This is a genomic window from Micromonospora sp. RTBAU3-60 (genome assembly GCF_054963695.1).
This window is the reverse complement of record NZ_JBUEGB010000006.1, coordinates 1-56,944: the sequence shown is the minus strand read 5'-3', so window position 1 is coordinate 56,944 and position 56,944 is coordinate 1. Positions and strand designations below refer to the sequence as shown.

The window sequence follows — 56,944 nt, the reverse complement described above, 5'->3', positions numbered from 1 at the left end:
CGTGTCGGTCGGCTCGGCCGGAGCCGTCGCGGTGGCCTGACTGGTGCGAGTCTTGCGTCCGCGCCTGGAGCGGCTGCCCGGGCGGGTGCTGGTCGAGCCCGGCTCGCCCGCACCGGCCGCCGCCTCCGCCGCAGGGTTCGTCGGCGCGCTCGCCGATGCGGCTGCGTCGGTCCGGTCGCGCCGAACCTGGGCCGGCGCGGTCGCGTCCACCGCCGGTCGCCTGGTGCTCGTCCCGGCTCCGTCCAGCCGGGCGTTGTCCGCCTCGGCCGGGATCGGCTCTGGCGCGGGCGGCGGTTGCCGGCGAGACCGGCGGCCGGCGGCCGGCCGCGCGACGGGGCCCGGCGTCGCCGAGTCGGATCGGCCCGCCCGCGCCGGGGTCTCGCCGTTCGGCTGGGCCGGCGGAGCGGTGGCCGGCGTCGTGGGCTGCTTCCCGAGCGCCGTGCCGTCGTGGGGCTCTGCCGTGACCGGCGCCTCGGCACGCGGTGCCGCGTCCGCGACCGCCGACGCCGCGACGTCCGGTGCTGGCGACGGCACCAGCTCCGGAAGCATCTCCGAAGCCGAAGCCGAAGCCGAAGCCGGAGCCGAAGCAGGAGCAGGGGCTGAAGCCGGAGCCGGAACTGAAGCCGGAGCGGCGGTGGTCGCTACCTGCGGCTCGGCGGGTGGTTGCGGGGCCGGGTGGCCGGCGGCGAGCACGTCGATGGCGGAGGTGCGCCGCGTCGGGGGCAGCAGCCCCGGGGCCCGGAGGTTCCGCATCACGTCCTCGGCGTCGCGCGCGACGACGGGCTCCTCGCCGCCGGCGTCGCCGACCGGGCGGCCATCCTGCTCCGATCCGCCGGGGTCGGCCTCGGCCGCGGAGGCCGGCTGGTCGGCGGAACCGCCGCCGGGGGGCTCGGCCGCCGAGGCCGGCTCGTCGGCGGAGCTGCGCTCGTCGGCGGAACTGCGCTCGCCGACGGAGCTGCGTTCGTCGACGGAGCCACGCTTGGTGGCGGCGGTGTGCTCGATGGAGTCGGTGTGATCGGCGGAGGCGGTGTCCGTGCCGGAACCGCTGCGGTCGGCGGAGGTGGTGGGCAGGGCGGACGGTGTGCGGTCAGCGAGAGCGGCGTGCTCACGGGTTGCGTGGTCGCCGCCGCCGGTGAGCTCGATGGCGGGACGGTCCGCGGAGCGGCTGCGGTCGGAGACCGTCCGGGGCGGAAGGGCCGCCCGGGGGGCCGGCGTGAGGCCGGCGGGCACCGGCCAGTCCCAGTGGGCGGGCCTGGCGGCACCGGCACCCCGAGGGCTCGCCTCGGGCCCAACGTCGGGACGGTCCGGTTCGCTAGAGCTGCCCTCTTCAGCCGCCAGGGGACCGGCGGCCGTCAGGGAACCAGTGGCCGTCAGGGAACCAGTGGCCGTCAGGGAACCGGCGGCCGGGTCGGCGGCGGGGTCCGGGTCGCCGGGGGTGGCGGGCGACGACGGCAGGGGCTGGAGGATGTCGGTGGGCTCGATCGCGGCGGTCTCGGTCTCGGCGACCGTCCGGCGCAGCACCGTGGTGGCGGTCGAGCCGAGCGCGCCGGCGGCGACCGCGACCAGCGCCCCGTAGTAGGGGGCGAGCTGGTAGCGGTCGGTCGCGTCGCCGGGGCCGGCGGTCAGGTACGCGAAGGCCAGCAGGACCGGTCCGGCCGCCCCGGCCGCCCCGCCGATGAGCGGCGAGTGCCCGCGCTGGCGGGCCACCGCCCCGACCGCCGCGCCGGCCAGCAGGGCCACCGTGGGCATGATCAGCGCGGCCAGGCGTTGCGCCGGCGCGGGGTCCAGCCAGGACGGTTCGAGGACCCCGAGGCGTACGCTCAGCAGCGGCCCGGCCGAGGCGACCGACGGTGCGGCGGAGACCAGCGCGAGCAGCCAGACGATCACCGCGCTCAGCGCGATGTTCCAGCCCAGCGGCGGCTTGAGCAGGACGGCGATCGCGGCGCCGGCCCCGACCACCGCGCCGAGGATCGCGCAGACGCCGACCGCCCACACCGGCTCGACGGTGCCGCCGAGTTCGGCCGCGCGGGCCGGCTGCATGCACAGCGGTGCGACGACGGTCGCGCCCAGCGCGGCGGCGCCAGCGACGGCGAGCTGTTCGCTGGTGCCGCCGGGCAGCCCGTCCCGTCGGGCGAACCGTTGGGTGAGGACGGCACCGGTCACCGCGGCGATCGCCGCGAACCAGGCGACCCAGGCAAGCTGGGCGGGCCACCGGTTGACCGAGCCGTCGATGAACGCGCCGTTGAGGCGCACGACGCCGAACCCGTACGCGACGCCAAGCTGGCCGGCCCCGGCCAGCAGGCTCACCACGAGCGCCGTGAGCAGCAGCCTGCCCCACGTCCGAAAGGCCATGTCCGGCACGTTACGGCCAGGTGGGGTCGATCGCCACTTACCACTCTGTGGCGGCGAGCCGGTGTCGGCGTGGTTACTTCAGCTCGACCAGCCGGGCCAGGTAGGTGGTGTCGCCGACGTTGGTCAGCATGTGCACGGCGCCGGGGTCGCGGTAGACCACCCCGCCGGTCGGTTCGTCGGCGTCGATCGTGGTGCCGTCGATCGTCTGCACCACGTTCTTCGCGCCCTGGATCGCGACCACCAGGTACGGGTGGTCGTGCCGGTGCAGCGGCTGCCGCTCACCCGGCTCCAGGCGGATGTGCCAGACGCGCACCTTGTCGTTCTCGAAGACGATCTCCTGGCCCACCGGGCCGAGTTCGAGGTCGGCGGAGAGGTCGGTCAAAGGGTTCCGTCCAGTTGGGGGAGCACCTCGGCGGCGATGAGCTCCAGGTGGTCGAGGTCGTCGAAGTCGATCAGGCGCAGGTGCACCCGGGTGGCGCCGACGGCGGCGAACTCGCCGAGCCGGTCGACGAGCTGGGCGGGGGAGCCGATCACCGGGTCCTCCGGGGGGAGGGCGCTCTTCACGTGCAGCGGCGCGGCCCGGCGCTGCGCCTCGGCGTCGGTACGGCCGATGGCCACCACCACCCCGGCGGAGAGCACCAGCGGCGGCCGCCCCGACTCGGCGCGCCCGGTCCGGTCGCACGCCTCGCGTACCCGGTCGTACGCGGCGGCCGTCTCGGCGACGGTCTTGAACGGCAGGTTGAACTCGTCGGCGTACCGGGCGGCCAGCTCGGGGGTGCGCTTGGGGCCCCGCCCACCGACGATCACCGGCGGGCCGGGCCGCTGCACCGGCTTGGGCAGCGCGGGCGCGTCGATGAGCTGGTAGTGGTCGCCGGCGAAGCTGAAGGTCTCGCCCGCCGGGGTGCGCCACAGCCCGGTGATGATCTCCAGCTGCTCGGCCAGCCGGTCGAACCGCTCGGTGACGGCGGGGAACGGAATGCCGTAGGCGGTGTGCTCCCGCTCGTACCAGCCGGCGCCGATGCCCAGCTCGACCCGGCCACCGCTCATCTGGTCGACCTGGGCGACCATCACGGCCAGCGGCCCGGGCAGCCGGAAGGTCGCCGAGGTGACCAGCGTGCCGAGCCGGATCCGGGAGGTCTCCCGGGCCAGCGCGGCCAGCGTCAGCCAGGCGTCCGTGGGGCCGGGCAGCCCCGGGTCGTCGCCCATGGACCGGTAGTGGTCGGCCCGGAGGAAGCCCTCGAAGCCGGTCTCCTCCACCCGCCGGGCGAACCGGAGCTGGTCGTCGTAGTTGGCCCCGCGGTGTGGCTCGGTGAACACCGACACGCGCATGGTCACTGCCGTGCCGTCCCGACCGGCTCCGGCTGCGCGGGCACGTCGGGCGCGTCCCGCTCCATCAGCAGCTCGTGCAGGTCGGCGCTGATCCGGGCCACGTCGGCCAGGTGCGCGTGCCGGCCGAGGGTACGCGGCCGGGGCACGTCCACCTCGACCACCTTGCGGATCCGGCCGGGGCGCGGGCTGAGCACGACCACCCGGTCGGCGAGCAGCACCGCCTCGTCGATCGAGTGGGTGACGAAGACGATGGTGGCCTTCGTCTCCATGTGCACCCGCTGGAGTTCGCCGGAGAGCTCCTCCCGGGTGAGCGCGTCGAGCGCCGAGAAGGGCTCGTCCATGAGCATCACGCGCGGTTCGCCGATCAGCGACCGGCACAGCGAGACCCGCTGCTGCATGCCGCCGGAGAGCTCGTGGGGCAGGCGCTTCTCGAAGCCGCCGAGCCCGGCCATCTCCAGCAGCTCGCGGGCCCGGTCACGGTGCTTGGCCCGGCTCCAGCCGAACATCTCCACCGGCAGCAGGACGTTGTCCAACACCGAGCGCCAGGGCAGCAGCGCGGGCCGCTGGAAGAGCATGGCGATATCCCGGCGGGGTTTCGTGATCGGCGTACCGGCCACGGTGAGCTCGCCCGCGGTGACCGGGAGCAGGCCGGCGATCATGCGGAGCAGCGTCGACTTGCCGCAACCGGAGCGGCCGAGGATGGCGACGAACTCGCCCTCGGCGACGTCGAGGTCGATGCCGCGCAGCGCCTCGACCCGCCCCGAGCGGCCGTCGAAGGTGCGGGACACCCCGGACAGTCGGATCATCTCCCGCCGGCTCCCTTCCACGTCGCGAACACGAGCCGGGCTAGCGTAGCGGGATCGGCGTGACATAGCACCGTCCGGGGTGGACGTCAGTCCGCTTTCCGTCAGGCAACTTCTTTTCCGTTCCGCAACCCGGACGCCCGCCGCTGCTCAACCACCTTCTCGTACGCTGTTGCCCGCGAATAGTCCCCTCCCGACGGACCGGTCGGTTGTCCCCTCCTGCCGGCACCGTCGAACCACGACCCGCCCAGGCGGATATGACCTGGTCGGAAAGGACATGGTGCATAGATGAGAAGGCTGACCCGTACGGTCGCCGCCGCCGCGCTGGCCACCGCCCTCGCCCTCGTCGCCGGTTGCAGCGGCGACTCGGACAAGTCCGAGGGCAGCAAGAACGCGGCTGGCGGCGCCCTGGAGAAGGTGACCTACCTCACCTCGTTCGGCAACTTCGGCCGTGACTCGTACGCCTGGGTGGCGAAGGAGAAGGGCTTCTTCAAGGAGGCCGGCTTCGACGTCGAGATCAAGCCGGGCCAGGGCAGTGGCGATGTCATCAAGGTCATCACCGGCGGCCAGGCCGACTTCGGCCCGATCGACCTGACCGGCGGCATCCTCCAGATGGGCAACGGCCAGGCCAAGGACTTCGTCGCGGTGGCGGCGATCCAGCAGCGCACCATGGCCGCCATCGTCTCGGTCGACGGCAAGAACATCGCCACGCCGAAGGACCTCGAGGGCAAGCGGGTCGCCGACACCGACGGCTCCGTCGTGCGCCTGCTCTTCCCGACGTACGCCCAGCTGGCCGGCATCGACGCCAGCAAGGTCGAGTTTGTTTCCGGTCAAGCGGCCGCGCTGATCGGCGATCTCGCCTCCGGCAAGGTGGACGCCATCGGCCAGTTCGTGGTCGGCCAGCCGACCGTCGCGGCGGTGACCAAGAAGACGCCGGTCGTGCTGCCCTACAGCAACGTTATGCAGGACCTCTACGGCAACGCGCTGATCACCTCCAGCAAGATCGCCAAGGAGAAGCCGGAGATGGTCAAGCGCTTCGTCGCGGCGCTGCTCAAGGGCCTCGAGTACAGCCTGGCGAACCCGAAGGAGGCGGCGGACATCCTGAAGAAGAACGTGCCGGCGACCAACCCGGCCGCGGCCGCCGCCGAGCTGGAGCTGATGGCCGCGTACGTCCGGTCCAGCAACTCCGGCACCGCGATCGGCACGCTGGACAGCGGCCGGGTGGCCAAGTCCATCGCGCTGCTCCAGGGCGCGGGCGCGCTCAAGCAGAACCTGACCCCCGACCAGATCATCGACTTCAACCTCGCGCCGAAGGCCTGACCGGCCGGCTCGGACTACGGGGGTGCGGCCCGCCGGGGTTTCGGCGGGGCGCACCCCCTTCGCGTGCCGGTCGTCTGGCCGGCCGAGAGAGGAGCACACCTTGACGCAGTTGACCGAGAGCAACCCCGGGACACCGGCGCCGCAGCCGCCGGCGCAGGCCCCGCCCGTCCCGCGCCGGGCGGGCGTACGTCCGGCTGCGGTGCTGCTGCCGGTACTCGGGCTGGTGATCACGGTGGCGGCCTGGTGGTTGGTCACCTCGGGCCTGCACCTGGTCCACCCGGTGCTGCTGCCCCCGCCACAATCGGTGTGGCGTGGACTGACCGGGTCGGCCCACGTGCTGCTGCCGGCGCTGGGGCTCACCACCTGGACAACCCTGCTCGGCTTCCTGCTCTCGTCGGCCGCCGGCGTGCTGATCGGGATGGCCCTGGCCGCCTCCCGCCGGGTGGAGCGGATGTTCGCACCGCTGCTGGTGGCGGTCAACGCGGTGCCGAAGATCGCCTTCGGGCCGCTGCTCGTGGTCGCCGTGGGCTGGGGGCAGAAACCCATCCTGACCATGGTGTTCCTGCTCTGCTTCTTCCCGATCGTGCTGTCCACCGCGACCGGCCTGACCACCACCCCGACCGATATGGCCGACCTGGCCCGCTCGCTGAACGCATCGTGGTGGCAGGCGTTCCGCAAGGTGCGCTTCCCGGCCGCGCTGCCGCAGATCTTCGTCGGGTTGAAGGTCGCAATGCCGCTCGCCGCGATCGGCGCCGTGATCGGGGAGTTCTACTCGGACCAGGCCGGGCTGGGCCAGCAGATCCTGCAGTACAACGGCGTCGGCGAGACCGCGACGGCGTGGGCGGCGATCGTGCTGGTGGCGCTGATGAGCATCCTGCTCTACTCCGCCCTGACCCTCCTCGAACGCCTGGCCCTCCCCTGGGTCAAGGCCACCACCTCAGCGAGGTAACCCGAAACGGCGAGGTAATCCCGTCGACAATGGACCCGGCGTCGACCGTGGACCCCGAGATCGACCAAGCGGGGTGGACGGCGCGGAACCATCGACGGTGTGGCCCGACCGCAACCGGCGCAGGGATCAAGCCTGACCGCCCGGAGCCGGTTGTGGTCGGGCCACACCCGGAGCGCAACCAGAGGCTAGCCGGCAAGCCGCCAGCGACCCCCACGCGCCACCAGCGTCGTCAACGCCTGCGGCATCAGCCCGGAGTGGTTGTCGGGGGTCATCCGGATCGGGCCGGAGAGGCCGTCGAGCTGCGAGGTCTCCAGGACGTCGCGCAGGGCGTCCCGGTTCACCTTCCCGGGATCGCCGCCGGAGCGCAGCTCGGCGTCCGCGATGAGCTGCACGGCGTCGGCGGCGAACGAGGAGAAGCCGTGGTAGCCGCCGAAGTGGGCGGTGTAGTCCTGGAACCACTGCCGCCGGGCCGCCTTGGCCGGAGTGGTGGCGATGACGTCGTCGATCACCATGGTCTGGGTGAAGATCAGCGTCGCCTGCTCCGTCGCGGCCGAGGTGCCGAGGAACAGGTCGCCCGCCGCCGCCGCGTCGAGGAAGAGCGGCCCGCCGAAGCGGTTCTCTCGGGCGGCGCTGGCCGCGAGCGAGGCCTGCTCGGGCGGGGTCCAGATGATCAGCGCCTGCGGCCTCTTCGCCACCAGCTGCGACACCTGGCCGCTGACGTCGGTGTCGGTGGGGCGTACCGCCTCGGCGCGGAGCAGCCGGATGCCGGCCTTGCCGAACTCGCCCTTCAGCGCGGCCAGCCCCTCCTGGCCGTACTCGTCGGCGCCGTGCAGCACGCCCACCTTGCGGATGCCCTTCCGGGCCAGCTCGGTGGTGAGCGCGGCGGCGCTGTCGGCGGCGTTCGGGGCCAGCTTGAAGACGTACTTGCGTTCGGCAACCGGCTGGGTGACGGCACCGGCGGACGCCAGCGCGATGGTCGGAATGCGCTTGTCACCGATGGTCCGGGCGGCGCCGACCGCACATTCGTTGCAACCGCCCATGATGACGGCGGTGACCCGTGAGTCATTGGCGAAATCGTTGATGTTGCGCAACGATTCGGCGGCGTCCGAGCGGTTGTCCTTCACTTTGAGCTCGATCTTTCGACCGCCGAGCGCGCCGGAGGAGTTCAACTGCTCCACCTTCAGTTCCAGCGCCCGTTGGTAGACCTTGCCGAGCGGCGCGGAGGCGCCGGAAAGCTCGAGGTCCGCCGCGACCACGATGGGGCTGGTGTCCTGCTGCTCCCCGCCGAACTGGCAGCCGGTGAGCGTGGTGGCCAGCACGGCCGATGCGAGCGCCGCGATGCTCGCGGAGCGGATGGGGCTCAACTCAGTCCTCCAGGTGCGGCGGTGGGCGCACGCCCGATCACCGCCGCTTGTCCGTCCTCAGTGGAAAAACGGGATTGGTCTGCCGTACGGTGTGCGCGAAGCCTGCAAAACCTTGCCAATGCCGAGCCCCGTGGTCAAGCGCGGCTGCCGGGAGTTGTTTGGGACGGCCGTCTCACATGCTGGGGACACGGGCCGATAACCGGCAATTACTGCGCAGATACGAATGACCACCTTGGAGTTACATGCCCTGTTCAGGGGCCTGAGGAAATGAAGGTAATAGTTGACCGGATCAGGGGTTGGGTCACCTCCGGCCGTTTCCTGCCTCACTGCCGCTTCCCAACGCGGATCTCTTCTGATGAAATTCCGGCCGTGCCGCGCGTGGCGCTGGCCGCTGCACCAGGCACGGGTCAGCGGGTCAGGCGTGGAAGAAACGACGGAGGCGATGTCGTGAGCACCGGACCTACGACCCTGCCCGAGAGCACCGACGCCGGTGAGCGGAAGCGGCGACGGTGGCTGCCTCGGCTGCGTGACGCACGGATCCGTTCCAAGCTCGCGCTCATCCTGGTTGTTCCGGTGGCCGCCGTCATCGCACTGGCAACTATCCGACTCGTCTCGATCGGCGAGGGAGCGTACGACGCCACCCGGATCCGGGCGCTGACCGCACTGTCGATCGACGTCTCCGCGCTGAGCCAGGACCTGCACAAGGAGCGGATGGCGGCGGCCGCGTACCTGGCCGCGGCGAACGACAAGGTAACGGTGGATGAGAAGCCGGACGCCTACAACCTCGCGGTGCGGCGTACCGACGAGCGGATCGCGGCGTACCGGGAGGAGCGGGACGCGCTCGGCGAGGTGCCGGCCTCGGTCCGCAGCCGACTCAAGGTCATCGACGACCACCTGGCCACCCTGAACGGCACCCGCCAGGAGGTACTCGACCGGCAGCAGATGCCGGTGGCCGAGGCGAGCCTGCGCTACGGCATCATCCTGGGCGATCTCGTCGCGTACGGCGACACCCTCGCCCAGCAGCCCGGTGCGGAGAGCACCGCCGACGCCCGCCGGGCCGTGGCCGCGTTCGCGCACGCCAAGGCGGAGGTCGCCGAGGAGCAGGCGGTGGTCTTCACCGCGCTCTCCAGCGGCCAGATCGACGAGGAGCAGTTCTCCTCCTTCGTCGGTACCCTGACCGCCCAGCAGGAGGCGCTGCTCGCCTTCTCCCAGGCCGCCGAGCCGGCCCAGCGCGCCCTGGTGGACAGCACGGTCTCCGGTGACGCCGTGCAGCTCGCCGACCGGGTCGCGACCGATGTGTCCCGCTCGGTCAACAACAAGAACCCGCTGGTCGGCCGGGCGGGCGCCTCCGCCGCCATCGGCGCGGTCAACGACCTGATGCGGTGGGCCGAGATCCGGCTCCAGAACCAGCTGCTCGCGGACGCCGACGGGGTCCTGTCGGCGGTCATCCGGCAGGCCGTCGTGGAGAGCCTGATCGTCCTGCTCACCCTGGTCATCGCCGTGACCCTGGCCGTGGTCCTCGCCCGCTCGCTCAACGAGTCGTTGCGCCGGCTGCGGGAGGGCGCCCTGGCGGTGGCGAACCACGACCTGCCGGACGCGGTCAACCGCCTGCAGAACGTCAACGCCATCGGCGACGGTGGGGTGGACGAGATCGTCCAGCAGGTCCGGGACCCGATCCAGCTGTCCAACCGCGACGAGGTCGGCCAGGTGGCGGCGGCCTTCAACGTGGTCCACCGGGAAGCGGTCCGGGTGGCGGCCGAGCAGGCCGCGCTGCGGACCAGCGTCTCGGCGATGTTCCTCAACCTGGCCCGGCGTTCGCAGAACCTGGTCGACCGGATGATCGGCGAGCTGGACGCGATCGAGCGGAGCGAGGAGGACCCGAAGCGGCTCGCCCAGCTCTTCGAGCTGGACCACCTGGCCACCCGGATGCGCCGCAACGACGAGAACCTGCTGGTGCTCGCGGGCGCCGACTCGGCCGTGCCGCGCCGGGACGACGCGCTTCTGGTCGACGTGCTGCGGGCCGCCCAGTCCGAGGTGGAGCTCTACAACCGGATCGAGTTCGGCACTGTCGACACCGACATCTCCGTCGCCGCGCACGCGGTCAACGACGTGGTCCGCCTGGTCGCCGAGCTGCTCGACAACGCCACCCGGTTCTCGCCGCCGAACACCACGGTGGTCGCGGACGGCCGGCGGATCCGGGACTACGTGCTGATCCAGGTCGAGGACCGCGGCCTCGGCCTCAGCGACGATCAGCTGGACTCGCTGAACCGCCGGCTGGCGGCCCCGCCCACGGTCGACGTGGCCGCGTTCCGGCTGATGGGTCTGGCGGTGGTCAGCCGGCTCGCCGCCCGCTACGGCATCCGGGTCGAGCTGCGTCGCAACGTCGAGGGCGGCACCGTCGCCCAGGTGACCCTGCCGAACTCCGCCGTAGTGCTGCCGGCGAACCGGGGCCAGGCCCCGCTGAGCCGGCCGCGCCAGCCGCTCGCCGTCGAGCAGGCCCCGCTGAACCCGGTCGGGCACGCCGCCGACCCGTTGGCCGGCGCGGGGCGGACCACCACCGCGACGCTGACCGACCAGTGGCGGACCCCCGCCCCGCCGGCCCGCTGGCAGTCGATGGCCGAGGCGCGGGACACCGGCCCTGCCGTGCAGGTCGGCGGTGCGACGGGTGCGCTGCCGCCCGTGCCGCCGCCCGCCCCGGCGGCCCCGGTCTCCGGTGCCGGCTATGCGGTGAGCGGACCGACCGCCGGGTACCGCGCGCTGGACCCGCTGCCGAAGCGGATCCCGGGCGGGGAGGTGGCCGCGACCAGCGCTCCGGCCACGCCGATCGACCCCGCCCCGGCGCCGCCGCCGGCGTACCCGGCCCTGTCGGCTTACCAGCCGCTCGCGTCGGCCCCGCCGGTCGAGGCCGCCCCGCCAGCGCCCGCCGCCCCGGTGGTGGCCCACCCGGCCGAGGCGCCGATCTTCCGGGAGATGGAGGCGGTCTGGTTCCGCTCGCACGGCGAGGACGAGACCACGATCTTCGCCCGGCCCCGGTTCGACGACGGTCCGGCACCCGCCCCGGCGCAGCCCGTCACCCCGGCGCAGCCCGCCGCCGCGCCGCCGCTGCCCACCCGTACCCCGGGCGCCCAGGCGTCGGCGATGACCTCGCCGCCGCCGTACACCCCGCCGGCCGCCGCCGCACCCCCGCCGGCGCCGCCGACGACCGACCCGGGCGCCTGGCGGACGGCGGCCGACGAGGGTTGGGCGCGGGCCAGCCAGGCCGCGGAGCCCAACACCGGCGGGACCACCCGCTCCGGCCTGCCGAAGCGCGTGCCGCAGGCCCAGCTCGTCCCCGGCGGCGTCGAGCCGAAGGGCGGCCGGTCCCGTGCCCGGCGCACGCCGGATGAAGTACGCGGTCTGCTGTCGGCCTACCACCGCGGTGTGCAGCGGGGTCGGACGGCCGGCGCGGACCTGAACAGCACCTCGACCAAGGAGACGAACCGATGAACAGGCCAGCGGCCATGCAGGACATGGGTTGGCTGCTCACCAACTTCGCCGACAGCGTGGCGGGCATCGCCCACGTGGTGGCGGTGTCCGCGGACGGGCTGCTGCTCGCCTCCTCCCGCGACCTGCCGGCGGATCGAGCCGACCAGCTCGCCGCGATCACCTCCGGTGTGGTGAGCCTGACCGAGGGCGCCGCGCGGATGTTCAGCGCCGGCGGGGTGCTCCAGACGGTCATCGAGATGGACAGCGGATACCTGTTCCTCATGTCCATCAGCGACGGTTCGTCGATGGCGGTGCTGGCCGCCCGCAGCTGCGACGTGGGTCAGGTGGGCTACGAGATGGCGCTGCTGGTGGAGCGGGTCGGCCAGGCGCTGGTCCCGCTGCCGCGGGATGCCGTCCGGTCCTGACCGGCAATCGGTGTGACCTGGTGACCGGGAGCCGACCGGCTCCGTACGGAGGGAGGTGATCGCGAGATGGAACCACGACGGGATCCGCGTGGGGCGCTGGTGCGACCGTACGCGGTCACCCGTGGCCGCACCGAGCCGTTGCAGAACATCGCGCTGGAGGCGGTGCTCTCGTGCACGCCCACACAGTCGGCCGAGGCGCGGTTCGCCGGGCACGACAAGTACCGCATCGCCCTGGTCTGCGAGGGCCGCGCGCAGTCGCTCGCGGAGATCGCCGCGTACACCCGGATGCCGCTGGGCGTCACCCGGGTGCTGGTCGCCGACCTGGTGGCCGAGGGCCTGCTGACGCTACACACTGCCGCTCCGGCGACCGGGTTCCAGGAGCGAATGAACCTGCTGGGAAGGGTGCTAAGTGGACTTCGCGAACTATGACCCCGCCGGGGCGAGCCGCAGCCGGGAGATCATCTCCGCGAAGATCGTGATCGCGGGTGGCTTCGGGGTGGGCAAGACCACTCTGGTCGGCGCCATCTCCGAGATCACCCCGCTGACCACCGAGGCGCTGATGACCGCGGCCGGGGTGGGCATCGACGACCCGTCGAAGGTGCCGGGCAAGGAGACCACCACGGTCGCCATGGACTTCGGCCGCATCACCATGGCCCAGGACCTGATCCTCTACCTCTTCGGCACGCCGGGCCAGACCCGCTTCTGGTTCATGTGGGACGAGATCATCCGGGGTGCGGTGGGTGCCGCGGTGCTGGTGGACACCCGCCGGATCAGCGACGCCTTCGCCCCGCTGGACTACTTCGAGAACCGCAACCTGCCGTACGTGGTGGCGCTGAACCGGTTCGACGGCGCCCCGGTGTACGACCTGGAGGAGGTCCGCGAGTCGCTGTCGATCTCGCCTGACGTGCCGTTGGTGATGTGCGACGCCCGGCAGCGCGAGTCGGTCAAGCAGGTGCTGGTGACCGTGGTCGAGCACGCCATGCTCCGGCTGCAGGCCGAGCACGACCGGGGCTATCCCGCGTCGGTCGGCTGACCGGCCGGCCCGTCCCGCGGTCCGGCCATCGGCGCGGACGGCCGGTCCGGTTGGCGGCCGCCGCGCCGGTCAGCGGATGGCCGCTCCGGTCGGCGGCCGCCGCTCCGGTCAGTCCACGCGGAGGCGGTAGCCGCGCTTGACCACGGTCTGCACCACCCGGGGGGCTTGCAGGCCGACCCGCAGCCGGGCGACCGCCATCTCCACGGCGTGCTCGTCCGCGCCCCGGGGCAGGGTACGCAGCAGGGCGGTGCGGGACAGCACCCTGCCGGGCGACGCGGCGAGCGCCCGCAGCACGGCCATCGGAGCCGGCGCGAGCGGCCGCAGTTCCCCGTCCACCACGGCGGCGTGCCCGCGCAGCGTCAGCTGGTGCCCGCCGGCCCGTACGGTCACCGTCCGGCGCGGCAGCTCGTCCACGATCGTCCGGACCAGGGCGCCCAGCCGGGCCCGGCTCGGGGCGCTCACCGGCACCCCCCGCCGCACCAGCGGCTCGGCGGTGACCGCGCCGACGCAGCTGGCCAGCACGTCCCCCCGCAGCGCCGCGAGCACCGTCTCGGTACGGTCTCCGGCCGCCCGCAGCAGCGCCTCCGCGGCCGGGGCGGAGGTGAACGTGACCGCGTCGACCATCCGCCCCGCCACCAGGTCAATCAGCCGGTGCAGCGGCGCCGGGTCGGTCGGTGGCGCCCACCGGTAGACCGGCACCTCGATCACCGTGGCACCGGCCGCCTCCAGCGCCTCGGTGCACTCCGGCTGCCGCTCGCCGTGCAGCTGGAGGGCGATCACCTGGCCGGCCACCCCGCGCCGGACCAGGTGGTCGACCACCTCGTCGCAGCTCTCCGAGGCCGGGGACCAGTGCTCGCGCAGCCCGGCGGCCCGGATCGCGCCGGTCGCCTTGGGACCCCGGGCCACCACGTACGACCGGGAGAACACACCGTGCAGCGGCTCGGCGAGCCCCCACCCCTCGGCCGCCTCCAGCCAGCCGCGCATCCCGATGCCGGTGTTGGCCATCAGCACGTCCGGTGGGCGGTCGAGGCAGGCCCGGGTGGCCTCGCGCAGGTCGGTGTCGTCGGCCAGCGGCACGATCCGCAGGGCGGGGGCGAGCACCACCCGCGCGCCGCGCCGCTGGAGCAGCGCGGCCAACTCGTCGCGTCGCCGGTCGGCGGTGACCCCGATGGTGAAGCCGGCCAGTTCCTCCCGCATCACTCCTCCTGTCGCAGCCGCACCTCGACCAGCCCGTCCCGGCAGCGCACCTCGTGCCGCCGCAGCACCACCTCCGGAAGGTCCAGGCATCGCCCGGTCCCCAGCTCGTAGACCTGCTTGTGCAGCGGGGAGGCCAGCGTCGGCAGGCCACCGCGGCAGCCCACGATCCCCCGTGACATCACGTACGCGCCGCCGACCGGGTCGAGGTTGTCGACCGCGTACAGCTCGCTGCCGGTACGGAAGAGCGCCACCTGCACGCCGTCGACGAGCGCGGCCACCCCGCGATCGGGGTCCAGCCGGTCCAGTGGGCAGATCACGGTCCAGTCCAACATGGTCAGGGTGCTCATCGGCGTACCTCCGGAAGGCCGAGCGCGACCGGCTGGCGGCGGCGGTCGGCGCCGGCCCCCGGTGGCGTCCCGCGCGGGGGCACCGGCTGGCCGCGTTCGACCGTGAACGCGATGGACGGGTCGGGCACGTCCGGGGCGTTGACGAAGGAGGTGAAGCGGCGCAGCCGCTCCGGGTCCTCCAGCACGTCCCGCCACTCGTCCGAGTACGCGGCGACGTGCCGGGCCATCGCCGCGTCCAGTTCGGCGCAGAGCCCGAGCGAGTCGTCCACGATCACCGACCGCAGGTGGTCGAGGCCGCCCTCCATCGCCTCGAGCCAGGCGGCGGTGCGCTGCAACCGGTCGGCGGTGCGGATGTAGTACATCAGGACTCTGTCGATCAGCGTGACCAGCTCGTCGGTGCGCAGATCGGTGGCGAACAGGTCGGCGTGCCGCGGCCGGAAGCCGCCGTTGCCGCCGAGGTAGAGGTTCCAGCCGGTCTCGGTGGCGATGATGCCGAAGTCCTTGCCGCGCGCCTCGGCGCACTCCCGGGCGCAGCCGGAGACCGCCGCCTTGAGCTTGTGCGGGGCGCGCAGCCCCCGGTAGCGCAGCTCCAGCGCCACGGCCAGCCCGACCGAGTCCTGCACCCCGTACCGGCACCAGGTCTCGCCGACGCAGGACTTCACCGTGCGCAGCGCCTTGCCGTACGCGTGGCCGGACTCGAAACCGGCGTCGACCAGCCGGCGCCAGATCTGCGGGAGCTGCTCGACCCGCGCCCCGAACAGGTCGATCCGCTGCCCGCCGGTGATCTTGGTGTAGAGGCCGAAGTCCCGGGCCACCTCACCGATCACGATCAGCTTCTCCGGGGTGATCTCCCCGCCCGGGATCCGGGGCACCACCGAGTAGCTGCCGTCCCGTTGCAGGTTGGCCAGGAAGTGGTCGTTGGTGTCCTGCAGCGACGCCTGCTCGCCGTCGAGCACGTGCCCGGTGCCGAGTGAGGCGAGGATCGAGGCCACCACCGGCTTGCAGATGTCGCAGCCGCGTCCCCGCCCGTGCTCGGCGATGAGCTGCGAGAACGTGCGGATGCCGCGGACCCGGACGAGGTCGAACAGCTCCTGCCGGCTGGCGTCGAAGTGCTCGCAGAGCGCGGTGGACTGCCGCACCCCGGCGGCGTCGAGGAGCTGCTTCAACATCGGCACGCAGGAGCCGCAGCTCGTACCGGCCCGGGTGCACGCCTTCAGCGCCGGCACGTCGGTCGCCCCGCCGGCGATCGCCGCGTCGATCTCCGCGCGGGTCACCGCGTTGCACGCGCAGACCTGCGTCGCGGCCGGCAGCGCGCCGATCCCGGCGGCCGCGCCGCCGGCCGGCGCCAGCAGGGCCAGCGGGGGAGCGGGCAGCGGCCCGCCGACACTCGCCCGCAGCGTCGGGTACGGGCTCGCGTCGCCGACCAGCACCCCGCCGAGCAGCGTCTTCGCGTCGTCGGAGAGGACCAACTTCGCGTACGTGCGGGTGGCCGGGTCGGTGAAGGTGACGTCGAGGCAGCCCGGGGTGCTGCCGTGCGCGTCGCCGAACGAGGCCACGTCCACGCCGAGCAGCTTGAGCTTGGTCGCGGTGTCCGCGCCGGGGAAGGTGGCCGCCCCGCCGAGCAGCCGGTCGGCGACCACCTCGGCGGTCGCGTACCCGGGGGCCACCAGACCGTGGCAGGTGCCGTCCACCGCCGCGCACTCGCCGACCGCCCAGATCCGCTCGTCCGCCGTCCGGCAGGTGGCGTCGACCAGCACCCCGCCGCGCAGCCCGAGCGCCAGGCCCGCCGCCCGGGCGAGCTCGTCCCGCGGCCGGATGCCGGCGGCCACCACGACCAGCTCCGCGTCGACCGTCCGGCCGTCGGAGAGCTCCAGCGCGGCGACCGCCCCGTCGGGGCCGGGGCGTAGCGCGGTGGTGGCCACCCCGAGGTACGGGGTGACGCCCAGCTCCTCGACGTAACGGCGGAGCATCGCCCCGCCCGCCTCGTCCACCTGCACCGGCATCAGCCGGGGCGCGAACTCCACCACGCTGGTGGCGAGGCCGAGCAGGCGCAGCGCGTTCGCCGCCTCCAGGCCGAGCAGGCCGCCGCCGATCACCGCCCCGGCCCGCCGGCCCCGGGCGTGCTCCCGGATCGCCGCCAGGTCATCCAGCGTCCGGTAGACGAACACTCCTGGCAGGTCGGCGCCCGTCACCGGCGGGACGAAGGCGGACGACCCGGTGGCCAGCACCAGCGCGTCGTACGCGTGCTCCCCGGCCGCGGTGAGCACCACCCGCCGCTCCCGGTCGATGCCGAGGGCCGGCTCGCCCAGCCGCAGCTCCACCCCGTCGTCGGGGGTGTGCAGGTTCAGCTCCTCCGCGCCGACCCCGTCGAAGAAGGCCGAGAGCCGCACCCGGTCGTACGCCGGACGCCGCTCCTCGGCGAGCACCGTCACCCGCCAGCGCCGGTCGTGGTCCCGGGCGCGCAACGCCTCGACGAAGCGCCGCCCCACCATGCCGTTGCCGACCACGATCAACCTGCCGCCGCTCATGCCGGCACTCCGCTTCACCGAGCGGTCCGAATCGCTCATCGCGTCACCTCCACCGCGTCGCGATCTCTTCCCTGACCGGCACCGGATCCTCCGGCCGGCCGCCGTGGCGTCGTTGCCGCAGCGCCCGGCTCCCGGGCCGTCGTCACCGTCCGGCCGGACGCCGGACTCCGTCGCCCGGGCCGTCGCCCCACCCCGAGCCCGGTCATCGCGACACCACCGGCTCGGCCCCGGCGAGCCAGTCGGCGATGCCGGCGACCGCGTCCCGGCAGCCGCCGCAGCCGGTCGCGGCCCGGGTGGCCGCCGACAGCTCCTCGACCGTCCGGGCGCCGGAGCGCCAGCACGCCACCAGCGCGCCCTTGCGGACGTCGTTGCACTGGCACACCGTGGCCGCGTCCGGCATCAGGGCCGGAGACGCGGCGGGAGCGGCCGGGGCGGGGCCGAACGCCCGCCCGAGCAGCAGCGACCGCCGGTCCGCCGGCACCGGGGTCCCCCGGTCGAAGAGCTGCACCACCGTGCCGACGGCCGGGTTGTCGCCGAGCAGGATGGCCCCGGTCAACCGGTCGTCGTGGATCCGCAGCCGGGCGTACGTGCCGCGGGCCGGGTCGGCGAAGGTGAGCTCCTCGACCGGACCACCGTGGACGGTGCCGTCGGCCGGCGTGGCGCCGGTGGCGTCGCCCATCGCGGCCAGGTCGATGCCGGCCGCCTTGAGCCGGGTCACCACCGGCCGGGGCCGGTACCGGGCGAGCGGGTCCTTCCCGGCCAGCACCTGCGCCACCACCCGGGCCTGCGCCCAGGCCGGGGCGACCAGCCCGGTCAGCTCCCCGTCGTGCTGGGCGCAGTCGCCGATCGCCGAGATGCGCCGGTCACTGGTCCGCAGCCGGTCGTCCACCACCACGCCCCGGTCCACCGCCAGCCCGGCCGCGGCCGCCAGTGCCGTGTCGGGGCGTACGCCGCAGGAGAGGACCAGCAGGTCGGCGTGGAGCGAGCGGCCGTCGGCGAGGTCGAGGCGGACCCCGTCGGCGTCGGCGGCCACCCCGGTCGCCGGAACGGCCAGCGCGGTCCGTACGCCGAGCCCGGCGAGGGTGTCGGCGAGCACCGCCCCGGCGGTCGGGTCGAGCTGCCGTTCCATCAGCCACCCGGTCGGGTGCACCACGGTCACGTCCAGCCCCCGGGCGGCGAGTCCCCGGGCCGCCTCCAGCCCGAGCAGCCCGCCGCCGAGCACCAGGGCGCGGCGGGCGCCCCGGGCGGCGGCGAGGATCCGTCGGCAGTCGTCCAGCGTGCGGAACGGGATCACCCGGTCGGGCAGCGGGTCGAGCCCGAGCAGTGGCGGCACCAGGGCCCGGCTGCCGGTGGCGAGGACCAGGTGGTCGTAGCCGTGCCGGTCCCCGTCGGCGGTGCACACCTCCCGGGCGACCCGGTCGATCGCGGTGACCGCCACCCCGGTCCGCACGTCCACGCCCTGCCCGGCGGCCTCGGTCAGCTCCACGTCCGGCTCGCCGATCTTCCCGGCCAGCAGGGTGGACAGCATGATCCGGTTGTACGCCCGGTGCGGCTCCGCCCCGAGCACGGTGATCTTCCGGTCCCCGCCCCGGGCGTGCAGTTCGGCGGCGACCCGCGCGCCCGCCATCCCGTAGCCGACGATGACGATCCTCATGCCTTCTCCACCCGGACCGCGCAGATCTTGAACTCGGGCATCCCGGAGACCGGGTCGACGGCGTCGTTGGTGACCGAGTTGGCCCGGGCGGCTCCCGGCCAGTGGAACGGGGCGAAGACGGTGTCCCGCCGGATCGCCGGGCTGAGCCGGGCCGGCGCGCGCAGCTCGCCCCGGCGCGAGACCACCCGTACCGCGTCGCCCTCGGCGACGCCGAGCCGGTCGGCCAGGTCCGGGTGCAGCTCGACGAAGCCCTCCGGGGCGGCCCGGCGCAGCGCGTCGATCCGGCGGGTCTGGGTGCCGGACTGGTACTGGGCGAGCACCCGGCCGGTGGTGAAGTGCAGCGGGTAGTCGGCGCACACCTCCTCGGCGGCCGGCCGGTGCGTCACCGGGTGGAAGCGGGCCCGCCCGTCCGGCGTCGGGAAGGACTCGGTGAAGAGCCGGGGCGTGTCCGGCCCCTCCGGGTCCGGGCAGGGCCAGAAGACGCCCTCGTCCCGTTCGACCCGCTCCCAGGTGACCCCGGCGTAGTCCGCCGGCCCGCCGGCCGAGGCCCGCCGCAGCTCCTCGAACACCACCCGCGGATCAGCCGGAAACCGCTCCGCCGCCTCGGGTGTTGGCCGGGGCGCCCGGTTATGCGTTCGGCGATAGGAAGGATCCCCTCCTTCCAGGCGGGCGGCCAGGGCGGCGAGCACCTCCAGGTCGGTGCGGACGCCCGGTGGGGGTTCGCGCAGCGCGCGGCGGCGCAGCACCCGACCCTCCAGGTTGGTCATCGTGCCGTCCTCCTCGGCCCACTGCGCGACGGGCAGCACCACGTCGGCCAGCTCGGCCGTCTCGGAGCGCAGGAAGTCCGCCACCACCAGCAGGTCGAGGTCGCGCAGCCGGGACTCGACCCGGGCCGCCCGGGGCGCGGACACCACCGGGTTGGAACCGAAGACCAGCAGCGCCCGGGGGCCGGCCGCGGTGCCGAGGGCGTCCAGCAGGGCGTACGCGGGCACGCCGGGTCCGGGCAGGTCGCTCACGGGTACGCCCCAGACCCGCGCCACGTGCTCGCGGGCCGCCGGGTCGTCGATCCGCCGGTACCCGGGGAGCTGGTCGGCCTTCTGCCCGTGCTCCCGCCCGCCCTGGCCGTTGCCCTGCCCGGTCAGGCAGCCGTACCCGGAGCCGGGGCGGCCGGGCAGGCCGAGGGCGAGGGCGAGGTTGACGAAGGCGGTGACGGTGTCGACGCCCTTGGCGTGCTGTTCCGCGCCCCGGGCGGTGAGGATGATCGCCCGGTCCACGGTGGCCAGTGCGCGGGCGGTGGCCTCCAGGTCGGCCACCGGCACCCCGGAGAGGCGTTCCACCTCGGCCGGCCAGTACCCGGCCACGGTCCGCCGGACCTCGTCGAAGCCGCTGGTCCGGCCGGCCACGTACGCCCGGTCGAGCCAGCCCTCGGTGAGCGCGATGTGCAGCAGTGCGTTGGCCACCGCCAGGTCGGTGCCGGGCAGCGGTTGCAGGTGCCGGTCGGCCTGCCGGGCGGTTGCGGTGAGCCGGGGGTCGACCACGATCAGTCGGCCGCCCCGGGTGCGCTGGTCGGCGAGGTGGCGCAGCAGCGGCGGCATGGTCTCGGCCGGGTTCGCGCCGACCAGCAGCAGGGTGTCCGCCCGACCGAGGTCGGCGAGGGGGAAGGGCAGCCCCCGGTCGACACCGAAGGCGCGCAGCCCGGCCGCGGCGGCCGAGGACATGCACCACCGGCCGTTGTAGTCGATGTGCCGGGTACCCAGCGCCACCCGGGCGAACTTGCCGAGCGCGTACGCCTTCTCGTTGGTCAGCCCGCCGCCGCCGAAGACCGCCACCGCGTCCGGCCCGTGCCGGTCCTGGACGGCGCGGATCCCGGCGACCACCCGGTCGAGGGCCTCGTCCCAGCTCGCCGGGCGCAGCGGCGCGCCGGGCCGGTCCCGCAGCAGCGGGCTGGTCAGCCGGTCGGGATGGTCGAGCAGGTCGGCGGCGGTCCAGCCCTTCTGGCACAGGCCGCCGCGGTTGGTGGGGAACGGCCGCGGGGCCACCTCGATCCGCGGCCCGCTCTCCCGCAGCACCATGCCGCACTGGAGCGCGCAGTACGGGCAGTGCGTGGCGACCTCCCGGGTCCCCCGCCGCGTTGTCACGCGTGCACCGTCTGTCATGTCGGGAAAGCGTGCCGCCGGGCGGTTTCCGGTCCGGGTCCCGTCTGTTTCGGTCCTGTCAAGAGCGCCTCACACCGCACGGGAGTGACGGACCGGACGGCCAGGTTTAGAGTGTGAGACAACAGTCTTGGATAGTGGGAGGCGCGATGGGTGTGGCGGACGCGTTCGACGCGGTGGCGGGGGTCTACGACGAGGCCCGGCGCCGGCTGGTGCCCTGCTTCGACGCCTTCTACGGCACCGCGGTCGAGGTCGCCGCGCCGCCGCTGCGGGCGGCGCTCGCCTCGGGGCGTACCCCGGAGGTGCTGGACCTGGGCGCGGGCACCGGCCTGCTCTCCCTGCTGATCGCGGCGGCGGTCCCCGGCGTCCGGCTGACCCTGGTCGACGCCGCGCCGGGCATGCTCGCGGTGGCCACCGGCCACCTGGCCGCCCGTGGGGTGCCGCACCGGACGGTGCTCGCCGACCTGACCGACCCGCTGCCCGCCGGCCGGTACGACGCGGTGGTCTCCGCCCTGGCCATCCACCACCTGGACGACGACGGCAAGCGGGCGCTCTACCGGCGGGCGGCCGAGGCGCTGGTGCCCGGCGGGGTGTTCGTGAACGCCGAGCAGGTCGCCGGGCCGACCCCGGCGCTGGACCGGCGCTACGACGAGGTCTGGACCGCCCGGATCACCGAACTGGGCTCGGACGCCGAGGAGATCGCCGCGGCCCGGGAACGGATGCGGCACGACCGGCCGGCGCCGGTGGCCGACCAGTGCGGCTGGCTCACCGACGCTGGCCTGACCGACGTGGACTGCTTCTTCAAGGAGTGGCGGTTCGCCGTCTTCGGCGGTCGCCGCCCGTGACGCTCAGCGCACCTTCGGTTCGACCGTCGCGGTGAACCGGGTGACCTGGGTGGGGACCCGGGCGCCACGTTTCGTCGAGTGGACCTCGGTCCGGGTCTTCACCCGCAGGTCCAGGCGGCTGACCTGGCCAGCGACGATCTGGACGGGCACCCGTACCGGCTCGGGCGCGGCCACCTCCGCACCGCCCGGCGCCCGCATCTCGACCGTCACCTCGTGCTCACCGGGCGGGAGACGGTAGGCCCAGGTCCGCCACGAGAACGGGCGCCGCTCGCCGTCGATCGACAGCACCGGCCAGGGGACCCAGGAATTCGGGTCCTCCGTCGGCTGGGACACCACGCCCAACCCGTTCCACCGGTACTCCTGCGCCGAGCTGCCGGTGACCACGAGGGCCCCCCGCCCGGCGTCGGTCAGCCCGGCCGGCGGTTCGCCGTCGCCGAGGAACATTCCTCGGTCGGCGTCCCGCACGTCGCCGGTGGACTCGTACGACGCCGCCACCCGTCGGCGCCGGTCGATCGCGCGCTTGCCCCGGCTCACCAGCAGGGCCAGGCCGACGAGCCCGGCGATCAGCCCGGCCGCCGCGGCGGCGGCCACCGGCGGGCTCAGCTTGCCGGGGAGCAGCGGGAACGCGGACACGGCGAGCAGCGGCAGCACGAAGACCCAGGCGCCGGGCCCCGGTCGCCGGCGCACCGGAGGCCGGGCCAGCACCCCCTCGACGGTGCCGTACGACGCGGGCATGAAGTACTCGAGCTCGGCGACCTCACCGGGACGGACGCTGACCCGGCGGACCGACTCGGCGGAACCCGGCCCGCGTACCTCGACCAGGTGCTCGCCCGGCTCGACGACGGTGACCATGCGGCCATAGCCGCGCCACATCGGGCGGTCATCCACCCCGACCGCCTTCAGCTGCAGCCAGGTGGCCGGGTCGGACCCCCGGGTCCGCACCCGGACCGACACGCCGGCCATGCCCGGTGGCAGTGCGGGGGCCGGCCCGCCCACCGGCCACGCCACCACGGGCGCGTCCGGGTAGCCCCCCGGGGGCGTCATCTTCTCCCAGCGGTTCACTTCGTCACGTCCAGGGCGTCGTCGATCTGCTGGTCGGACATTGAGGAGTCGCCGGCCGTCAGGTACTTCGTGAGCCCCGTCTCGGCGTTCACTCCGGGACCGAGGTAGCCGCCGGGATCCCGCAGGACGCTCCCGGTGATCCGGAACGCCGTCGACAGGGTGGCGCTGGAACCCCGGAACTGCACCACGCTCTTGCCGACGTTGGCCATGAGGCCCGCGGGGAGGACCCGGGCCATCAGGTCCCGGATCCGCAGCAGCAACTGGACGACCCGGTCCATGACCCGCACGGCCCGGGTGGTGGCCACCGTCGCCTGCACCCCGGTCGCCGCCCCGGCGGCCGCCACCGAGCCACCCATGGTCGGCGCCGCCGCGGCCATGGCTATCGCCCACTCGACGATCATCCACTCGATCAGGGTCGCCAGGATGCCGATGATGATCTGCTGGGCGGCAGCCATGAGCTTCGAGAAGAGGATGAGCAGCCCCGAGATGGAGGCCGCTTCCCCACCGGTCGCCTCGATCGCGTCGGCGAACTCCAGCAGGCGGGTCTTGGCGGCGGCCGCGTCCCGGCCGGCCCACTCGATCAGCTCGTCGGTGGCGGCCTGCCGGACGGCCGCGGCCAGCGGCACCAGCGCCTTGCCGAGCTGCTCCCACTGCTCGGCGTACGGCTCCATCCGCTCGGCGTTGCCGGTGACCAGGCTGAGCAGGTCCTCCAACGGCTGCACGAAGTCGATGAGGAAGGTCAGGCCGGCGGAGATGAGCCAGTTCAGCGGGTCGATCCAGACCGCCACCCCGTTCGCGGCGAAGTCCAGGACGCCCGCCTTGATGTCCGTCCACTCACCCTCGGAGATGCCGGTGTAGAGGTTCTTGGCCGCCTCGGCCATGGGGAGGACGGAGTCCCACTTGTAGTCGATCGCGTCGGTGATGCCGAGGTTGCCGGCGTACTGGCCGCCGTCGTCGCTGTTGTTGCTCAGGTAGGCGTCGTTGTCGTCGGTGGTCGTCACGAGGGGTCGCTCCCGTTGTCGGTGGCCGCGGCGCCGGTCACTTGCCGCCGGAGAGTTTGTCCTGGAACCGCTGGAACGCCTGCTCCAACGCCTGCTGCAACGCCGCGTCCAACTCCTGGTAGCGGTCGGCGCTCGCCTTGATGGCGCCGCCCTGCGAGTGCAGCGCCTTCGAGATCGTCCGGATGTGGTCCCGCGCCTGTTCCGCCGTCCCGTCGTACGTGCCCTTCATGAACGCCGCCCCGAGGGCGCCCCAGAGCACGTCCGGCGGATCGGCCTTCGCCAGGCCGTCGGCGATCTGGTCGGCGCTCGTGGCGAGCGCCTTCAGCACCTCGGCGGTGCTGGTCAGCTTGTCGGTCGGGACGACGATGCCGTCACCCACGTCGGTCTCCTCTCGGCCCGGTCACCAGCGCCGCCCCGGGCGCTGGTCGACGATGTCGCGGACGTGCTCGGGGATCGCCTCGCGGACCAGGTCGACGGTGGGGACGCCACCCAGCTCGGTGCCGAGCTCCGCGAGCTTGAGCGCACGGGCCGCCTGGGCCTCTCGGATCGCGCCGAGGATCATCCCGGCGAGCAGGCCGCCGTGCCGCAGCGCCGCGTCCGCGATGTCCACCGTGGCCACCTGGCCGTTCTCGTCGACCACGACCCGTACGCCGCCGTCCGAGGAGAACGCCTCGCCGGACAGCCCGCCGGCCTGCTCGGCGAACCGCTCGTAGCGCTCCACCATCGCCTGGTTGCGCTGCCGGATCCCGTCCAGGAACGCCAGCACCTCGTCCGGGTGCCCGAACTCGCGTGGCTGCCCGGTCATGCGCCCGGGTCCTCGTCCTTGTCCAGCTCCGCCCGGAGCTGCGCGGCGGTCGGCAGCGGCGCGAACGGATCCCGGGTACGCCCGCCGGTCAGCCCGCTGAGCGTCTCCGCCAGGTCGCGTTGGAGCAGCAGGTTCGCCTCGCGGATCGTGCGGACCACCAGCTCGCCCAGTTCGGCCCCGGGATACCGGAAGGCGCGCGAGCTGAGGTGCAGCTCGCGGACCGCGCCGCCCGGACCGACGACGACGGTGACCGCGTGGTCCTCGCTGGTCAGCTCTGTCGACGCCGCGGCGACCGCCTTCCGTATCCGTCTCGCTCGTTCGGCGATGGCCTGCGGCTCCACGGCTGGTGTTCCCTCCCGATCCGGTGCTGGGGAGGATCCGGATCATGAAAGACCCTAGGGGCGGAACTCTGCCCTGTCCGCCCCGAGTGGTCGGTTGAACGGGTGAACTCCCCACCCGGGCGATCGGTCCGGCACCTGCCCGCGCCTACCTGGTTGTCCGGTTCACCGATCCGTGCGAGCGGGGATGACTGACGGTCATACCAGTGGGTAATCTCTCCGGCATGACCGCCAAGGTGACGCTGTCGTTCTCCGACGACACGATCGAGGAAGCCCGCCGGTTCGCCAAGCGGGAAGGGCTCTCCCTCTCCGCCTGGATGGACCAGGCCGCCCGGGAGAAGGCGCTGCGCGAGGTGTTCACCGCGCACGCCGCCGCCGTCGGCCGCGCCGGCTTCGACCTGGAGTCCGCCGCCCTGGCCGACGACCAGGAGGCCGCGATGGTCGACGACGCCCTCTTCGGCGGCGGACGCCCGCGTGCTGCGTAGGGGAGAGGTCTGGCGCATCTCCGGCGCCCGGGAACGGCTCGGACTGGTGATCAGTTCCGACGTCTACAACTCCACCGACGTGCCGATCGTGATCGTGGCCGAGGTGGTCGAGGAGTCGCTGCTGCGGGACTCGCCCCTCGCCGTACCCATGGGCGGGTACGTGGTGATGCCCGACCGGCTCTCCTCGCCCATGAAGAAGTGGTTCACCGAGTGCGTGGACGTCGCCGACACCGAGACCATGCAGCGGGTGGGCCGGGCGCTGCGCATCCTCCAGGAGATCTGAGCCCGCTCACCGCCGGCTCCGGCCGGACGTGCGGTCTCCGTTTCCGGCCCGACCCGCGACGGGCACTGCCGGGAAACCGCCCGTTCCTAGCGTCCCCCTCGTCATCGACGAGGAGGAGTCGCCGTGCGCACGCTCGCTTCCCCCACCACCCTGGCCCCGGGCACCGCCGGGGGCCGGCGGCGAATCACCGACTGGCGCCCCGAGGACCCCGAGTTCTGGGACACCACCGGCGCCCCGGTCGCCCGCCGCAACCTGTACGTCTCGATCTTCGCCGAGCACGTCGGCTTCTCCGTGTGGAGCCTCTGGTCGGTGATGGTGCTCTTCCTCGGCCCGGAGTACGGCATCGACCCGGCCGGGAAGTTCCTGCTCACCGCCGTGCCGGCGGCGCTGGGCGCGGTGCTGCGGCTGCCGTACACCCTGGCGGTGGCCCGGTTCGGCGGGCGGAACTGGACGATCGTCAGCGCGCTGCTGTTGCTGGTGCCGGCGGTGCCGATGGCGCTGCTGATCGAGCCGGGGGTGGCGTACTCGACCTTGATGCTGCTGGCCTGCCTGACCGGGGTCGGCGGGGGCAACTTCGCCTCCTCGATGGCGAACATCAACCTGTTCTTCCCGGACCGGCTCAAGGGCCGGGCGCTCGGCCTCAACGCCGGTGGCGGGAACCTCGGCGTGCCGGCGGTGCAGCTCGTCGGGCTGGCGGTGCTGGCCACCGCCGGGGCCGCGTACCCCCGGCTGGTGCCGGCGGTCTACCTGCCGCTGATCGTGCTCGCCGCGCTGGCGGCGGCGCGCTGGCTGGACAACGTTCCCGGGGCGCGCAACGAGCCGGGGGCGCTGCGGGCGGCCGCCCGGGACCCGCACACCTGGGTCATGTCCCTGCTCTACGTCGGCACCTTCGGCTCGTTCATCGGCTTCGGCTTCGCCTTCGGCCAGGTGCTCCAACTCCAGTTCCACGACCGGTTCCCGACCCCGGTCGACGCCGCCTGGCTGACCTTCCTCGGGCCGCTGATCGGCTCGCTGATCCGGCCGGTCGGCGGCCAGCTCGCCGACCGGCTCGGCGGGGCCCGGGTCACCTTCTGGAACTTCGTGGCGATGGCCGCGGGTGCCGGGCTGGTGATGTACGCCGCGCGCGAGCGGTCGTTCCCGCTCTACCTGGGCGGGTTCCTGGGGCTCTTCGTGTTCTCCGGGATCGGCAACGGGTCGACGTACAAGATGATCCCGGCGATCTTCCGGGCCCGGGCCGCCACCGAGGCGGAGCGGACCGGGGACCGGGAGGCGGCCGAGCGCCGGGCGCGGCGGCTGTCCGGGGCGCTGATCGGCATCGCCGGGGCGGTCGGCGCCTCGGGCGGGGTGCTGGTGAACATCGCCTTCCGGCAGTCCTTCCTCGCCGCCGGGAACGCGGACGCGGCCTACCTGGCCTTCATCGGCTGGTACGCGCTCTGCTTCGCGGTGACCTGGGTGGTGTACCTGCGACCGGGGCCGGCTAAGCTTTCCGGGGTGTGACCTGCGCCATGGTGGAAGCGCAGGCCGCGCGGGGTGGCACCCCGTTTTGACCTGCCGCCGGGCGGCCGGGTATCGTTGCCTGCTGTTGTACGACATTCAGAGGCGTGCCGCATCAGGTACGCTTGGTCGTTCGTGCGCGCCTGGTCACCTCGGCGCGCGACCCCAGACCGACGACGAGACAAGGTAGACCTGTGCGTACGTACAGCCCGAAGCCGGGTGAGATCGAGCGTCAGTGGCACGTCATCGACGCCTCTGATGTCGTGCTGGGCCGCCTCGCGACCCACGCCGCCACGCTGCTGCGTGGCAAGCACAAGCCGACTTTCGCGCCGCACGTCGACACGGGCGACTTCGTCGTCATCGTGAACGCGGGCAAGGTCGCGCTGACCGGCAACAAGCGCCAGCAGAAGATCGCTTACCGGCACTCGGGTTACCCGGGTGGTCTGAAGCAGGTCGGCTACGAGGAGCTGCTCAGCAAGCGTCCCGAGCGGGCCATCGAGCTGGCCGTGAAGGGGATGCTCCCGCACAACAAGCTCGGCCGTCAGCTGATCAAGAAGCTGAAGGTCTACGCCGGTGCCGAGCACCCGCACGGCGCGCAGCAGCCGGTGCCGTTCGAGATCAAGCAGATCGCGCAGTGAGCGCGGGCGAAGGAAGCAGCATGACCGACATCACCGCCACCGAGGTTGCCCCCGAGGCCACCGAGGCGCCGGCGCCCGTCGCCCGCGCGCCTCGTGGCGACCGGCCGATCCAGACCGTGGGCCGGCGCAAGGAGGCCATCGTCCGGGTCCGCATCGTCCCCGGCAGCGGCAAGATCACCTGCAACGGCCGTGACCTCGAGGCCTACTTCCCGAGCAAGGTGCACCAGCAGCTCATCAAGGACCCGCTGGTGACCGCCGAGAAGGCCGAGGCGTTCGACGTGATCGCCAACCTCCGTGGTGGCGGCACCACCGGCCAGGCCGGCGCGCTGCGCCTCGCCATCGCCCGGGCGCTGATCGTCAGCGAGCCGGACGACCGTCCGGCCCTGAAGAAGGCCGGCTTCCTGACCCGTGACGCCCGGGTCAAGGAGAGCAAGAAGTACGGCCTCAAGAAGGCCCGTAAGGCTCCTCAGTACTCGAAGCGCTGATCACCAGCAGCGCCTTGTACTTCTGACGGACGGCCGGGTCCGCCTCCTCTGCGGGGAGGTGGCCCGGCCGTTCGCTTTCCTCTCCTCGCAACGGCGATTCATCGGAGGTTGGCGTATGGGCCGGTTGTTCGGCACGGACGGCGTACGCGGGCGGGCGAACGCGGATCTCACCCCGGAGTTGGCGCTGGCGGTGGCGGTCGCCGCCGCGCACACGCTCGCCGAGTCGGACAAGAGCCATCCGCCGCTCGCCGTGGTCGGCCGGGACACCCGGGCCAGCGGCGAGATGCTGGAGGCCGCCGTGGTGGCCGGGCTCACCAGCGCCGGCGCCAACGTGGTACGGGTCGGCGTGCTGCCCACCCCTGCGGTGGCGTTCCTCACCGCCGAGGCCAAGGCCGACCTGGGCGTCATGCTCTCCGCCTCGCACAACCCGATGCCGGACAACGGGATCAAGCTCTTCGCCGCCGGCGGGCACAAGCTGCCCGACGAGATCGAGATGCGGATCGAGGCGGCGGTCGAGGCGAACGCCGCCACCGCCTGGGACCGCCCGACCGGTGCCGGTGTGGGCCGGGTGCACGACCTGCTGGACGGCGCCGACCATTACGTCCAGCACCTGGTCGGCACCGTGCCGCACCGGCTGGACGGGATCAAGGTCGTGGTGGACTGCGCCAACGGCGCGGCCGCCGAGGTCGCCCCGGTGGCCTACCGGGAGGCCGGCGCCGAGGTGATCGCGATCTGCGCCGAGCCGGACGGGCTCAACATCAACGACGACTGCGGCTCCAACCACCTGGACGCGCTGCGGGCCGCCGTGGTGGAGCACGGCGCCCACCTGGGCATCGCCCACGACGGCGACGCCGACCGCTGCGTGGCGGTCACCGCCGACGGCGACGAGGTCGACGGCGACCAGGTGATGGCGATCCTGGCCCTGGCCATGCGCGAGGCCGGCGCGCTGACCGAGGACACGCTGGTCGCCACCGTGATGAGCAACCTCGGCCTGAAGCTCGCCATGTCCGCCGAGGGCATCCGGCTGCTCGAGACCAAGGTCGGCGACCGGTACGTGCTGGAGGAGCTGCGCGCCTCCGGGCTGGCCCTGGGCGGCGAGCAGAGCGGCCACATCGTCATGCCCGCGTACGCCACCACCGGCGACGGCGTGCTCACCGGCCTGCACCTGATGTCCCGGATGGCGGCCACCGGCAAGTCGCTCGCCGAGCTGGCCGCCGTGGTCACCAAGCTGCCCCAGGTGCTGATCAACGTGCCGGTGGGCGACCGGACCGTGGGCTCCGCGGCGCCGGCCGTCCGGACGGAGGTGGAGCGGGCCGAGGCCGAGCTGGGCGAGACCGGCCGGGTGCTGCTGCGCCCCTCCGGCACCGAGCCGCTGGTCCGGGTCATGGTCGAGGCGGCCACCGAGGCCACCGCCCGTTCGGTGGCGGAGCGGATCGCCGAGCAGGTACGCACCGCCAGCCCGGCCGGCTGACCACCATTCCGGCTCATCCGGGCGCGGCGGGATCCTCCCGTCGCGCCCGGTGCGGTTTCCGATGCGGCTCCGCCCGCCCGCGCCGGCCGTAGGTCACCCTCAGCGCCGGGTCCGCCGCGGTTCTGGGTCGTCGGCACGCTACGAACTTGATGACGTGAACGGATCAGCCAGGCGCCTGGTCGCGGCCTTCCGCCACCCGGCTGGGTCGCCCGGGCCACCCGTCGACCGCTGGTCGGGCGGGGCCGGGCTCAGCGCGGCGACAGCCGGCGCAGGAAGCGGTCGGCCAGGTCGACCACGTGGTCGGCGTCCAGTTCCAGTGCCGGGGCGGCCACCGTCACCTCGGCCAGCGCTGTGCCGGGCACCTCCGTGTCCCGCCAGCCGCCGACGAACCACGCCTTCTCCTCCTCGGCGAGGGCGAGGTTGGCGGCGTTGAGGGCGTCCGCCGGGTGCGGCAGCCACAGCCGGAACTGGTGCGTGTGCGGGGGCGTCGGGTGGACGCGCGCCCCGGGAAGGGTGGCCAGGGCCCCGGCCACCACCTGCGCGTGCGCCACGTAGCCGGCGAGCCGGGGCAGCTCGTCCGCCAGGCCCGCGAGCCCGGCGAGGGCGGCCGGCCACTGCTGAAAGAGGTTCCCGCCGTAGCGGTGCCGCCAGGCCCGGGCGTACGCGACCAGCTCCGCCGAGCCGGCCAGCGCCGCCCCGGAGTGGCCGCCGAGGGACTTGTAGAACGAGACGTACGTGCTGTCGGCCAGCGCGGCGATCTCGGCCGGCGAACGACCCAGGTGGACGGTGGACTCCCAGAGCCGGGCGCCGTCCAGGTGCACCCGGGCGCCCCGCTGCCGGGCCGCCCCCGCCACGGCGACCAGCTCGTCCCAGCTCGGCAGGACGAACCCGGCGTCCCGCAGCGGCAGCTCCAGCAGCAGCGTGCCGATCGGCTCGTCGAGCGCGGCCACCTCGTCGGCGGTCGGATTGCGCGGGGCGCTCGTGGTCAGCACCGCGCGCAGGCCGCCGAGGACGGCGTACGCGTCCCGCTCGTGCAGCAGCGGGTGGCTGAGCGGGTGCAGGCCGACCCCGTCCCGGCCGGTCAGCTCGGCGCCGTAGCGCATGGCGACCTGCTGGGCCATGGTGCCGGTGGGGAAGAAGGCGACCGCCTCGGTGCCGAGCAGTTCACCGACGCGCCGTTCCAGCTCCTCGACCGCCCCGCCCGCGCCGTAGAAGTCGGGCAGCAGGTCGTCGGCCGCGACCGCCCGGAGCGTCGCCAGCTGTTCCACCACGGAGGTCGGCCGGACGCCGGAGAGCACCGTGTCGCAGCCGCGCAGCGCGGTGAGCCGGCGGACCCGGTCGGCGTACCCGTCGCTCATGCCGGCACCTCGCTGTCGTCCTCCTTCGTCAGCCCGCGCAGCCGGTCCACCGCCTCGGTCAGCACCTCCGGGCGCTTGCAGAAGGCGAACCGGACCAGCCGCCGCCCGGCCTCGACGTCGTCGTAGAAGACCTGTGTCGGCACCGCCACCACGCCGCAGCGCTGCGGCAGCGACCGGCAGAACTCCACCCCGTCCCGGCCGCCGAGCGGGGTGACGTCGGCGGTGACGAAGTATGTGCCCTCGGGGGCGAGCACGTCGAACCCGGCGTCGGTGAGCCCGGCGACGAGTTGGTCCCGCCGTCGCTGCAGGTCGTCCCGGAAGTCGGTGAAGTACGCGTCGGGCAGGCCGAGCGCCAGCGCGACGGCCGGTTGCAGCGGCCCGGCGTTGACGAAGGTGAGGAACTGCTTCACCCGCAGCACCGCGGAGACCAGCGGCGCGGGTCCGCTTACCCAGCCGACCTTCCATCCGGTGCAGGAGAAGGTCTTGCCGGCCGAGGAGATCCGCAACGTCCGCTCCCGCATTCCGGGGAGCGTCGCCAGCGGCACGTGCGGGGCGGCGGCGTCGGTGAACACCAGGTGCTCGTACACCTCGTCGGTGACCGCGTACGCGTCGTGCGCCTGGCACAGCTCGGCGACCAGGGCCAGCTCGTCGCGGGTGAACACCTTGCCGGTCGGGTTGTGCGGGGAGTTCAGCAGCACCAGCCGGGTGCGCGGCCCGAACGCGGCGCGCAGCTCCGCCGGGTCGAAGCCGTACCGGCCGTCGCCGGCGGGACGCAGCGTGACCGGGCGGCGGACGGCGCCGGCCAGTGCGATCGACGCCGCGTACGAGTCGTAGTACGGCTCGAAGCAGATCACCTCGTCACCCGGCTCGCACAGGGCGAGGATGCTGGCGGCGATCGCCTCGGTGGCGCCCGCGGTCACCACGATCTCGCCGTCCGGGTCGTACGCCAGATCCCAGAAGCGGCGCTGGTGGGCCGCGACGGCCGCGCGCAGCGCCGGGATCCCCGGGCCCGGTGGGTACTGGTTGTGGCCGGAACGCAGCGCCTCGGCGGCCGCCGCGAGCATCTCCGGCGGGCCGTCGGTGTCCGGGAAGCCCTGGCCGAGGTTGACCGCCCCGGTACGCACGGCCAGCGCGGACATCTCGGCGAAGATGGTGGTGCCGAACGGCCGCATCCGGGCCACCAGCGGATCGGTCGTCGTCACGCGGGCCAGCCTACGGCCCGCCGCGGGCACCGCAAGCCCGCCGTTCGGCTCGCGGCGTCACCAGCCGAAGCAGGTCGCCCCGTAGACGCCCGAATCCCGGGAGACGACCTTCCCGTCGATGGTGATCGAGCAGGTCACCTTGTCGTCGCTCGCCAGGCCGGCGGGCGAGGCGATCACCTGCACCCGCTCGCGGTCGTTGGCGGTGATCGCCAGCCGCCACGGCGACCGCAGGCCCTCGTACTGATGGAAGTCGCCGTTGGCGTCGTAGAACTGCACGTCCACCAGGGCGGCGCCGGTCGCCTCGTAGACGACGGTCAGCTGCCCGGGCCCGCCCGACGGCGTGGTGGCGGGGCTCGGCTGCCCGGCGCCCGTGGTGACGTCCTCCTCCGGGTCGCCGTAGCCCGGGTCGCCGTACGGCTCCGCGGACGTTCCCGGATCCTCGTACCAGCTGCCCAGCACGCCTAGGCCGACACAGCCGCAGAAGACCAGCACGAGGACGGTGGTCACCGCGACCACGATCGCCGCGACCCGGCCGCCGTTCGTCCGGGCCGGTGGCGCACCGGGGTACGCGTACGGCGGCGGGTAGCCCGGCGGCGGCCAGCCTGGTGTGGGGTACCCGGGCCAGGGTTGAGCCGGCGGCGGGACGGGCGGGACGGCCGGTCGCGGCGCGCCGACCTGGCCGGACGATCCGGCGGGGGCCGGGGCGCCGGTGGTGCTCGAAGGGCCGGTGGCGGCTGGGGTGCCGGCGGTGGCTGGAGTGGCTGGGGTGGCGGTGGTGCCAGGCGTGTCCGTCGTGCCAGGCCCTCCCGTGGTGCCCGCTGTGCCGGTCGGGTCCGGCGACCAGGGGCGAGGCGACCACGGCGTCGGCGACCAGGCCGCTGGCGGCGCCCACGGCTGCGGGGCGGCGAGCGGGTCCGGCAGAGTCCAGGACCCGGGTGCCGGTGGGGTGGTGGGATCGGGGTGGCCCCCGTCGGCCGGCGGCTCGGGGGTCGGCGTTGGCTCGGACATCAGGTCAGCTCGCAGGGGACGCGTGGGACGGCCGGTGCGGTGGTGGGGGGACCCCGACCAGGGCCCTCAATGTACGGCCCGGGGGCAATTCCGGGCGGCCCCGCACCCCACCCGTCCGGGCGGGCCGGCCCATTCCGCCCCGCCTCGATGCCCGGATCGGAGGTGGCCGCCGTCCGGGGTGAGCGCGTGCCGGAGGTCGCTCGCCCGGGTGATTCGTCCGATCCTTGCCCTCCGCCCACCCGTTCGCTCAGATTCAATGATTGTTTACCCGCCTTCCGAGCACGCATCGTGAGCGAAACTGGGTTAGGCTGCGGACCATGTGTGGAATCGTGGGTTACGCCGGCGCGCGCCCGGCGCTCGGCATCGTGCTGGACGGACTGCGGCGGCTGGAATACCGCGGCTACGACTCGGCCGGCGTGGCCGTCGTCTGCGACGACGAGCTGCTGATCGAGAAGAAGGCCGGCAAGCTGGCCAACCTGGAGAAGGTCCTCGCCGAGCGCGCGGCCAGCGATCCGGAGTCCTGCGCGGCCAGCCCGATCGGCATCGGCGACGGCACCACCAGCATCGGCCACACCCGGTGGGCCACCCACGGCGGGCCGACCGACCGCAACGCCCACCCACACCTGTCCCCGGACGGCCGGGTCGCCGTGATCCACAACGGCATCATCGAGAACTTCGCCCGGCTCCGCGCCGAGCTGGAAGCCGACGGCGTCGAGTTCGCCAGCGACACCGACACCGAGTGCGCCGCCCACCTGCTGGCCCGGTCGCTGGCCGAACTGCGCGCGGCCGGCGAGATCGACAGCCCGCAGCTGCTCGCCTCCGCCATGCGGCTGGTCTGCCAGCGGCTCGAGGGCGCCTTCACCCTGCTCGCCGTCGACGCCGGGATCCCCGGCGCGGTGGTCGGCGCCCGGCGCAACTCGCCCCTGGTCGTCGGCCGCGGTGACGGGGAGAACTACCTGGCCAGCGACGTGGCCGCGTTCATCGAGCACACCCGCGACGCGGTCGAGCTGGGCCAGGACCAGATCGTCCTGATCACCCCGGACGACATCCAGATCACCGACTTCGCCGGCCAGCCCGCCACCGGCAAGGACTTCCACATCGACTGGGACTCCTCCGCCGCCGAGAAGGGCGGCTACGACTGGTTCATGCTCAAGGAGATCGAGGAGCAGCCGCAGGCGATCGCCGACACGCTGCTCGGCCGGCTCACCGAGACCGGTGAGATCGCCCTCGACGAGGTCCGCCTCAGCGAGCAGGACCTGCGCGACGTCGACAAGATCTTCATCGTCGCCTGCGGCACCGCCTACCACTCCGGCCTGGTCGCCAAGTACGCCATCGAGCACTGGACCCGGATCCCCTGCGAGGTGGAGCTGGCCAGCGAGTTCCGCTACCGCGACCCGGTGCTCGACCGCTCCACGCTGATCGTGGTGATCTCGCAGTCCGGCGAGACCATGGACACCCTGATGGCCCTGCGCCACGCCAAGGAGCAGAAGGCCCGGGTGCTGGCCATCTGCAACACCAACGGCTCCACCATCCCGCGCGAGTCCGACGCCGTCCTCTACACCCACGGCGGCCCGGAGATCGCGGTCGCCTCGACCAAGGCGTTCCTCACCCAGCTGGTCGCCTGCTATCTGATCGGTCTGCACCTGGCCCAGGTGCGCGGGATCAAGTTCGCCGACGAGGTCGGCGCGGTCGTCGCCCAGCTCCAGGAGGTGCCGGGCAAGCTGCGCGAACTGCTCGACCGGATCGAGCCGGTCCGGGAGCTCGCCCGCGACCTGAAGTCCGAACCGACCGTGCTCTTCATCGGCCGGCACGTCGGCTACCCGGTGGCGCTGGAGGGTGCGCTGAAGCTCAAGGAGCTGGCGTACATGCACGCCGAGGGCTTCGCCGCCGGCGAGCTGAAGCACGGCCCGATCGCGCTGATCGACAAGGGCACCCCGGTCATCTGCATCGTGCCGTCGCCGATCGGTCGGGGCATGCTGCACGACAAGGTCGTCTCCAACATCCAGGAGGTGCGCGCCCGCGGCGCTCGCACCATCGTGATCGCCGAGGAGGGCGACCAGGCGGTCGTCCGCTACGCCGACCACCTGATCTACGTGCCCCGAGTGCCCACCCTGCTGGCACCGCTGGTGACCACGGTGCCGCTCCAGGTGCTCGCCGCCGAGATCGCCGCCGCGCGCGGGCACGACGTCGACCAGCCGCGCAACCTGGCCAAGTCGGTCACCGTCGAGTAGTCCACCCTGACCGGGCCCCTCCGCCCCACGGTGGAGGGGCCTCGTCATGCCCGCACCCGCCGCGCTCATCGGCCCAGCACGATCCGGGCCATCCCGTCCAGCGCCGGGTTGCCGGGCTCCCAGTAGCCGGCGTGGCCGTAGCGGCCGCTGGGGAAGCGCCGGCCGCCGAAGCCAGGGTCGCTCGAGTCACGCCCGAACCACAGCTCGGGGTCGCGCCGGTCCAGCACCGCCGCCACCGGGCCGAGCGGCGTCCCCGCCAGCACCGCCCGGCGGGCCAGCTCGTCCGGTGGCCGGGCCAGCCGGATCACGTCGTCCGGCGCCGTGCTGGCCCAGACCTGGCCGGGAGGCATCCGCAGCTCGCGCGCGTGGTCGACCCCGGTGCCGGGGGAGCCGACGAAGACCAGTGCGTCCGCGCTCAGCCCGTGGTCGCGGGCGGCGGTGCCGACCACCAGCGAGCCGTAGCTGTGGCCGAGCACGGTCTGCCGGGCCGGCGGACCCTCGTGCGAGGCGCGCAGCCCCTCCTGGAACCGGTGCAGCGCCGGCCCGGCGTCCTCGGCCTGCCCGGCCCGGGCCGCCTCGGGCAGGAAGTCCGGTGCGTCGTAGTCCAGCCAGAGCACCGCCGCCGTCTCCTCGCCCGGCCCGAGCGCGGCGCACCGGTCCAGCACCCGGGCGGCCCGGCCCAGCTCGCCGGGGGCGTCGGCGAGGTCCGCGGTCATGCCCGGGACGTACGTCAGCACCGCCGTGGCCCGGTCCGGGTTGCCCAGCGCCACCACGGCCCGCCCGTCCCCGGCCGGGTCGAGCCCGAGCAGGTACGCCCGGGGCGCCCGCGGCGCGGCCAGCCGTTCGGTGAGCGCGTCGAGGCCGCGCAGGGCCGCCTCCACCCGGGCGAGTCGGGCCAGCCGGGCCAGCTCGGGCAGCCCCGGCGGCAGCGGGCGCAACCGGGCCGCGCGGGCGGCGGCCAACCCCGCCCGCCGCTCGGCCAGCAGCAACCGGTTGGCCTGGTCCCGAGCCGCCACCGGCACCCCGTCGAGGCCACCGACCCGGGCCGGCTCGTGGCCGACCAGCCAACGGCGCTCGGCCGGGGTGAGCCCGGCCCACCAGCGGCTCACCTCGGCCGGACCGGCGCCCGGTGCCGGTCGCCGGCCCGGCGGGACGCTCACCCAGCCGGTGACCGCCGCCGTGGCCAACTCGCCCAGCCGGGCGGCGGCTTCCCGGTCCGCCCCGCCGGCCAGCGCCAGCGCGTCGCGCAGCTCGGCCGCCACCAGGGCCACCCCGGCGCCCACCGGGGCGGCGGGACGCCGGCGGGCCGGATCGGGCCGGACCGCCCCGACCCGGTCCACCAGCAGGCCGCCCGCGTCGGCGTGCGCCACGGCGGCGGCGAGCCGGGCCTTCGCCGTGCCGAGCCGGACGGCGAACTCGGCGAGCACCTGGTCGACCTCGACCAGCGCGGGCAGCACCTCGGTCAGCCCGCCGTGCAGTGCCCCGATCCGCCCCTGCGCCGCAGCGGCGGCCCCGCCGGACCAGCCGGGACGCAGGGCGGTCAGCCGGGCGGCCAGCCCGTCGGCCCGCTGCCGGACCGGGCCGACCAGCCCCCGCCAGGCCCCCCCGGCCCGGGTCCAGGCACCCGGGTCGGCCCGCCAGAGCTGGGCGTATTCGACCAGGGCGGGGCCGCTCACCGGGGGATCCCGGCCAGCCGTCGGGCGGCCCGCTCGTCGGTCGCCTGGTAGCCGTCGGCGGCGCTGCGGACCGCCTCGGCGGTGTCCGCCACCCGGGCGGCGAGCGCCCCGCACCAGCGGTGCACCGCCGCCTCCAGCTCGGCCAGCGCGGCCCCGGCTCGCCAGCCGTCGGCCGGCACCACCAGCCCCGGCGTCCCGGCCAGCCCGTGCGCCAGCCGGTAGGCGTCGTCGCCCAGCTGGCGGGCGACCCCGCGCAGCAACTCCGGCTCGACGGTGAACGGCTCCTCGGTCATCGGTGGACTCCCCGGGGAACAGGCCGTCGGCGGGACCCACCGGCGGCGACACGAACGATCGGGCAACCGGGACGCTAGGCGGCGCCCGCCGGCCCGCACCGGCCCTGTGGACAACCGGCGGTGGGCGTACCCCCGGGTTGTCCACAGGCGTTGTCCACCGCGCAGCCGGTGGCTAATCTGCGGCCGCGACCGCCGGTAGGGTGAGGCCCGTGATCGTGGCTGTCGGCATCGACGTCGTGCTGGTGGACCGGTTCGCCCGGGCCCTGGCGCGGACACCGCTGCTCGCCGACCGCCTGTTCACCGAGGCCGAGCGGTTCACCCGCGCCGGCAACCCGCGCTCGCCCGAGTCGATGGCCGCCCGGTTCGCCGCCAAGGAAGCGGTGGCCAAGGCGCTCGGTGCGCCGGGCGGGCTGCGCTGGCACGACTGCGAGATCGTGTCGGATCCGGACGGTCGGCCCTGGCTGACCGTCTCCGGCACGGTGGCCGCCGCCGCGGCCGAACGCGGGATCAACCGCTGGCATCTGTCGTTGTCACACGACGGCGGGATCGCGTCGGCCATGGTGGTCGCGGAACGGTGAGGCGACCGGCGGGCCGGCAGGCCGGTTGGGCGGAACGACGAACGGGACGGGGTGGCATGAGACCGGTGTGGCGGGTCGCGGACGTACGCGCGGCGGAGGCCGGCCTGATGGCCACCCTCCCGCCCGGGGCGCTGATGCAGCGGGCCGCCGCCGGGCTGGCCCGCCGCTGCGCGCTGCTGCTCGCCGAGCGGGGCGGCGTCTACGGCGCCCAGGTGCTGCTGCTGGTCGGCTCCGGCGACAACGGCGGCGACACCCTGTACGCGGGCGCGCACCTGGCCCGCCGTGGTGCCGCGGTCTCCACCCTGCTGCTCACCCCCGGCCGCGCGCACGCCGAGGGGCTGGCCGCGCTGCGGGCCGCCGGCGGACGGCTGGTGGACCGGCCCCCGGCGGTGGTGGACCTGGTGCTCGACGGCATCGTCGGGATCGGCGGCGCCGGCGGGCTGCGGGAGACCGCCGAGCAGCTCGCCGCGAGCCTGGCGGAGCGCTCCGGGCGGGACGGCACCCGGGCCACCGTGGTGGCGGTGGACGTGCCGAGCGGCGTCGCGGTGGACACCGGCCACGTGCCGCTCACCGCCGCCGGCCGCCCCTGCGCGGTACGCGCCGACGTGACGGTCGCCTTCGGGGCGCTGAAGCCGGCCCTGGTGGTCGGCCCGGCCGCCGCGCTCGCCGGGCACGTGGAGTTGGTCGACATCGGGCTGGGGCCGTGGCTGCGCGGGACCCCGGCGCTGCGGGTCACCGAGTGGTCGGACGTGGTCGACTGGTGGCCCCGGCTCGGCCCGTCCTCGGAGAAGTACAGCCGGGGCGTGGTCGGGGTGGCGACCGGCTCTGCCACGTACCCCGGCGCGGCGGTGCTCTCGGTGGGCGGCGCGCTGGCCGGTCCGACCGGCATGGTCCGCTACGCGGGCGGGGCCCGCGCGGAGGTGCTGCACCACCATCCGTCAGTGATCGCCACCGGCCGGGTCGCCGACGCCGGCCGGGTGCAGGCCTGGGTCTGCGGCTCCGGGCTGGGCACGGGCGAGCCGGCCGCCACCGAGCTGCGCGCCGTGCTCAGCGCGCCGGTGCCGGCCGTGCTCGACGCCGACGCGCTCACCCTGCTGGTCGACGGCGCGATGGCGGACCTGCTGCGCAAGCGGGACGCGCCGATCGTGGTGACCCCGCACGACCGGGAGTACGCCCGGCTCTGCGGGGAGACCCCGGGAACGGACCGGGTGGGAGCCGCGCTGCGGCTGGCCGCCTGGATGAAGGCGGTGGTGTTGCTCAAGGGCGACCGCACGATCATCGGCACCCCGGACGGCCGGGCGTACGTCAATCCGACCGGCACCGCGGTGCTGGCCACCGGGGGCACCGGCGACGTGCTGGCCGGGCTCCTCGGCTCGCTGCTCGCCGCCGGGCTGCCGGCCGAGCGGGCGGCCGCCGCGGCGGCGTACCTGCACGGGCTCGCCGGCCGGGAGGCGGCCCGCACCGGGCCGGTGACCGCACCCGACGTGGCGACCGCGCTCCGCCCGGTGATCGCCCGCCTGGGCTGACGGCGAACCGCCGCCCGCCGCTGGGCCGGCGGTGGGCGCGGCCGGCGGGCGGACCACGCGGCTCCGGGCCACGGTGATCACCGGCGGAAGTAGGCTGGGGGCATGTGGCAGTCGGAGGTGCGCGTCGACCTGGACGCGATCCGGGAGAATGTGGCCCGCCTCAAGTCGGGCACCAGCGCCGAGTTGATGGCGGTGGTGAAGGCCGACGGGTACGGCCACGGTATGGTGCCGGCCGCCCGCGCGGCGCTCGACGCCGGCGCGGACTGGCTCGGGGTCTGCACGCTGGACGAGGCGCTGACCCTGCGCCAGCAGGGGATCATCGCGCCGGTGCTGGCCTGGCTGCTCGACCCGGGGCTGCCGCTGCACGACGGCGTCGCGGTCGGCGTCGACCTGGGCTGCGCCAGCCTCACCCAGCTCGACGAGATGATCGAGGCGGGCCGCCGGGCGGACCGCCCGGCCCGGCTGCACCTGAAGATCGACACCGGCCTGTCACGGGGCGGCGCCACCGTCGCCGACTGGCCCGCCCTGCTGGAGGCCGCCGCGAAGGCCCAGGCCGACGGCCTGGTCGAGGTGGTCGGGGTGTGGAGCCACTTCGTGTACGCGGACTCGCCCGGCCACCCCACCATCGACCGCCAGCTCGCCGTCTTCCACGAGGGGCTGGAGATGGCGGAGACGGCGGGGCTGCGGCCCCGCTACCGGCACCTGGCCAACTCGGCCGCCACGCTGACCCGCCCGGACGCCCACTTCGACCTGGTTCGTCCCGGTCTGGCGATCTACGGCCTCTCCCCGGTGGCCGGCGAGCAGTTCGGCCTGCGTCCGGCGATGACCGCCCGGGCCCGGGTGATGCTGACCAAGCGGGTCCCGGCCGGCACCGGCGTATCGTACGGCCACACCTACCTGACCGAGCGGGAGGCCAACCTGGCCGTCGTCCCGCTCGGGTACGCCGACGGGGTGCCCCGGCACGCCTCGAACACCGGTCCGGTGCAGCTCGGCGGCAAGCGGCGGACCATCTCGGGCCGGGTCTGCATGGACCAGTTCGTGCTGGACTGCGGCGACGACGAGGTGGCGGCCGGGGACGTGGCGACCCTCTTCGGCAGCGGCGCGGACGGCGAGCCCACCGCCGACGACTGGGCCGACGCGGTCGGCACCATCAACTACGAGATCGTGACCCGGTTCGGCGGGGTCCGGGTGCCCCGCGTCTACGACGGCGAACACCCGTGAGTCCTCGGTTCCGTGTTCCCCGGCCGCGTACCGCCGCGGGGCGGGTGGCCGGAGTGGTCGGCGCCGCCGTCGGTGTCGCCGCCGCGGGGCTCGCCGCGGGGGTGGTGAGTGAGCGGGTCCTGGTCCGCCGCCTCAAGACCGACTCCACCGACCGGTACGCCGACGAGGACTTCGGCCGGCTGCGGTACGACGAGGCGTACCGGCTGGAGATGCCGGACGGCACGGACATCCACGTGGAGGTGGTCGAGCCGACGCGGCCGGTCGCCGGGCACCCGACCGTGGTGCTGGTGCACGGCTTCTGCCTGGACATGGGGACCTTCCACTTCCAGCGCCAGCTGCTCGCCGCCCGGGGCGACTACCGGATCGTGGCGTACGACCAGCCGGGGCACGGGCGCTCGGGAAAGCTGGAGACCGGCGAGTACGACCTGGCCAGGCTGGGCCGGACGCTGCGCCGGGTGCTCGACGAGGTGGCCCCGGAGGGGCCGCTGGTGCTGGTCGGGCACTCGATGGGCGGCATGACGATCATGGCGCTGGCCGAGCTCTACCCGGAGCTGTTCGGCGAGCGGGTGGTCGGCACCGTGCTGATGGCCACCTCGGGCGGCCTGCTCGCGGAGACCAAGCTGGTGGCGCCCGCGCTGCTCGGCCGGGTCGGCGCGCCGGTGCTCTACATGATGAGCAACGCCACCCGGTACGGCGGCACGGTGATCGACAAGGCCCGGAAGTCGACGTCCAACGTCGCCTGGCTGCTGACCCGCCGCTACGGCTTCGGCGCCGCGAAGCCCAGCCCGGCCCTGGTGTCGTACGTCGAGACGATGAACTCGCGTACCTCGGCCGACACGGTCACCCGCTACCTGCGCACGCTGGCCACCCACTCGCGCTTCCCGGCGCTGGCCGCGCTGGCCGGCACGCCGGTGCTGGTGATCGTGGGGGACAAGGACATGATCACCCCGGTGACCCACTCCGAGGAGATCGTCCGGCGGCTGCCGCACGCCGAGTTCGTGAAGATCCACGACAGTGGGCACGTGGTGATGCTGGAGCACGCCGACGAGGTGAACGCGGCGCTGGAGCGGTTCCTGGAGGGGTTGTGACCGTCGTCGTGGAGCTGAAGACGGTCGACGACACCCGCGAGTTCGGCCGCCGGCTGGCCGGGATGCTGCACGCGGGTGACCTGCTGCTGCTCAGCGGCCCGTTGGGGGCCGGGAAGACCGCGCTGACCCAGGGCATCGGGGCCGGCCTGGGGGTGCGCGGCGACGTCACCTCGCCGACCTTCGTGATCGCCCGGGTGCACCGGCCGGACCCGGCCCGGGGCGGGCGGGTGGCCCTGGTGCACGCCGACGCGTACCGGCTGGGGGAGTCCGCCGACCCGCGCGCCGAGATCGACGACCTGGACCTGGACGCCTCGGTGGACGAGTCGGTCACCGTGGTCGAGTGGGGCGAGGGCATGGTCGAGCAGTTGGTCGACGCCCATCTGCGGGTCCGCATCGACCGGCGGGAGGACGACACCCGGGTGGTCACGCTGGAGCCGGTCGGCGGCGACTGGGCGGCCCGGCTGGCCACCCTGGACTGACGGCTGTCGTACCCGCTGCCTACAGTGCCCGGGACCGATCAGACCGGCGGAAGGTTGCCGATGCCCCACGACGCCCCCACCCTCGACCTGCTGGCGCTCCTCCCCGACGCGTGGCGCGCGGCGCTCACCCCGCACCTCGACCCGGCCAGCACCACGGCGCTGGCCGAGTTCGTCGCCGGGGAGTACGCGACCCAGACGGTCTTCCCGCCGGTCGAGGACCTGTTCTCCGCCTACCGGCTGTGCGGGCCGGCGGAGTGCCGGGTGCTGATCCTCGGGCAGGACCCCTACCACAAGGCGGGGCAGGCGCACGGGCTGAGCTTCAGCGTCCGCGACGGGGTGGCGGTGCCGCCGTCGCTGCGCAACGTCTTCAAGGAGCTCGGCGAGGACCTGGGCGTGCCGAAGCCGCGCAGCGGCAACCTGACCGGCTGGGCGGCGCAGGGCGTGCTGCTGCTCAACTCGGTGCTCACCGTCCGGCAGGCCACCCCGGGCTCGCACGCCAACAAGGGCTGGGAGGAGTTCACCGACGCCACCATCCGCGCCCTGGACGCCCTCGACCAGCGGGTGGTCTTCCTGCTCTGGGGCGGATACGCGCGCAAGAAGGCGGCCCTGGTCACCAACCCGCGGCACGTGGTGCTGGAGGCCGGCCACCCCAGCCCGATGAACCCGCGCGGCTTCCTCGGCAGCCGGCCGTTCAGCGCGGCGAACAAGGCGCTGGCCGACGCCGGCCTGCCCACCGTCGACTGGGAACGCTCCGCCGGCTGACCGCCCGGGGACGGCCAGCCGCCCGGGCGGGTGGCGGGACGCCCTATTGACTCAGGGCTATCGCTTCGTGGCGCACGGTAGTAGGCTCTGCCCCGGCTACGGCAGACGGGGAGGAAGCGTGTCCGCGACCATCACCTCGGACGGCTGGTCGACGGCGCCGGCCGCGCTGGCGGCGAACGCCGACCGGTTCCTCGCGCTGGCCGGCTCCGTCCGGCCCGACACCATGGCGACCGCCGACTGGACGGTCACCGACACCCTGGCCCACCTGGTGTCGCTGGCCTGGTACTACGTCCGGCTGGTCGACCCGGCCAGCGAACCGCTGCCGATCCCCGGCCTCGACGAGCAGCTCCCGCTGGTCACCGTCGACACCGTGGCCGACGCCAACGACCTGGTGCTCCGGCACCTGACCGACCGTGACCCCGCGCGCCTGCTCGACCGGCTGCGCGGGGACGTCGACCGCCTGCTGGCGCGCTGCGCGGACCGCGGGCCGGACGAGGTGGTGCCCTGGCTCGGCGACGCCCGGGTGCCCCTCGCCGGCCTGCTCGCCCACCTGGTCAACGAGCTGCTCGTGCACGGCCACGACATCGCCCGCGCGGCCCGCCGGCCGTGGACCGTCCCGCCGCGGGACGCCGCGCTGTTCCTGGAGCTGTTCATGGCCGGGGTGGTCCGGCACGGCTACGGCCGGCTGCTCGACGGGGTCGACCCGCCCCGGCGGCCCCGGATCGTCGTGCGGTTCACCTCCGCCTGGTCGGCGCCCCTGACGCTCACCATGGACCACGGGCGGGTGCGGTTCGCCGAGCCGGCGGAGCGGCCGGACGTCACCATCCGCTTCCACCCGCCGACGCTCAACCTGATGATGTTCGGCCGGGTCAGCCGGGCCCGCGCGGTGCTCACCGGCCGGGTCCGGATCGGCGGCCCGCGACCGTGGCTGCTGCCATCGTTCCTCCGGGTGTTCCGCACGCCGAGCTGAGCCCGCCGGCCACGGCCCCGGTGCCGTCCCGGGCGGGGAGGGGCGTCACCGCCGGTAACCGGAGTGGCGACTAGGCTGGCACATTGTGCTCGTACTCGTGGTGGACTCCTCGACGCCCGCGGTGACCGCGGCCCTGGTCGAGGTCTCGGCGGACGCGGTCGCGACCCGCGCGCAGCGGTGCACGGTCGACGCCCGGGCCCACGGGGAGCTGCTCGCCCCGCAGGTCGACGCGGTGCTGGCCGACGCGGACGCCCGCGCCGCCGACCTGGCCGCGATCGTCGCCGGGCTCGGCCCGGGGCCGTTCACCGGGCTGCGGGTCGGCCTGGTCACCGCGGCCACCATGGGCCAGGTGCTCGGCATCCCCACGTACGGGGTCTGCTCGCTGGACGGGATGGGCCAGCCGGCGGCCGCCGGCGAGCCGGTCCTGGCGGCCAGCGACGCCCGACGCCGGGAGGTCTACTGGGCCGTCTACGACGGCGCCGGCCAGCGGATCGCCGGGCCGAACGTGGACACCCCCGCGGTCGCCGCGGAGCGCGCCCGGGACCTGGCCGTCACCGTCGCGGTCGGCGACGGCGCCCACCGGTACGCGGACGTCCTGGGCCTTCCGGTGCGCGCCGAGCCGCGTTACCCGGACGCGACGGCGCTGGCCCGGCTCGCCGCCGAGCGGATCCGCGCGGGCGCCCCCGGCGAGCCGCTCACCCCGCTCTACCTGCGCCGCCCGGACGCCGTCGCGGCGACCGGCCACAAGCCGGTCCTGCCATGACGGAGGTACGGCTCGGCCGGTTCCGCTGGTGGCACATCGACCAGGTGCTGCCGCTCGAGGCGGACCTCTTCGGCGTCGAGCAGTGGTCCCCGGCGATGTTCTGGAACGAGCTGGCCAACGGGCACTTCTACCTGGTCGCCACCGACCCCGACGGGGCCGTGCTCGGCTACGCGGGGCTGCTGGTGGCGCCGCCCGACGAGGCGTGGGTGCAGAACATCGCGGTCCGGCGCGACGCGCAGCGCCGCGGGATCGGCCGCGCGCTGCTGGAGGCGCTGCTCGCCGAGGCGGCCCAGCGCGGGGTCCGCAGCACGCTGCTCGAGGTCGCCGCGGACAACGCCCCGGCGCAGCGGCTCTACGCGACGTACGGCTTCGAGCCGATCGGCGTGCGCCGCGGCTACTACCAACCGAGCAACACCGACGCGCTGGTCATGCAGCGCAACGAGGACTGACGAGCATGGCTGACGAACCCCTGATCCTCGGCATCGAGACCTCCTGCGACGAGACCGGGGTCGGCATCGTGCGCGGGCACACCCTGCTCGCCGACGCATTGGCCTCCAGCGTCGAGCAGCACGCCCGGTTCGGCGGCGTGGTGCCCGAGGTGGCCAGCCGGGCCCACCTGGAGGCCATCGTGCCCACCATGGACCGGGCATTGAAGCAGGCCGGGGTGACCATCGCGGACATCGACGCGATCGCCGTCACCTCCGGGCCGGGCCTGGCGGGCGCGCTGCTCGTCGGAGTCGCCGCGGCCAAGGGGTACGCGGTCGCCGCCGAGAAGCCGGTGTACGGGGTGAACCACCTCGCCGCGCACGTCGCGGTGGACACCCTGGAGCACGGCCCGCTGCCCGAGCCGGCGATCGCCCTGCTGGTCTCCGGCGGGCACTCCTCGCTGCTGCGCGTCGACGACCTGGCCCGGGGGGTCACCCCGCTCGGCGCCACCATCGACGACGCCGCCGGTGAGGCGTTCGACAAGGTGGCCCGGCTGCTCGGGCTGCCGTTCCCGGGCGGCCCGTGGATCGACCGGGAGGCGCGGGCCGGTGACCGGGCGGCCATCGCCTTCCCGCGCGGCCTGACCGCGCCCAAGGACCTGGCCGCCCACCGCTACGACTTCTCCTTCTCCGGCCTGAAGACGGCGGTGGCCCGCTGGGTGGAGGCGCGGCAGCGGGCCGGCGAGCCGGTCCCGGTCGCCGACGTGGCCGCGTCCTTCCAGGAGGCGGTCTGCGACGTGCTGGTCGGCAAGGCGCTGGACGCCTGCCGGAGCAGCGGGATCGAGACGCTGGTGATCGGCGGCGGGGTGGCGGCCAACTCGCGGCTGCGGGCGATGGCCGAGGAGCGGGCGGCCAAGCACGGCATCCGGATACGTACGCCCCGCCCGAACCTCTGCACCGACAACGGCGCGATGGTGGCCGCGCTGGGCTCGCACCTGGTCGCCTCGGGCGTCGCCCCGAGCCGCCTCGACCTGCCCGCCGACTCCGCGATGCCGCTGACCGTGGTCAGCGTCTGAGCGGGAGGGAACGACGTGATCGTGCGGATGTGGGAGGCGAAGGCCGAGCCGTACGGCTTCGCCGACCTGATCACCTGGGTCTGCGAGACCGTGCTGCCCGAGTTCGAGCACGACCCGCTGCACCTGTCCAGCGAGGTGTTCTCCTCCACCGACCACCGGCTGGTGGTGATCTCCAAGTGGCGGAGCAACCCGCGGGAGCTGCCCGAGCCGCCGATGCGGCTGGTGGCGCGGCCGCCGCACGCCTGGGACTTCACGCAGGTCGACCGCTGACCCGGCAGGGCCGGCCGGCGGCGGGAATTGGTTGGCGTGGCCGGCCGTCGGCCACCTAGCGTCGAGGCGTCATGCGTTTCTCCCCGGCCGGCGATCCCGGCACCCCCGACGCCCGGTCCGCCACCCGTTACCTGGTCTGGCTGGCCGGTCGACACCCGCTGATCTTCGGCACCGGCCTCGCGCTCGGCGTCGTCTGGATGGTGGCGCAGGCGCTGATGCCGGCCGCCGTCGGCCGGGCCATCGACGCCGGTCTCGCCCACGGCGACCCGGACGCCCTGCTGCGCTGGGGGCTCGTGCTGCTGGGGCTGGGTCTCCTCCAGGCCACCGCGGGCATCCTCCGGCACCGCTGCGCGGTACACAACTGGCTCGGCGCCGCGTACCGGACCGTGCAGGTCGCCGTGGACGCCACCAACCGGCTCGGTGCCGCGCTGCCCCGTCGGGTCGCCGCGGGCGAGGTGGTCAGCATCGGCACGGCCGACATCGAGCACATCGGCAGCGCCATCGACATCACCGCCCGGGGCGCCGGGTCGGTGGTGGCGATCGTCACCGTGGCGATGATCCTGCTCACCGCGTCCCTGCCGCTCGGGCTGGTTGTGGTGCTCGGCGTGCCGCTGCTGATGGGGCTGGTGGCGCTGCTGATCCGGCCGCTGCACCGGCAGCAGGCGGCGTACCGGGACTCGACCGGCCGGCTCACCGCCCGCGCCGCCGACATCGTCTCCGGGTTGCGGGTGCTGCGCGGCGTGGGCGGGGAACCGGTGCTGGGCGCCCGGTACCGGGAGCAGTCCCAGGCGCTGCGCGCCGACGGCCTGCGGGTGGCCCGGGTGGAGTCGCTGCTCCAGGCGGCGCAGATCCTGCTGCCCGGCGTCTTCGTGGTGCTGGTGACCTGGCTGGGGGCCCGGTTCGCGCTGGCCGGCGAGATCAGCGCCGGTCAACTCGTCGCGTTCTACGGCTACACCGCCTTCCTGGTCAGCCCGCTGCGTAACCTCACCGAGGCGGCGGACAAGCTGACCCGGGGGCACGTCGCCGCCCGTCGGGTGGTCCGGCTGCTCCGCCTCGCCCCGGAGTTCACCGACCCGGCCCGACCGGTGCCGCTGCCCGCCGGGCCGGGCGAGCTGGTGGACGTCCGGTCGGGGCTGGTGCTGCGGCCGGGCCGGCTCACCGCGCTGGCGGCCAGCGCCCCGGAGGACGCGGCCGAGATCGCCGACCGGCTCGGCCGGTACGTCGACGCGGACGTGACGCTGCACGGCGTACCGCTGCGGGACGTGGCACTGGCGACGGTGCGCGAGCGGATCCTGGTGGTCGACAACGACGCGCAGCTCTTCAGTGGCCCGCTGTGGACGGAGCTGGACCCGCACGACCGGGGCGACCGGGCCGCGGTCGAGGCGGCGCTGGCCACGGCCGGCGCGACCGACATCGTCGAGGCGCTGCCCGACGGGCTGGACAGCCCGGTGGCCGAACGTGGCCGGGAGTTCTCCGGCGGGCAGCGGCAGCGGCTCCGGCTGGCCCGGGCGCTGGTCGCGGACCCGGAGACGCTGATCCTGGTCGAGCCGACCAGCGCGGTGGACGCGCACACCGAGGCGCGGATCGCCGACCGGTTGTCCGCCGCGCGTCCCGGCCGGACCACGCTCGTCTGCACCACCAGTCCGCTGGTGCTCGGCCGCGCCGAGCACGTGGTGTTCGTGGAGGACGGCAAGGTGGTCGCGGAGGGCCGCCACGAGGAGCTGCTCGCCGCCGAGCCACGTTACGCGGCCACGGTGAGCCGGGAGGAGGACCGGTGAGCGCCGCCCTGCCCGTCGCCGACGCCGGCCAGGTCCGCCGGTACGCGCGGGCCCTGGTCCGCCGGCACCCGCGCGGGCTGGCCGCCGCGCTCGGCCTGCACGCGCTCGCCGCGGCCGCCGGCCTGGTCGCGCCCCGCCTCCTCGGCGACCTGGTGGAGGGGATCTCGCGGGGTGTCGGCAGCGTCACCGTCGACCGGATCGCGCTGGCCATCGCCGGTTTCGTGGTCGCCCAGTCGGTGCTGGTCCGCTTCGCCCACCTGGCCTCGGCCCGGCTCGGCGAGCGGGTCCTCGCCGAGCTGCGCGAGGAGTTCGTCGAGCGGGTGCTCGCCCTGCCGCTGGCCACGGTGGAGCGCGCCGGCACCGGCGACCTGCTCACCCGCACCTCCCGAGACGTCTCGGCGCTCTCCCGGACGGTGCGGTTCGCCGTGCCGGAGACGCTGATCTCGGCGGTCACCGTGCTGCTGATCCTCGGCGCGCTGCTGCTGACCGGCCCGCTGCTGGTGCTGCCCGCGCTGCTGGCGGTCCCGGTGCTGGTCGCCGGCACCCGCTGGTACCTGCGCCGCGCGCCGGAGGGCTACCTGCGGGAGAACGCGGCGTACTCGGACATCACCGACGGGATCAGCGAGGTGGTGGAGGGGTCCCGGACCACGGAGGCGCTGCGGCAGCAGGCCCGCCGCCGGGCCCGCACCGACGCCGACATCCGCCGGTCGTACGCGGCCGAGCGCTACACCCTGTACCTGCGCACGGTCTTCTGGCCGGTGGCCGAGTTCGGGTACGTCGTACCGGTGGTGGCCACCCTGCTCATCGGTGGTTGGTTCCACCTCAAGGGCTGGGTGAGCCTCGGGCAGGTCACCGCGGCCACCCTCTACGCCCAGCAACTGGTGGACCCGGTCGACCGGCTCCTCGCCTGGCTGGACGAGCTTCAGGTCGGCGGCGCCTCGCTGGCCCGCCTGCTCGGGGTGGCCGCCGACCCCGCCGCCAACCGCGCCGCCAATCCCGCCGCTGACCGCGCCGTCGATCCGGCCGACGACCAGGCGGAGCCCGCCGGCCGGGGGCCGGCGCCGGGTGCCGGCCGGCTGGCCGCGCACGACGTCCGGTACGCGTACCGGGCGGGGCACGACGTGCTGCACGGGGTGACCCTGGTGCCCCGGCCGGGGGAGAAGCTGGCCATGGTGGGCCCGTCCGGCGCGGGGAAGTCCACGCTGGGGCGGCTGCTGGCCGGCGTGCATCCGCCCCGCTCCGGCTCGGTCACCGTGGACGGCCGGCCGCTCATCGGGCTGCCCCTGGCCGAGCTGCGGAGCCACGTCGCGCTGGTCAGCCAGGAGCACCACGTCTTCATCGGCACCCTGGCCGAGAACGTGGCGATGGTCCGCCCGGACGCGGAGCCGGCCCGGGTACGCGCCGCGCTGGCCGCCGTTGACGCGCTGGGCTGGGCGGAGGCGTTGCCGGACGGGCTGGACACCCGGGTCGGGGCGGGCGGACACCCGCTCTCGCCCGCCCAGGCACAGCAGCTCGCGCTGGCCCGACTGGTGCTCGCCGACCCGCACACGCTGGTGCTGGACGAGGCCACCTCGCTGATCGATCCGCGCGCCGCCCGGGCGCTGGAACGCTCCCTGGCCGCCGTGTTGGCGGGGCGGACGGTCATCGCCATCGCGCACCGGCTCTTCTCCGCCCACGACGCCGACCGGGTGGCGGTGGTGGAGGACGGCCGGATCACCGAGCTGGGCTCCCACGACGAGCTGGTCGCCGCCGGCGGCTCTTACGCCGCGCTCTGGCGCTCCTGGCACGGCTGAGGTCGTCAGCCGACGTCGAGGGGGTCGGCGAGGAGGCGGTCGAAGGCCAGTTCGGCGGCCCCGATCAGCGCCGCGTCCTCGCCGAGCTTGGGCGTACGCAGCCGCACGTGCTCCAGGCAGGCGGGCAGCCCGTTGGAGTTGAGCCGACTGCGCACCTGGGCGGCGGCGGCCAGGTAGAGGTCGCGCATGGTGCCGCCGAAGATGACCATCTCCGGGTTGAAGATGTTGACCAGGTTGGCCACCCCGAAGCCGAGCCAGTCGCCGGCCTGCCGGACGGCGGTCTGGGCGCGGGCGTCGCCCCGGTCGGCCGCGTCGAAGACGGCCAGCAACGCCTCTCGGCCCCGGGCGTCGGACCGGCCGGCGGCCCGGAGCAGGCCGTGCTCGCCGATCTCGGTCTCCCAGCAGCCCCGGTGCCCGCAGTCGCAGAGCACGCCGTCGCGGACCACCACCATGTGGCCGACCTCGCCGCTGTAGCCGCCGTGCCCGGTGAGCCGCCGCCCGCCGGCGATGATGCCGGCCCCGACGCCCACGTCCCCGTACAGGTAGATGACGTTGTCGCAGCCGGCCGCGACGCCGCGGGCGTGCTCGGCGAAGGCGGCCACGTCGGCCACGTTGCCCACCGTGATCGGCACGTCGATGCCCAGTTCGGCGGCGAGCGCCGCGCCGATCGGCTCGTCCACCCAGCCCGTGGTCGGGCTCAGCCGGACCAGCCCGTCCTCCCGGCGGACCATGCCGCAGACGGCGACGCCGGCCCCGATGCAGATGGAGTCCGCCGGCACCGACTGGTGCATCTCCTTGACCGCGCCGGCCAGCAGTGGCGCGGCCTCCCCGGCGACCAGGTTCCGCGGCCGGTCCAGCTCCCGGCGGTCGAGTACCACACCACCCAGACCGATCCGCGCGGCCCGCAGCCGGTCCACCTCCACGCTGTACGCGTACGCGTAGACCCGGGCCGACTCGGGCCGGACGACCAACGACGGTCGTCCGGCCCGGCCGGTCTCCCGCGGCGTCCCCTCGCTGACCAGACCGGCGCCGGCCAGGTCGGCGGTCAGCGCGCCGATGGTGCTGCGGTTGAGCCCGAGGGCGGTGGTCAGCTCGGCGCGGGTGGTGGCGCCGTGCACGTGCACGTAGCGCAGCAACGCGCCCAGGTTCTGCCGACGGATGTCGTCCTGGCTGGGACCTGTACGCATTGCTACGACCATCTCGGGAGAGTTCAGCGGGTACCGGTGGCGGCGGAGCGCCGCCGGGACAGTGCGTCGACACCGGCGGCGAGCAGCAGCACCAGACCGGTGAAGATGTACTTCAGGCCGGAGCTCAGGTCCAGCAGTCCCATGCCGTTGATGATGACAGCCACCACGGCGCCACCGAGCACCGCGTTGATCATCCGGCCCTTGCCGCCGAACAGGCTGGTGCCGCCGATGACCGCCGCGCCGACGGCGTACAGCAGGACGTTGCTGCCACCGGTGTTCGGGTCGACGGACCGGTCCTTGCTGGCCGCGATGATGCCGCCGATCGCCGCCATGGCGGAGCAGATCACGAACGCGGAGATCTTGATGCGGTCGACGTTGATGCCGGCACGCCGGGCGGCCTCCTGGTTGCCGCCGACCGCGTAGAGGTGCCGGCCGTATGCGGTGCGGTTGAGCACGAACGTCCAGAAGACGAGCAGCACCCCGATGATCGGCACGACCACCGGCATGCCCTTGTTCGAGGTGATCAGCGGATTGATGCTGCGTTCCTGGTTGAGCACGAGGACGGCGAGGCCGATCAGCACGGCGAGCCCGGCGATCCGGGCGAGCACCACCACCATCGGGTCGGTGATCAGGCCGCGGGTGACCCGGTTCCGGTGCCGCAGCAGCTGTGCGGCGGCGTACCCGAGGACCGCGACGGCGGCCAGCAGCCAGCCGATGGCCGGCGGGATCCGGTCGTTCTCGATGCCGACGATGACCCCGTCGCTGATCGAGATGTTGGTGCCCTCCTTCATCAGCAGCAGCACCACGCCCTGGAAGGCGAGGAAGCCGGCCAGCGTGACCACGAAGGACGGGATGCCCACCTTGGCCACCAGGAAGCCCAGGGTCAGGCCGATCACCACGCCGGTGGCCAGCGCGGCGAGGACCGCCACGTACCACGGGTAGCCCAGCACGGTGACCACGTTGGCCAGGATCGCGGCGCAGACGCCGCTGGCGAAGCCGGCCGAGAGGTCGATCTCGCCGAGCAGCAGCACGAAGATCAGGCCCATCGCGATCACCGTGACCGCCGCGCCCTGGGTGAACAGGTTCGCGAAGTTCGCCGCGGAGAAGAAGACCGGGCGGACGATCGCGAAGACCAGGCAGAGCACGACGAGGCCGATGACGGCGGGCAGGGAACCGAGGTCGCCACCCCGTACCCGGGCCACGTAGCTGCGGACGTGGTCGCCGACGGTGGGCGCCGGCGTGACGGCCGCCGGCCCTTCCTGCTGCACGACGGTGGTGGTCATCGGAGGGCTCCTGGGGTCGCGTCGGCGGGCTCGCTGCCGTTGCCCGACTCGGCACGCAGGCCGAGGTTGCCGGAGCGGCCGGCGGTGATCAGCTCGACCACCTGCGAGTGGGTGATGTCGGTGGTCTTCACCTGGGCGACCATCTGGCCGAGGTAGAGCGCGGCGATCCGGTCGGAGACGGCGAAGACGTCGTTCATGTTGTGCGAGATGAGCACCACAGCCAGCCCCTTGTCGGCCAGCCGGCGGACCAGCTCCAGCACCTGCGCGGTCTGCGCGACGCCGAGCGCGGCGGTCGGCTCGTCCAGGATGACCAGCTTGCTGTTCCAGAGCACCGCCTTGGCGATCGCCACGGTCTGGCGCTGGCCGCCGGAGAGGCTGGAGACGTGCTGGCGCAGCGACTTGACGGTGCGGACGCTGAGCCCGGCCAGGGTCTCGGCGGCCATCTGCTCCATGGTCGGCTCGTCGAGCACGATCCCGCTGCGCTTCTCCCGCCCGAGGAACATGTTCTGCACGATGTCGAGGTTGTCGCAGAGCGCGAGGTCCTGGTAGACGACCTCGATGCCGAGCGCGGCGGCGTCCCGGGGGTTGTTGATGTGCACCGGGCGGCCCTCGAAGAGAAACTCGCCGGCGTCGGTGGGGTAGATGCCGCTGATGCACTTGACCAGCGTGGACTTGCCGGCGCCGTTGTCGCCGACCAGCGCCGTCACCTCGCCGGGGTGGGCGGAGAGGGCGACGTCGCGCAGCACCTGGACGGGACCGAAGCTCTTGTCGATCCCGCGCAGTTCCAGCAGGGGGGTTGCGGACACGGGGGTCTCCTTTGCGCGGAGGGGAGATCTCGGAGCCCGTCCGGTGGCGCGCCCGCCCGGCACGGTGGTCACCGTGCCGGGCGGCGTCGCCGGAGCGGGATGGCGTCGCGTACGGGTCAGCTGATGCCGGCGTCGGCGCAGAGCTTGGCGTACGCCCCGGTGCAGAGCTCGTCCTTGGTCACGAAGCCGTCGGCCACGACGTCCTTGACGTTGTCCTTGTAGATGGCCTTCGGCTCGAGCAGCACGGCGGCGACGTCCCGACCGCTCTCCGGGTCCTTCACCGACTGGCCGGTGTCCTTCCGCTGACCCTTGGCGAGCGAGATGGCGAGATCGGCGGCCGCGTCCGCCTCCTTCTTGATCGCCTTGTAGACCGTCATGCACTGGTCACCGGCGAGGATGTTCTGCAGGCCCTGCGGCGTGGCGTCCTGGCCGGTCACCGGGACCTTGCCGTTGAGCTGGTTCTTCTTCAGCACCGAGATGGCCGCGTTGCCGAGGCCGTCGTTGGCCGCGAGCACGCCGTCGATCTTGCCCTTGGTCTGGGTCAGCATCTGCTCGAAGATGACGCCGGCCTGCGCGTTGTCCCAGTCCGGGACGGACTGGTCCGGGCCCTTGACGTACTCCTTGGCGTTGAACTTCGGCTTGAGCACCGAGTCGTAGCCGTTCTTGAACAGGGTGGCGTTGTTGTCGGTCGGCGAGCCGTTCAGGTACGCGACGACCGGGTTCTTGGCGCCCTTGTCGGTCAGGCACTTGCTCAGGCCCTCGCCCTGGAGCTTGCCGACGGCCTCGTTGTCGAAGCTGACGTAGTACTGGGCGGAGCCGCCCAGGGTCAGCCGGTCGTAGTCGATGGTGGCGACGCCCTGCGACTTCGCCTTCTCCAGCACCGCCTTGCCGGTCCCGGAGTCCAGGTTGACGATCATCAGGGCGGTAACGCCGCTGGTCAGCATGCCGTCCGCGATGGTGGAGAAGGCGGACTTGTCGCCCTGGGCGTTCTGGATGGTGTAGTCGACGCCGGCGGCCTTGAAGGCCTCCTCCAGGAACTTGCGGTCCGCGCCCTCCCAGCGGGCGGAGGACTTGCTGTCCGGGAGGATCACGCCGATCTTCGGCTTCTTGGCGCTGCCGGCCTGGTCGGAACCGCCGTTGTCGCCACAGGCGGCCACGCTGCCGGTGGCCAGCAGGCCGACGGCGGCGAAGGTGAGGAAGCCCTTGCGCATGTGCTCGGGTCCTTTCCGGGGGTGGGGGAGTGGTCGGTGTTTGTTGTGTCCGGCAACGTATTCCTGGGCGCGCGGAGAGCGCAAGACTGCCGAGGTCAGTAGTTTGTTGGCGGCGGTAACAATTCAGCAACGCGATTGTCGCCTCGCTGTCACTCGGCTGAGAGCGCTCTCCCGCGAGGTGCGGGAACGCCCCCGGGTGGGGTGCCAGGGAGGCTCAGGCGGCGGCGATCGGTGCGGTGACGGCGCCGGTCAGCGCGACCAGATCTGCCGGCGCGAGTTGCAGTTGCAGGCCGCGGCGGCCCGCCGAGACGTAGACGGTCGGGTGGCCCAGGGCGGACGCGTCGACCACGGTCGGCAGCCGCTTGCGCTGACCCAGCGGGCTGATCCCGCCGCGCACGTAGCCGGTGGCCCGCTCGGCCACGGCCCGGTCCGCCATGGTGGCCCGCTTGCCGCCGGCCGCGGCAGCGAGGGCCTTGAGGTCCAGCTCGCCGGTGACCGGCACGACCGCCACGGTCAGCGCGCCGTCGACCTCGGTGACCAGGGACTTGAACACCCGCTCCGGCGGCACCCCGAGGGCCGCCGCGACCAGCGCGCCGTAGTTCGGCGCGTCCGGTGAGACCTGGTACGGGTGGGTGCTGTGCGTGATCCTCCGCTTCGCCAGCAGCGCCGTCGCCGGAGTGCCCTGTCCCGCCATGCCCGACAAACTAGTCCCGCCCGCCCCTGCGGGGCGAGCCGAATCCGCTCTCAGCCCGTTACCGGCCGGCACACCAGCACGGTCGGCGCGCCGTCCACCCGGGTCAGCACCAGGCTGGCCGCCGCGTCGCCGGCGAGCTTCAGGTCCCGGCGCAGCTTCTCCGGTTCCAGCGCCGAGCCGCGCTTGAGGATCTCCACCCGGCCTACCCGGCGCTCCCGGAGCAGGGCGCGCAGCCGCTTCAGCGAGAACGGCAGCACGTCGGTGACCTCCAGGCAGCGGGCGAAGGCGGTGACGGCTCGGCCGTCCGTGTAGAGGTAGGCGATGCTCGGGTCGGCCAGCGTCCCGCCCAGGTCCGCGGCCAGTTCGGCGAGCAGGTGGGCCCGAACCACCGCCGGGTCCGGGTCGGACACGTACCGCCGGACCGGTCCCACCGGCGCCTCGTTCTCCCCGGAGCCGGTCAGCTGCCAGCAGCGGGCCCCTCCGTCAGCGGAGGCGTCAGGAGGGGGCCCCTCCTTCAGCAGGGTCGCGCGGCGGGGGACCTCGGCCAGTTCGCCGCACCAGAGGGCGGCCTCGACCAGGTCGCCGGCCACGCTGACCCACTCCGCCTCGGCGCCCGCCGGGATCAGCGCGTGGTCCAGCCCCGGGGCCACCTTGACCACGGTCCGCGGCACCCGCTCGGCCAGCCCGGTGACGAAGTCCCAGGGTGGCGAGTAGGCGTTCGGGTCGAAGATCCGCCGCCCGGTGCCGGTCGTCCGCCGCGCCGGGTCGCAGAAGACCGCGTCCACCCGGGTCACGTCGAACGCCGTGGCGTCCCCGCACTCGACGGTCACCAGCTCGGCCAGCCCGGCCGCCTCGGCGTTCGCGGCGGCCATCGCGGCGGTCACCGGGTCGGCCTCCACCCCGTACACCCGGATGCCCGCGCGGGCGGCGGCGAGCGCGTCGGCGCCGAGGCCGCACCCCAGGTCGGCGAGGCTGCGCACGCCGGCGGCGCGCAGCCGTGCGGCCCGCCGGTCGGCGACCACCCGCCGGGTGGCCTGCTCCAACCCGGGGCGGGTGAGGAACATGTCGGCGCCCTCCGGCCCGAACTTGCCGACCGCCCGGCGCCGCAGCTCGGCCTGGGTGAGCGCGGCGGCGGCCAGCCCGGCCGGGATCCCCGCCGCGCGGAGCCGGGCCGCCGCGCTCAGCGGGTCGCCGCCGGCCACCTCGGCGGCCGCCGCGAGCGCGGCCGACCCCTCGGGGGTACGCAGCGCGGCGAACTGGTCGAGATCCACCCGCCCATTCTCCCGGCCCTGCCTCCGGCCGGTCGCCGAGGTGGCGGGCTCCGACGGCCCGGGACACCGCGACCTCGCCGACTTGGTGGTGTCGGCGGGGCGGACGCTGCGGGGTCGCCGATGTGGCGGGGTCCGGCGGGGCGGATGCTGCGGGGTCGCCGATGTGGCG

General features: G+C 74.2%; 53 protein-coding genes (1 of these 53 cut by a window edge). 27 read left to right on the top strand and 26 right to left on the bottom strand.

The features are described from left to right. The 4 genes from ACY34I_RS08095 to ACY34I_RS08080 form a co-directional block, all read right to left on the bottom strand. Positions 1–2,352, bottom strand: partial view of a hypothetical protein gene (locus ACY34I_RS08095; RefSeq protein ID WP_462753946.1) — the 5' portion only. Its footprint begins 1,311 nt before the window's first position; 2,352 of the gene's 3,663 nt are visible here — the first part of the coding sequence; the start codon lies at positions 2,350–2,352; its stop codon lies off the left edge, out of view. Between the two features lie 73 nt (positions 2,353–2,425). After that, complete coding sequence (locus ACY34I_RS08090) at positions 2,426–2,734, bottom strand: cupin domain-containing protein (protein WP_148793507.1); 309 nt, start codon at positions 2,732–2,734, stop codon at positions 2,426–2,428. Next, the gene (locus ACY34I_RS08085; protein ID WP_462753944.1) at positions 2,731–3,681 is read right to left on the bottom strand and encodes an LLM class F420-dependent oxidoreductase; all 951 of its coding nucleotides are present in this window, start codon (positions 3,679–3,681) and stop codon (positions 2,731–2,733) included. Before ACY34I_RS08085 ends, ACY34I_RS08090 begins: the two co-directional genes overlap by 4 nt. Before the next feature lie 2 nt (positions 3,682–3,683). Then, the gene (locus tag ACY34I_RS08080; protein ID WP_462753942.1) at positions 3,684–4,487 is read right to left on the bottom strand and encodes an ABC transporter ATP-binding protein; all 804 of its coding nucleotides are present in this window, start codon (positions 4,485–4,487) and stop codon (positions 3,684–3,686) included. A gap of 285 nt (positions 4,488–4,772) precedes the next feature. Between ACY34I_RS08080 and ACY34I_RS08075 the strand changes: the two genes are divergently transcribed. Together ACY34I_RS08075 and ACY34I_RS08070 are read left to right on the top strand one after the other, a co-directional pair. After that, positions 4,773–5,804, top strand: a complete 1,032-nt coding sequence (locus tag ACY34I_RS08075; protein WP_462753940.1) for an ABC transporter substrate-binding protein — start codon at positions 4,773–4,775, stop codon at positions 5,802–5,804. 100 nt (positions 5,805–5,904) lie between these two features. Then, positions 5,905–6,753, top strand: coding sequence for an ABC transporter permease (locus ACY34I_RS08070; protein ID WP_462753938.1), 849 nt, complete (start codon positions 5,905–5,907; stop codon positions 6,751–6,753). A 185-nt stretch (positions 6,754–6,938) separates the two neighbouring features. On the opposite strand, the gene ACY34I_RS08065 is transcribed toward ACY34I_RS08070, so the two are convergent. Then, on the bottom strand, positions 6,939–8,117 hold the full coding sequence (locus ACY34I_RS08065) for an ABC transporter substrate-binding protein (RefSeq protein ID WP_462753936.1): 1,179 nt from the start codon (positions 8,115–8,117) through the stop codon (positions 6,939–6,941). 447 nt (positions 8,118–8,564) lie between these two features. On the opposite strand from ACY34I_RS08065, the gene ACY34I_RS08060 reads away from it, so the two are divergent. The 4 genes from ACY34I_RS08060 (at position 8,565) to ACY34I_RS08045 (ending at position 13,040) form a co-directional block, all read left to right on the top strand. Beyond that, positions 8,565–11,603 carry a sensor histidine kinase gene (locus ACY34I_RS08060; RefSeq protein ID WP_462753934.1) on the top strand — a complete coding sequence of 1,013 codons (3,039 nt, stop codon included), beginning with the start codon at positions 8,565–8,567 and terminating at the stop codon, positions 11,601–11,603. Next, positions 11,600–12,007 (top strand): roadblock/LC7 domain-containing protein, encoded by a 408-nt coding sequence (locus ACY34I_RS08055; RefSeq protein WP_073834895.1) that lies wholly within the window; start codon positions 11,600–11,602, stop codon positions 12,005–12,007. Before ACY34I_RS08060 ends, ACY34I_RS08055 begins: the two co-directional genes overlap by 4 nt. Positions 12,008–12,073: 66 nt before the next feature. Continuing rightward, positions 12,074–12,436 carry a DUF742 domain-containing protein gene (locus tag ACY34I_RS08050; RefSeq protein WP_073834894.1) on the top strand — a complete coding sequence of 121 codons (363 nt, stop codon included), beginning with the start codon at positions 12,074–12,076 and terminating at the stop codon, positions 12,434–12,436. Further along, positions 12,417–13,040 carry a GTP-binding protein gene (locus ACY34I_RS08045; RefSeq protein ID WP_148793521.1) on the top strand — a complete coding sequence of 208 codons (624 nt, stop codon included), beginning with the start codon at positions 12,417–12,419 and terminating at the stop codon, positions 13,038–13,040. Before ACY34I_RS08050 ends, ACY34I_RS08045 begins: the two co-directional genes overlap by 20 nt. A gap of 108 nt (positions 13,041–13,148) precedes the next feature. Here ACY34I_RS08045 and ACY34I_RS08040 read toward each other — a convergent pair whose 3' ends face one another. The 5 genes from ACY34I_RS08040 to ACY34I_RS08020 form a co-directional block, all read right to left on the bottom strand. Beyond that, a complete protein-coding gene (locus ACY34I_RS08040; protein ID WP_462753932.1) occupies positions 13,149–14,237 on the bottom strand; it encodes a uroporphyrinogen-III synthase in 1,089 nt (362 codons plus the stop codon). Further along, positions 14,237–14,584: a nitrite reductase small subunit NirD gene (gene nirD / locus ACY34I_RS08035; protein ID WP_462753930.1), complete on the bottom strand. Its 348-nt coding sequence runs from the start codon at positions 14,582–14,584 to the stop codon at positions 14,237–14,239. The genes ACY34I_RS08040 and nirD overlap by 1 nt, the downstream gene beginning before the upstream one ends. Further along, positions 14,581–17,112 carry a nitrite reductase large subunit NirB gene (gene nirB / locus ACY34I_RS08030; protein WP_462754153.1) on the bottom strand — a complete coding sequence of 844 codons (2,532 nt, stop codon included), beginning with the start codon at positions 17,110–17,112 and terminating at the stop codon, positions 14,581–14,583. Before nirB ends, nirD begins: the two co-directional genes overlap by 4 nt. 202 nt (positions 17,113–17,314) lie before the next feature. Further along, positions 17,315–18,766, bottom strand: coding sequence for an FAD-dependent oxidoreductase (locus ACY34I_RS08025; RefSeq protein WP_462753928.1), 1,452 nt, complete (start codon positions 18,764–18,766; stop codon positions 17,315–17,317). Next, a complete protein-coding gene (locus ACY34I_RS08020; protein WP_462753926.1) occupies positions 18,763–20,922 on the bottom strand; it encodes a molybdopterin oxidoreductase family protein in 2,160 nt (719 codons plus the stop codon). The genes ACY34I_RS08025 and ACY34I_RS08020 overlap by 4 nt, the downstream gene beginning before the upstream one ends. A 146-nt stretch (positions 20,923–21,068) precedes the next feature. On the opposite strand from ACY34I_RS08020, the gene ACY34I_RS08015 reads away from it, so the two are divergent. Further along, a complete protein-coding gene (locus tag ACY34I_RS08015; RefSeq protein WP_462753924.1) occupies positions 21,069–21,764 on the top strand; it encodes a class I SAM-dependent methyltransferase in 696 nt (231 codons plus the stop codon). Between the two features lie 3 nt (positions 21,765–21,767). On the opposite strand, the gene ACY34I_RS08010 is transcribed toward ACY34I_RS08015, so the two are convergent. The 5 genes from ACY34I_RS08010 to ACY34I_RS07990 are packed head-to-tail and all read right to left on the bottom strand — an operon-like array spanning position 21,768 to position 24,973. Next, positions 21,768–22,808 (bottom strand): hypothetical protein, encoded by a 1,041-nt coding sequence (locus ACY34I_RS08010; protein ID WP_462753922.1) that lies wholly within the window; start codon positions 22,806–22,808, stop codon positions 21,768–21,770. Positions 22,809–22,822: 14 nt separating this feature from the next. Next, positions 22,823–23,827: a hypothetical protein gene (locus ACY34I_RS08005; protein ID WP_462753920.1), complete on the bottom strand. Its 1,005-nt coding sequence runs from the start codon at positions 23,825–23,827 to the stop codon at positions 22,823–22,825. A gap of 37 nt (positions 23,828–23,864) precedes the next feature. Continuing rightward, positions 23,865–24,206 carry a hypothetical protein gene (locus ACY34I_RS08000; RefSeq protein WP_462753918.1) on the bottom strand — a complete coding sequence of 114 codons (342 nt, stop codon included), beginning with the start codon at positions 24,204–24,206 and terminating at the stop codon, positions 23,865–23,867. Positions 24,207–24,227: 21 nt separating this feature from the next. Then, positions 24,228–24,632 carry a YbaB/EbfC family nucleoid-associated protein gene (locus ACY34I_RS07995; protein ID WP_462753916.1) on the bottom strand — a complete coding sequence of 135 codons (405 nt, stop codon included), beginning with the start codon at positions 24,630–24,632 and terminating at the stop codon, positions 24,228–24,230. Next, positions 24,629–24,973, bottom strand: a complete 345-nt coding sequence (locus ACY34I_RS07990; RefSeq protein WP_462753914.1) for a YbaB/EbfC family nucleoid-associated protein — start codon at positions 24,971–24,973, stop codon at positions 24,629–24,631. Before ACY34I_RS07990 ends, ACY34I_RS07995 begins: the two co-directional genes overlap by 4 nt. Before the next feature lie 221 nt (positions 24,974–25,194). Between ACY34I_RS07990 and ACY34I_RS07985 the strand changes: the two genes are divergently transcribed. The 6 genes from ACY34I_RS07985 (at position 25,195) to glmM (ending at position 29,826) form a co-directional block, all read left to right on the top strand. Further along, a complete protein-coding gene (locus ACY34I_RS07985; protein ID WP_462753912.1) occupies positions 25,195–25,455 on the top strand; it encodes a DUF6364 family protein in 261 nt (86 codons plus the stop codon). Next, entirely contained in the window at positions 25,445–25,738 is a 294-nt protein-coding gene (locus ACY34I_RS07980; RefSeq protein ID WP_148793543.1) for a type II toxin-antitoxin system PemK/MazF family toxin, read from the top strand. The genes ACY34I_RS07985 and ACY34I_RS07980 overlap by 11 nt, the downstream gene beginning before the upstream one ends. Positions 25,739–25,861: 123 nt before the next feature. Beyond that, the gene (locus ACY34I_RS07975; RefSeq protein WP_462753910.1) at positions 25,862–27,235 is read left to right on the top strand and encodes an MFS transporter; all 1,374 of its coding nucleotides are present in this window, start codon (positions 25,862–25,864) and stop codon (positions 27,233–27,235) included. A gap of 191 nt (positions 27,236–27,426) precedes the next feature. Continuing rightward, positions 27,427–27,870, top strand: coding sequence for a 50S ribosomal protein L13 (rplM, locus tag ACY34I_RS07970; protein WP_148793545.1), 444 nt, complete (start codon positions 27,427–27,429; stop codon positions 27,868–27,870). A gap of 20 nt (positions 27,871–27,890) precedes the next feature. Further along, complete coding sequence (gene rpsI, locus ACY34I_RS07965) at positions 27,891–28,355, top strand: 30S ribosomal protein S9 (protein ID WP_030501567.1); 465 nt, start codon at positions 27,891–27,893, stop codon at positions 28,353–28,355. A gap of 115 nt (positions 28,356–28,470) precedes the next feature. After that, on the top strand, positions 28,471–29,826 hold the full coding sequence (gene glmM / locus ACY34I_RS07960; RefSeq protein WP_462753907.1) for a phosphoglucosamine mutase: 1,356 nt from the start codon (positions 28,471–28,473) through the stop codon (positions 29,824–29,826). Between the two features lie 248 nt (positions 29,827–30,074). On the opposite strand, the gene ACY34I_RS07955 is transcribed toward glmM, so the two are convergent. From ACY34I_RS07955 to ACY34I_RS07945, 3 genes are read right to left on the bottom strand one after another with little or no spacing between them, the layout of a single operon-like run. After that, positions 30,075–31,184 carry a threonine aldolase family protein gene (locus ACY34I_RS07955; RefSeq protein ID WP_462753905.1) on the bottom strand — a complete coding sequence of 370 codons (1,110 nt, stop codon included), beginning with the start codon at positions 31,182–31,184 and terminating at the stop codon, positions 30,075–30,077. After that, entirely contained in the window at positions 31,181–32,386 is a 1,206-nt protein-coding gene (locus tag ACY34I_RS07950) for a pyridoxal phosphate-dependent aminotransferase (RefSeq protein WP_462753903.1), read from the bottom strand. The genes ACY34I_RS07955 and ACY34I_RS07950 overlap by 4 nt, the downstream gene beginning before the upstream one ends. Before the next feature lie 57 nt (positions 32,387–32,443). Then, entirely contained in the window at positions 32,444–32,893 is a 450-nt protein-coding gene (locus ACY34I_RS07945; RefSeq protein ID WP_462753901.1) for an MmpS family transport accessory protein, read from the bottom strand. A gap of 818 nt (positions 32,894–33,711) precedes the next feature. Between ACY34I_RS07945 and glmS the strand changes: the two genes are divergently transcribed. Then, positions 33,712–35,625: a glutamine--fructose-6-phosphate transaminase (isomerizing) gene (gene glmS / locus ACY34I_RS07940; RefSeq protein WP_462753899.1), complete on the top strand. Its 1,914-nt coding sequence runs from the start codon at positions 33,712–33,714 to the stop codon at positions 35,623–35,625. Between the two features lie 65 nt (positions 35,626–35,690). Here the strand turns inward: glmS and ACY34I_RS07935 are convergent, their stop codons facing one another. Together ACY34I_RS07935 and ACY34I_RS07930 are read right to left on the bottom strand one after the other, a co-directional pair. After that, positions 35,691–37,301: an alpha/beta hydrolase gene (locus ACY34I_RS07935; protein WP_462753897.1), complete on the bottom strand. Its 1,611-nt coding sequence runs from the start codon at positions 37,299–37,301 to the stop codon at positions 35,691–35,693. Next, complete coding sequence (locus ACY34I_RS07930) at positions 37,298–37,594, bottom strand: type VII secretion target (RefSeq protein WP_462753895.1); 297 nt, start codon at positions 37,592–37,594, stop codon at positions 37,298–37,300. Before ACY34I_RS07930 ends, ACY34I_RS07935 begins: the two co-directional genes overlap by 4 nt. Before the next feature lie 209 nt (positions 37,595–37,803). Here ACY34I_RS07930 and ACY34I_RS07925 point away from each other — a divergent pair, with 209 nt between their 5' ends. From ACY34I_RS07925 to ACY34I_RS07865, 13 genes are all read left to right on the top strand, one after another. Continuing rightward, a complete protein-coding gene (locus tag ACY34I_RS07925; RefSeq protein ID WP_148793559.1) occupies positions 37,804–38,172 on the top strand; it encodes a holo-ACP synthase in 369 nt (122 codons plus the stop codon). 56 nt (positions 38,173–38,228) lie between these two features. Continuing rightward, the gene (locus ACY34I_RS07920) at positions 38,229–39,698 is read left to right on the top strand and encodes an NAD(P)H-hydrate dehydratase (protein WP_462753893.1); all 1,470 of its coding nucleotides are present in this window, start codon (positions 38,229–38,231) and stop codon (positions 39,696–39,698) included. Positions 39,699–39,800: 102 nt separating this feature from the next. Next, positions 39,801–40,919 carry an alanine racemase gene (gene alr, locus ACY34I_RS07915; RefSeq protein ID WP_462753891.1) on the top strand — a complete coding sequence of 373 codons (1,119 nt, stop codon included), beginning with the start codon at positions 39,801–39,803 and terminating at the stop codon, positions 40,917–40,919. Beyond that, a complete protein-coding gene (locus ACY34I_RS07910; RefSeq protein ID WP_462753889.1) occupies positions 40,916–42,007 on the top strand; it encodes an alpha/beta fold hydrolase in 1,092 nt (363 codons plus the stop codon). Before alr ends, ACY34I_RS07910 begins: the two co-directional genes overlap by 4 nt. After that, positions 42,004–42,486 carry a tRNA (adenosine(37)-N6)-threonylcarbamoyltransferase complex ATPase subunit type 1 TsaE gene (tsaE, locus tag ACY34I_RS07905; RefSeq protein ID WP_462753887.1) on the top strand — a complete coding sequence of 161 codons (483 nt, stop codon included), beginning with the start codon at positions 42,004–42,006 and terminating at the stop codon, positions 42,484–42,486. The genes ACY34I_RS07910 and tsaE overlap by 4 nt, the downstream gene beginning before the upstream one ends. A 60-nt stretch (positions 42,487–42,546) precedes the next feature. Next, positions 42,547–43,248, top strand: coding sequence for a uracil-DNA glycosylase (ung, locus tag ACY34I_RS07900; protein ID WP_462753885.1), 702 nt, complete (start codon positions 42,547–42,549; stop codon positions 43,246–43,248). A 118-nt stretch (positions 43,249–43,366) separates the two neighbouring features. Then, the gene (locus ACY34I_RS07895) at positions 43,367–44,218 is read left to right on the top strand and encodes a maleylpyruvate isomerase N-terminal domain-containing protein (protein ID WP_462753883.1); all 852 of its coding nucleotides are present in this window, start codon (positions 43,367–43,369) and stop codon (positions 44,216–44,218) included. Between the two features lie 85 nt (positions 44,219–44,303). Further along, positions 44,304–44,981 (top strand): tRNA (adenosine(37)-N6)-threonylcarbamoyltransferase complex dimerization subunit type 1 TsaB, encoded by a 678-nt coding sequence (gene tsaB, locus ACY34I_RS07890; RefSeq protein WP_462753881.1) that lies wholly within the window; start codon positions 44,304–44,306, stop codon positions 44,979–44,981. Then, positions 44,978–45,430, top strand: coding sequence for a ribosomal protein S18-alanine N-acetyltransferase (rimI, locus tag ACY34I_RS07885; RefSeq protein WP_462753879.1), 453 nt, complete (start codon positions 44,978–44,980; stop codon positions 45,428–45,430). Before tsaB ends, rimI begins: the two co-directional genes overlap by 4 nt. Positions 45,431–45,435: 5 nt before the next feature. Beyond that, complete coding sequence (tsaD, locus tag ACY34I_RS07880) at positions 45,436–46,482, top strand: tRNA (adenosine(37)-N6)-threonylcarbamoyltransferase complex transferase subunit TsaD (RefSeq protein WP_462753877.1); 1,047 nt, start codon at positions 45,436–45,438, stop codon at positions 46,480–46,482. A gap of 15 nt (positions 46,483–46,497) precedes the next feature. Continuing rightward, positions 46,498–46,752, top strand: coding sequence for a hypothetical protein (locus ACY34I_RS07875; RefSeq protein ID WP_148793579.1), 255 nt, complete (start codon positions 46,498–46,500; stop codon positions 46,750–46,752). Between the two features lie 71 nt (positions 46,753–46,823). Beyond that, a complete protein-coding gene (locus tag ACY34I_RS07870) occupies positions 46,824–48,530 on the top strand; it encodes an ABC transporter ATP-binding protein (RefSeq protein ID WP_462753875.1) in 1,707 nt (568 codons plus the stop codon). Beyond that, on the top strand, positions 48,527–50,323 hold the full coding sequence (locus tag ACY34I_RS07865; protein WP_462753873.1) for an ABC transporter ATP-binding protein: 1,797 nt from the start codon (positions 48,527–48,529) through the stop codon (positions 50,321–50,323). The genes ACY34I_RS07870 and ACY34I_RS07865 overlap by 4 nt, the downstream gene beginning before the upstream one ends. Before the next feature lie 5 nt (positions 50,324–50,328). Here ACY34I_RS07865 and ACY34I_RS07860 read toward each other — a convergent pair whose 3' ends face one another. The 6 genes from ACY34I_RS07860 to ACY34I_RS07835 all read right to left on the bottom strand — a co-directional run bounded on the left by ACY34I_RS07860 (position 50,329) and on the right by ACY34I_RS07835 (position 56,775). After that, on the bottom strand, positions 50,329–51,510 hold the full coding sequence (locus ACY34I_RS07860) for an ROK family protein (RefSeq protein ID WP_148793585.1): 1,182 nt from the start codon (positions 51,508–51,510) through the stop codon (positions 50,329–50,331). A gap of 23 nt (positions 51,511–51,533) precedes the next feature. After that, positions 51,534–52,793: a sugar ABC transporter permease gene (locus ACY34I_RS07855; RefSeq protein ID WP_462753871.1), complete on the bottom strand. Its 1,260-nt coding sequence runs from the start codon at positions 52,791–52,793 to the stop codon at positions 51,534–51,536. Next, entirely contained in the window at positions 52,790–53,599 is an 810-nt protein-coding gene (locus ACY34I_RS07850) for an ATP-binding cassette domain-containing protein (protein WP_148793590.1), read from the bottom strand. The genes ACY34I_RS07855 and ACY34I_RS07850 overlap by 4 nt, the downstream gene beginning before the upstream one ends. Before the next feature lie 116 nt (positions 53,600–53,715). Further along, positions 53,716–54,810: a sugar ABC transporter substrate-binding protein gene (locus ACY34I_RS07845; RefSeq protein ID WP_462753868.1), complete on the bottom strand. Its 1,095-nt coding sequence runs from the start codon at positions 54,808–54,810 to the stop codon at positions 53,716–53,718. Positions 54,811–55,024: 214 nt separating this feature from the next. Beyond that, complete coding sequence (gene ybaK / locus ACY34I_RS07840) at positions 55,025–55,504, bottom strand: Cys-tRNA(Pro) deacylase (protein ID WP_462753866.1); 480 nt, start codon at positions 55,502–55,504, stop codon at positions 55,025–55,027. Between the two features lie 50 nt (positions 55,505–55,554). Then, entirely contained in the window at positions 55,555–56,775 is a 1,221-nt protein-coding gene (locus ACY34I_RS07835; RefSeq protein WP_462753865.1) for a THUMP-like domain-containing protein, read from the bottom strand. Positions 56,776–56,944 lie beyond the last annotated feature (169 nt).

Coding starts and splice junctions, on each gene's coding strand:
- ACY34I_RS08075 (WP_462753940.1), top strand. CDS start 4,773: ATGAGAAGGCTGACCCGTACGGTCGCCGCCGCCGCGCTGGCCACCGCC.
- ACY34I_RS08040 (WP_462753932.1), bottom strand. CDS start 14,237: ATGCGGGAGGAACTGGCCGGCTTCACCATCGGGGTCACCGCCGACCGG.
- nirD (WP_462753930.1), bottom strand. CDS start 14,584: ATGAGCACCCTGACCATGTTGGACTGGACCGTGATCTGCCCACTGGAC.
- ACY34I_RS07995 (WP_462753916.1), bottom strand. CDS start 24,632: ATGACCGGGCAGCCACGCGAGTTCGGGCACCCGGACGAGGTGCTGGCG.
- ACY34I_RS07860 (WP_148793585.1), bottom strand. CDS start 51,510: ATGCGTACAGGTCCCAGCCAGGACGACATCCGTCGGCAGAACCTGGGC.
- tsaD (WP_462753877.1), top strand. CDS start 45,436: ATGGCTGACGAACCCCTGATCCTCGGCATCGAGACCTCCTGCGACGAG.
- ACY34I_RS08015 (WP_462753924.1), top strand. CDS start 21,069: ATGGGTGTGGCGGACGCGTTCGACGCGGTGGCGGGGGTCTACGACGAG.
- ACY34I_RS08080 (WP_462753942.1), bottom strand. CDS start 4,487: ATGATCCGACTGTCCGGGGTGTCCCGCACCTTCGACGGCCGCTCGGGG.
- ACY34I_RS07870 (WP_462753875.1), top strand. CDS start 46,824: ATGCGTTTCTCCCCGGCCGGCGATCCCGGCACCCCCGACGCCCGGTCC.
- glmM (WP_462753907.1), top strand. CDS start 28,471: ATGGGCCGGTTGTTCGGCACGGACGGCGTACGCGGGCGGGCGAACGCG.
- ACY34I_RS07985 (WP_462753912.1), top strand. CDS start 25,195: ATGACCGCCAAGGTGACGCTGTCGTTCTCCGACGACACGATCGAGGAA.
- ACY34I_RS07845 (WP_462753868.1), bottom strand. CDS start 54,810: ATGCGCAAGGGCTTCCTCACCTTCGCCGCCGTCGGCCTGCTGGCCACC.
- ACY34I_RS08055 (WP_073834895.1), top strand. CDS start 11,600: ATGAACAGGCCAGCGGCCATGCAGGACATGGGTTGGCTGCTCACCAAC.
- rpsI (WP_030501567.1), top strand. CDS start 27,891: ATGACCGACATCACCGCCACCGAGGTTGCCCCCGAGGCCACCGAGGCG.
- ACY34I_RS07855 (WP_462753871.1), bottom strand. CDS start 52,793: ATGACCACCACCGTCGTGCAGCAGGAAGGGCCGGCGGCCGTCACGCCG.
- rimI (WP_462753879.1), top strand. CDS start 44,978: ATGACGGAGGTACGGCTCGGCCGGTTCCGCTGGTGGCACATCGACCAG.
- ung (WP_462753885.1), top strand. CDS start 42,547: ATGCCCCACGACGCCCCCACCCTCGACCTGCTGGCGCTCCTCCCCGAC.
- ACY34I_RS08025 (WP_462753928.1), bottom strand. CDS start 18,766: ATGAGGATCGTCATCGTCGGCTACGGGATGGCGGGCGCGCGGGTCGCC.
- ACY34I_RS08085 (WP_462753944.1), bottom strand. CDS start 3,681: ATGCGCGTGTCGGTGTTCACCGAGCCACACCGCGGGGCCAACTACGAC.
- ACY34I_RS07930 (WP_462753895.1), bottom strand. CDS start 37,594: ATGACCGAGGAGCCGTTCACCGTCGAGCCGGAGTTGCTGCGCGGGGTC.
- glmS (WP_462753899.1), top strand. CDS start 33,712: ATGTGTGGAATCGTGGGTTACGCCGGCGCGCGCCCGGCGCTCGGCATC.
- ACY34I_RS08010 (WP_462753922.1), bottom strand. CDS start 22,808: ATGACGCCCCCGGGGGGCTACCCGGACGCGCCCGTGGTGGCGTGGCCG.
- ACY34I_RS07920 (WP_462753893.1), top strand. CDS start 38,229: ATGAGACCGGTGTGGCGGGTCGCGGACGTACGCGCGGCGGAGGCCGGC.
- ACY34I_RS08020 (WP_462753926.1), bottom strand. CDS start 20,922: ATGACAGACGGTGCACGCGTGACAACGCGGCGGGGGACCCGGGAGGTC.
- ybaK (WP_462753866.1), bottom strand. CDS start 55,504: ATGGCGGGACAGGGCACTCCGGCGACGGCGCTGCTGGCGAAGCGGAGG.
- ACY34I_RS08050 (WP_073834894.1), top strand. CDS start 12,074: ATGGAACCACGACGGGATCCGCGTGGGGCGCTGGTGCGACCGTACGCG.
- ACY34I_RS07955 (WP_462753905.1), bottom strand. CDS start 31,184: ATGAGCGACGGGTACGCCGACCGGGTCCGCCGGCTCACCGCGCTGCGC.
- nirB (WP_462754153.1), bottom strand. CDS start 17,112: ATGAGCGGCGGCAGGTTGATCGTGGTCGGCAACGGCATGGTGGGGCGG.
- alr (WP_462753891.1), top strand. CDS start 39,801: ATGTGGCAGTCGGAGGTGCGCGTCGACCTGGACGCGATCCGGGAGAAT.